Origin of the sequence: Nocardia sp. NPDC058658 (genome assembly GCF_042716665.1) — a bacterium.
Classification (GTDB): domain Bacteria; phylum Actinomycetota; class Actinomycetes; order Mycobacteriales; family Mycobacteriaceae; genus Nocardia.
The window spans coordinates 114,761-170,270 of sequence record NZ_JBHXRR010000006.1 but is presented as its reverse complement, the minus strand read 5'-3'; the positions used below and the strand labels follow the sequence as shown (position 1 = coordinate 170,270).

Here is a 55,510-nt window from a genome sequence, read left to right as displayed (position 1 = left end):
GTTCTCGCCCGCGAACTACGCGGGCGTCAAGGCGGGCCTGCAGACCCGGGAAGACGTGGCGGGCCCGGCGCTGACGCAGGTGCCGATGGTGTTCGTGGAGATGGGCAACGGCGCCAACGTCGACGATGCCGCCCGCCTGGAATCGCGCGAAGGTCAGCTCGAGCACGCGGTCGCCATCACGACAGGCGTCGTCGGGTTCCTGCTGAACAAACCGATCCCCGCCTTCGCCGCCGCGCCGCTACCCGCCCGGGTGCCGGTCGCGACCACGACCCAGACACCGAAGCGCGCACCCGCGGCCGACTCCACCCAGACCCCCGCGCCGTCGTCATCCAGCGCACCGAGCCCGGCTGGGAGCCCGAACGCAGCTGTGGCCCCGACCGAGGATCCGTCGGCCGAGCCGACAGCACCCGGACCTGCCGGAGACCAGAACGGAGCTTCCGCACCGGCCGAGGATCCGACCGGCGCAGGCACTCCCGCCGAGGGCGCGACCGCAGGTCCCACGCCCACCTCGACACCGGACCCCGAGACGAACGCACCGGCACCGGCCCAGCGATCTGCCGAGGAGTCGACATCGACGACCGGCACCAAGACGCCGACTCAGCCGCCCGCGCAGGAGCAGGCCCCGGCGCGGCTTCCGAGCGGGTCCAGTGATGACACGCCACCCGCCGAGGAACCGGCCACGAACGCACCCCTCGCACCGGCACCCGCGCAGGTCCCCGCCCGTGCCCCGATCGCCGATCCGGTTCCGGTAGCCCCGGTCCGCACCGCAGCCCCCGGCGCCCCCGCCCGTACGGCCGAACCCGAGGCTCCCGCCACCACTCCCAAGAAGCGTGGCACAACCCCCAAGACAGAGTCGCCTTCGAACGAATCCGAGCTCGACCTGAGCACGCTCGGCGGCCCGATCACCACCGTCATGACCCTGTTGATGCCCCTGGCCCAAGCCCTCGGCATGGACGAATCGACCATCCCCGGCCAGCTGATCAACCTGGTCTACACCCTGGCAGGCATGGTTTTCGGCCCCAGCTGACAGTAGCCCCGAGCGCACCGCCCACCCCTGCTACGGGGTGGGCGGTGTGCTGTGCGGCGGCAGTCGGGGCACGTTCCAGCTCGTAGTCGGTCGAGCCGCAGGTCGCCTCACCGCAGGTCATCCGGGGTGCGACGTCGACTCCTGCGGTGGATGCACGGACGGGCCGACGTCGGTGCGGTGGCGAAGTGGCAGCATGGGCCGGGTGATTCCTGTCGTGATCGTTGCTGGGTTTCTCGGCTCGGGAAAGACGACCCTGCTCAACTACCTGCTGCGCAACAACCGGGGCACCCGCATCGGGGTGGTCGTCAACGACTTCGGCGCGGTGAACATCGACGCGATGCTGGTGGCCGGGCAGGTCGACGCGATGGTCTCGCTCGGCAACGGCTGCGTGTGCTGCGCGGTGGACGTCTCCGAACTCGACGACCTGTTCGGCCGGCTGGCCCAACCCCGCAGCGCGGTCGACGTGATCGTCGTGGAAGCCAGCGGCCTGGCCGAGCCCCGCAACCTGATCCGCATGGTGATCGCCAACCCGAACCCCCGCATCGCCTACGGCGGATTGGTCGAGGTGGTCGACGCAGAACAGTTCGCCTCGACCAGTGCCCAACATCCCGAGCTGGTGACACACCTGCGAATGGCCGATCTGGTCCTGGTGAACAAGGCCGACCGGGTCACCCCCGAAGCGCTGACCGCCCTACGCGCACAGATCACCGACTGGGTCGACCAGGTCCCGGTCTACGCGACAACGCACGGCCGCATCGACCCCGGCCTGCTGTTCGACGACCGCGACCCGGAACAACCGAAAGTGGCCCAGCAGTTGAGCTTCGACGCGCTGCTCGACGACCACGATCACGACGCCCCAGACCACCACCATCTCCACGACGACTACGTGTCCGTCTCGTTCACCAGCGAGCGACCACTGAATCCCCGTGCACTGGTGAGCTTCCTGGAAGATCCGCCGCCAGGCCTGTTCCGCGCCAAGGGATGTGTGGCGTTCGCGGTAACGGGGGAGCGGCGCAAGTTCGAATTACACGTGGTCGGCAGACACATCGTCTTCACACCCGGAACCTGGGCACGCGGCGAACAACGCACCTCGAACCTGGTGCTCATCGGCGCCGGCCTGGATGCCGACGCCGCACTGAAACGCCTGCACGACACCATCTTCGACGGCGATACACCGATGGACGAGCAGTCGATGCTCGGCGTGTGGCGCTACACCCCGAGTGCGGACTAGCCGCAGGCGTTGACCCATTCCGACAGCCCGTCGGCGAACAGCTGACGTTTCCAGATCGGCACCTCGTGCTTGATCCGGTCGACCAGCTCGGCACACACCGTGAACGCCTCGGCCCGGTGCGGCGCGGCCACCGCAACGACGATCGCCAACCCGCCGATCGTGAGTGGCCCGACCCGATGGGTCGCCGCGACCGGAAGTCCGCTCGCCTGCGCCACTTCCGCGCAGATCGCATGTAGGAAGCGCTGCGCCTGGGGGTGCGCGGAGTACTCCAGCGAACTCACCTCCTGCCCACCGTCGTGGTTGCGCACTTTGCCGGTGAACACCACGACAGCGCCGAATTCCGGCCCGTCGACAGCCTTTTCGACGACGAGGGGGTCGAGGTCGGAATCGCTGATGGTCGCCAGCCGAACCGCACCGAAGTCACTCATGATTGCCGCCTCCGGCTACTTGCGCGAGCAGATGATCCAACAGCGGTTCCAGCACCGCGATCCCGTCCTTCACCCCGCCGGGCGACCCGGGCAGGTTGACGACGACGGTCCGACCCGCCAGCCCGGCGACGCCACGACTCAACGCGGCGAGCGGGAACTTCGCGGTCCCACGCTGCCGGATCGCCTCGGCGACACCGGGCAGCTCACGGTCGAGCACGGCATGGGTGGCCTCGGGTGTCGCGTCAGTGGGGGAGGCGCCGGTGCCGCCGGTGGTGACGACGAACGCGGGCTGCTCGCTCAGCGCGTCGGCCAGTCCGGCGGCGATGTCGGCATCGGCGTAGACGAGCGGTCCGCGCACCGAGAAACCTTGGGCGGCAAGCCAATCGGCAAGAACTGGGCCAGTGGTATCGGTACGGGTGCCGGCCGCGCTGCCGGTGGACGCGACCACGACGACGGCCGTTCGCGAAATATCCTGTGCGCCGGCAGGTTCAGCGTCGGAGAGTTCTGCCACCTCGGCAATGTCGAGAGCGCCCGCGATGCAGTGGGCTCGAACATCCGCGACGGCGGTGGTCACTGGCGGCGCGGACTCGACTCCGGCGGGTGCGGCGTCGGCCGGAGTCGGCACGGATCCACTGTCGCCCCGGACCTCCGGTCGCACCCAATGTCCGTGCTTGCCACCTTCTTTGGTGACCAGCCGCACCCCGTTCATCACTGCGGCAGGATCCACCGCCTTCACCATGTCGTGCAGCGTCAGCCCCGCCACGGCGACAGCGGTCAACGCTTCCATCTCGACCCCGGTGGGCCCCTTCGTCTTGGCGGTCGCCTCGACAGTGATGGACGTCTCGGTGAACCCGAACTCCACCTTCACCGACGACAACGCCAGCTGATGGCACAGCGGAATCAGCTCGGAAGTCCTTTTCGCACCGGCGATCCCGGCCAACCGCGCCGTCGACAACACATCGGCCTTCGGCATCCCCTCGGCCCGCACCAGCGCGATCACCTCGGCCGTGGTCTGCAATTCGCCTGCGGCGACAGCGATCCGGGTGGTGTCGGCTTTCGCGCTGACATCGACCATGCGCGCCCGACCCTCACGGTCGACGTGGGACAACTCGCTCATAGGGACAAGATTCGCACAGGGGCACCGGCGGCCAGCGAGGTGACCTCGGCAGGAACGTCGACGAGCACATCGGCCCAGGCCATCCCCGCGATGAGATGCGACCCGGGGCCCGAGATCACTTCGACCCCGTCCTCGGTCAGCAACCCACGCAGATACTGGCGACGACCGGCAGGGGAGCGCACCGGGGTCAGCAGGGTCACCTCACGGCTCACCACTTCCGGCAGTCCTGCCAGCGCGCGCACGGCGGGCCGGGCGAAGACGGCGTAGGAAACCATCGTGCTCACCGGATTCCCGGGAAAACTGAGCACGGGCACCTCGTCGACCACGGTGTACCCCTGCGGCCCGCCGGGTTGCACCGCGACCGACCCGAAGGTGCCACCGAGCGGCCCCAACACATCCTTGACCACCTCGAAATCGCCCTTGGACACCCCACCGGAGGTGAAAACCAGGTCGGCGACGGCGGTCGCGGCGTGCAGCACCGAGGTGAACAGGGCTGGGTCGTCGGTGCTGTGCGCGATCTCGACCACCTCCACCCCGTCGGCCTGCAACGCGGCGGCCAAGGCGATGCCGTTGGAGTTGTAGATCTGGCCGGGTGCGAGGGTGCTGCCCGCGGGCTGCAATTCGTCACCGGTCGTGATGCAGACGGCACGTAGTCGAGTAAGCACCGGGACAGCAGGTAAGCCGACAGCCGCCAGCGCCGCGATGTGCCGGGGCGCGAGCACCGTTCCCGCTCGCGCGACCAGCTCCCCGGTTCGCACATCGGTTCCGGCCTCGCGCACGAATTCCCCACGCCCACGGCCACGTTCGATGACGATCCGTCCCTCGCCCGCCTGCACGTCCTCGACCGGCACCACGCAATCAGCGCCGGGTGGCATCGGCGCACCGGTCATCACCTTCAACGCCGAACCCGCCGGCAAGGCATCGGTGCCCGGCTTCCCGGCCGCGACCACGCCGACAACGGGCAGGGTCACGGGCGTGACGGCGACATCGGCCGCGCGCACGGCGTAACCGTCCATCGCCGAGTTGCGGAACACCGGCAGGTCGATCGGCGACACCACATCGGCCGACAGTGTGCGCCCGAGCGCGTCGGGAACCGGCACCTGTTCGTCGGGCCGGTCGGCGAGGTGGGCCAGCAGCGCGGCGACGGTGTCGCGGTACTCGTCGACGCTGCGTGCCGACGCGGTGGCGGGCCGGGGAGTCATGTAGCCAGCCTAATAGGCGCTCTCGGGCGGAGACGGTTCCGCGTCGCTCACGGTGGCGAGTGCCCCGCGGTGAGCTGACGAGTTCGCGACGAATCGGCCCGGCGCCCCGAATGTGACGGGCCCTACGGGTCATACTGGAAGGATGACGCTGGTCCAGATGGGGATTCCCGCTGTGCGCTCGGAGCGGCCGTCCCTGGACGGCAGGCCCGAGACGCCGTTCCTCGTCGACCGCTTCGGCCGGATCGCGCGCGACCTGCGCGTGTCCATCACCGAGAAGTGTTCGCTGCGCTGCACCTATTGCATGCCCGAAGAAGGCCTGCCGCCGATCCCGCGCGAGGAACTGCTCACCGCCGACGAGATCGTGCGCCTGGTGTCGCTTGCCGTGCGCGAGTTGGGTGTGAAGGAAGTCCGGTTCACCGGTGGCGAACCGCTGATGCGCCGCGAGCTGGAACAGATCATCGCGGGCTGTCACGAGGCGGTGCCCGGCACGCCGCTGGCCATGACCACCAACGGGGTCGGCCTGGAACACCGCATCCACAAGCTCGCCGCCGCCGGTCTGACCAGGGTCAACGTCTCCCTCGACACCGTCGACCGGGAAGATTTCACCCGCCTCACCCGCCGCGATCGCCTCGAATCGGTCCTCAACGGCATCCGTGCCGCGCGCGACGCCGGCATGGCTCCGGTGAAGGTCAATGCCGTGCTGATGCGCCAGAACCTGGAGGGCGCGGCCGACCTGCTCGCCTGGTGCCTGGCCGAACAGGCCGAACTCCGATTCATCGAGGAAATGCCCCTCGACGCCGACCACGAGTGGGCCCGCGACAACATGGTCACCGCCGCCGACCTCCTGGAAGTCCTCGGCGAACGCTTCGCTCTCACGCCGACCGCCCGCGCCGACCCGTCGGCCCCGGCCGAGAAATGGCTGGTCGACGGCGGTCCGGCGACCGTCGGCATCATCGCCACGGTCACCCGCAAGTTCTGCGACAGCTGCGACCGCACCCGGCTCACCGCCGACGGCATGCTGCGCTCGTGCCTGTTCAGCGACCAGGAATTCGACGTGCGCACCGCGTTGCGGGCAGGTGCCGACGACGACGAGGTCGCCGAACTGTGGCGCGGCGCGATGTGGCAGAAATGGGCCGGTCACGGCATCGATGCCGCCGGTTTCGTCCCCCCGGAACGCACGATGGGAGCCATCGGTGGTTGAGGTCCGCTATTTCGCCGCCATCGCCGACGCGGTCGGCAAGAACACCGAATTACTCGACCTCCCCGCAGGCGCCACCGTCGCCGACCTACGCGCCACCCTCGCCGCCACCTACGGCTCCGACGTAGACGGCCTCGTCGGCGTCTGTGCCTTCCTGATCGGCGACGAACTCACCCGCGACCCCTCCGCCATGCTCCGCGACCGAGTAGACGTCCTCCCGCCCTTCGCCGGCGGCTAGCCGTGGTCCAGAGCAAAGCCCCCGACGTACCGACCTATCTCGCCGAACTCCCCGACGGTCGTCGCGAGGCCGTCACCAGGTTGCGTGACCTGTGCCTCCAGGAGCTGCCCGGCTTCACCGAGGTGATGGCCTACGGCATGCCCACCTACGAACGCGACGGCACCCCCGAAGTCGCCGTGGCCAGCCAGAAGCACTACATCTCCGTCTACCTGCTCCGCTCCGACATCCACGAAGCCTTCACCGACCGCCTCGCAGCCCACGACATGGGCAAGAGCTGCCTACGCTTCCGCAAAGAACCGGACTACGACTTGGTCCGAGACCTGTTGCGCGCCACCGCATCCGGTGACGGCGCGGTGATCTGTTGATCCGCAACAGGATTCGCGCCGCATCGTAGACCTCGCTACGCTCCTCGACGTGCCGGGGCCCGGCGTGCGTTTCGAGAAAGTGTGTGTGCGGTGTCGCTGGGGATGGTCGTGGTCATGGTGGTGATGGGCGTGCTCGCGTATCAGCGCGGGTTCAACCCGTTCGCGTGGATTCTCGCTGCGGGGTGCTTGGGGGCGCTCGTGTTGTTCTTCCTGCCCTCGGCGAGGGAGGCCGGTCTCGATGCCGAGGCCAAGCGGGTGCGTACACAGCGCGGCAACCTGGTCGGGGGCTGCTTGACCGGGCTGACGTTGCTGGCCTGTCTGGTCGGGTTCGTCGTCGGACTGACCGAGGCGATGTCGGCCTAGCGCCACCAGGTGTCGAGCGGGGTGACCGGGACGGTGCGCTTGTGGCGGGTGTTGGTGAAGATCGTTTCCAGTCGGGTCGCCACCTCCGCGGTGACGTCCTTGCCTTCGAGGTAATCGTCGATCTCGCTGTAGCGCAGGCCGAGGGCGTCCTCATCGGCCAGCGCCGGGCGGTCGTCCTCGAGGTCGGCGGTGGGGACCTTGGACCAGATGCTCGACGGGGCGCCGAGTTCCTGCAGCAGGGCTGCGCCCTGGCGCTTGGTGAGGCCGGTGAGGGGCGTCAGGTCGACACCGCCGTCGCCGAACTTGGTGAAGAACCCGGTCACCGCCTCGGCCGCGTGATCGGTACCGACCACCAGCAGGCTTTCCTGACCTGCGAGGGCGTACTGCGCGACCATCCGCTCACGCGCCTTGATGTTGCCGCGCACGAAATCGCGCAACCGCTCGTGATCCAGCGCGCCCGCGACCTCGATGCCGATCGCGTCGGCGCTGGGCCGGATGTTCACCACGACCGTGCGATCGGGGTCGATGAAGTTCAGGGCGATCTGCGCGTCGTGCTCGTCGGCCTGCACGCCGTAGGGCAGTCGCACGGCGAGGAATTTGGCCTCGACACCGTCGGCCCGCAACTCCTCGACGGCCAGCTGGCACAGCCGCCCGGCCAGCGCGCTGTCCTGCCCGCCACTGATCCCGAGGGCGAAACCCTTGGCCGGGGTGGTGGCCAGGTAGTCCTTCAGGAAGTCGACGCGCTGCCGGACCTCCTGCTTCGGCTCGATCTCGGGCAGCACACCCAATTCGGCAATGATCTGTTCACGCAGTGTCCCCATGCGGTCTCACTGTACTTGGGAGACAGGCGAAACGAGGTGGCGAACGAGCCATTCCCAGTTGTCGCCGATCTGTTCGCGCGAGTAGCCGAGCACCTCGACCTGGTGGATCACCAGGGCCGCCGACAGTGAGGACAGCAGCGTGTCGGCGATCAGCGGGATCTCACCGTCGATCCGGGTCGCGCGCAACAGCAGCACCACATGCGCCTTGTGCAGGGCGTACGGTCCGGCACCGAAACGCCCGTCGGCCTCCGCGGCGCGGTGCAGATCGCCTTCGACCTCGATGTCGAGCAGCCGGGTCCGCCCGAACGCGATCAGCCGGTCGACCGGGCTCGCCCCCGGCCCGAGTGGCGCTGGCCCGAACATGAACGCCGCCTGGAACTTCTGTTCGGAGTGGTCGAGCAGGGCCAGCATCAGCCCGGTCCGATTGCCGAACCGGCGGAAAACAGTCCCCTTGCCGACCCCCGCTCGTTTGGCGAGCGCGTCCATGGTGAGGCCGTCGACACCGTGTTCGCGCACCAGCTGCTGCGCCGCGTCGAGCAGTAGCGCGCGATTACGGGCGGCGTCGGCGCGTTCGACCGGCTCCGCGCTGCCCGGCAGCGGCTGCCCGATTCCCAGCAGCAGCGGCTCGTCGGACCTGGGTGTGCTGGAGCTCACGCCGCTCACTAGCCCTCCACGGGAAGTAATCGGACCGCAGTCCGGTTGATGCTGGATGAAACTTGGATCACCCCACTGAGTACACCAGGAGTCGCCATGAGCGAGACCCGCATCCTCACTCTCGTCGGAAGCCTGCGCGCGGGCTCCATCAACCGCCGCCTGGCCGAGGCCGCCGCGCAGACCGCGCCCGCCGACGTCGCCATCACCATCTACGAGGGTCTCGGCGAGCTCCCGTTCTACGACGAGGACCTGGACGTGCCCGGTGCGGTGCCCGCGCAGGCCGAGGCCCTGCGTGCCGCCGTCGCCGAAGCCGATGCCCTGCTGCTGGTAACTCCCGAATACAACGGCACCCTGCCCGCCGTGCTGAAGAACGCCATCGACTGGGCCTCGCGCCCGTACGGCGCCGGTGCGATCAAGGGCAAGCCGGTCGCGGTGGTGAGCGCGTCGATCAGTCCGCGCGCCGCGGCGTGGGCGCACGGCGACGCGGTCAAGTCGGTCGGCGTGGCGGGCGGCATCGTCGTCGAGTCGGCCACCGCGCAGTTCGCCACCATCGGCGAGCGCTTCGGGCAGACGCATCCGGCCCGCGACGCGGAGGCGCTGTCCCAACTCGGCGCGACCGTGCACGAGTTGGTCGCGGCGGCGAAGGGCGCGCGGATCTCGGCGTAAGCTGGGCCTTCGAACAGGGGCGTCGCATCCATCGCGGATGCGACGCCCCTTCGCTGTCCGCGAAGTTTGCTGAAGACTCGCCGGGAGACGAAATTGTGATCTGAACCACCGTTTTCCCTGCTGGCCGGGCGCCCGTCCTGGGACTTACCGCGTAGGAATTACATCGGTGCGACTCGCAACACCTTGTGTTGTTCCCATCTGTCGGACACTAGGTGTAGTGTCTGTCGTACTGGAAGACGGTGTGGAGCCACCACTGATCGGGCCCAAGGGAAGGGGTTGCGAGCAGGGCTTTCTCCGCCAGATCCAGGAGTTTGCGCAGCATCACCCGTTCGTGCATTGCATACGGATCACTGGCTGTGGATCAGGCATAGAGAGAGGGACTCCCAATGACCGTCACCGTGTACACCAAGCCCGCTTGCGTGCAGTGCAACGCCACCTACAAGGCTCTCGACAAGGTCGGCGTGGACTACGACGTCATCGACATCTCGGAGAACGACGAGGCGCGTGACTTCGTCATGGCGCTGGGTTACCTGCAGGCGCCGATCGTCGTCGCGGGTGACGATCACTGGTCGGGCTTCCGTCCCGACCGCATCAAGGCGCTCGCCGTCGCGGCTGCATAATAGTCACCGACGCGAAGCGTTCTTCAGATGCGCATGGCCGGAGCGCAGGCGGAGGTACGCGTAGTTTCGCGCCGGTTCGCCGGTAAGGAGGCGCCATGCCCGAGCAGACGACTCCGGGCGGGCTGGTCTACTTCTCCAGCGCCTCGGAGAACACTCATCGTTTCGTCGAGAAGCTCGGTCTCCCGGCAACTCGACTTCCACTACACACCACTGCTGAATCGCCGCGGATCGACGAACCCTACGTGCTGATCACCCCCACCTATGGTGGTGGTCGACACGTCATGGGCGGAGAACGTCCCGACAAGGACCTCGTTCCACGGCAAGTCGCCAAGTTCCTCAACGACCCACACAACCGCGCACTGCTGCGCGGGGTGATCGCGGCCGGAAACACGAACTTCGGCGATACCTATTGCGTTGCAGGAGACATCATCTCGCAAAAATGCGGGGTGCCGTATCTGTATCGCTTCGAACTCATGGGAACCGCTGAGGACGTCGCGCGCGTCCGAGAGGGATTGGGATTGTTTTGGCAACAGCAACCACAGCACCGGCAGGCAAGTCAGCACGCCTAGAGCAGTCGGCGGTGCGGCCCGACGCGGGCGAGGTGGTCATGGACTACCACGCCCTCAACGCGATGCTGAACCTGTACGGCCCCAACGGCGAGATCCAGTTCGACAAGGATCGCGAGGCCGCGCACCAGTACTTCCTGCAGCACGTGAACCAGAACACCGTCTTCTTCCACAACCTGGACGAGAAGCTGGACTACCTGGTCAAGGAGAACTACTACGAGCCGGAGGTGCTCGACCAGTACGGTCGACCCTTCGTCAAGCAGCTGTTCCAGCAGGCCTACGCCAAGAAGTTCCGGTTCCCGACCTTCCTCGGCGCGTTCAAGTACTACACCTCGTACACGCTCAAGACGTTCGACGGTAAGCGGTACCTGGAGCGTTTCGAGGACCGCGTCTGCATGGTGGCGCTGACGCTGGCCGCGGGCGACGAGGTGCTGGCGAGCAACCTGGTCGACGAGATCATCGACGGCCGCTTCCAGCCCGCCACCCCGACGTTCCTCAATTCCGGCAAGAAGCAGCGCGGCGAGCCCGTGAGCTGCTTCCTCCTGCGTATCGAGGACAACATGGAGTCCATCGGGCGCTCCATCAACTCCGCGCTGCAGCTGTCCAAGCGCGGCGGCGGTGTCGCCCTGCTGCTCAGCAACATTCGTGAGCACGGCGCGCCGATCAAGAAGATCGAGAACCAGAGCTCGGGTGTCATCCCGATCATGAAGCTCCTCGAGGACTCCTTCTCCTACGCGAACCAGCTCGGTGCGCGTCAGGGTGCGGGCGCGGTGTACCTGCACGCCCACCACCCGGACATCTACCGCTTCCTCGACACCAAGCGCGAGAACGCCGACGAGAAGATCCGCATCAAGACGCTGTCGCTGGGTGTGGTGATCCCGGACATCACCTTCGAGCTGGCGAAGAAGAACGAGGACATGTACCTGTTCTCGCCGTATGACGTCGAGCGCATTTACGGTGTGCCGTTCGCCGATGTGAACGTCACCGAGAAGTACTACGAGATGGTCGACGACAAGCGCATCCGCAAGTCCAAGATCAAAGCGCGCGAGTTCTTCCAGACCATCGCTGAGCTGCAGTTCGAGTCGGGCTACCCCTACATCATGTTCGAGGACACGGTGAACCGGGCCAACCCGATCAAGGGCAAGATCACCCACTCGAACCTGTGCTCGGAGATCCTGCAGGTCTCCACCCCCTCGGAATTCAACGACGACCTGTCGTATTCCAAGGTGGGCAAGGACATTTCGTGCAACCTCGGTTCGCTCAACATCGCCAAGGCGATGGACTCGCCCGACTTCGGTCAGACCATCGAGACCTCGATTCGCGCACTCACCGCCGTCTCGGACCAGACGCACATCTTCTCGGTGCCCTCGATCGAGCAGGGCAACAACGAGTCCCACGCCATCGGCCTCGGCCAGATGAACCTGCACGGCTACCTGGCACGTGAGCGGGTCCACTACGGCTCCGAAGAAGGCGTGGACTTCACCAACATCTACTTCTACACCGTTGTCTATCACGCGATTCGGGCCTCGAACCTGATCGCCAAGGAGCGCGGCACCGCCTTCGGCGGCTTCGCCGACTCCAAGTACGCCAGCGGCGAGTACTTCGACAAGTACACCGAGCAGGCCTGGATTCCCAAGACCGACAAGGTGACTCAGCTGTTCACCGACGCCGGCGTGCGCATCCCCACCCAGGACGACTGGCGCCTGCTCAAGGCCTCGGTGCAGGAATACGGCATCTACAACCAGAACCTGCAGGCCGTCCCGCCGACCGGCTCGATCTCCTACATCAACCACTCCACCAGCTCGATCCACCCGGTGGCGTCGAAGATCGAAATCCGCAAGGAAGGCAAGATCGGCCGCGTCTACTACCCGGCCCCTTACCTGGACAACGACAACCTCGAGTACTACGACGACGCTTACGAAATCGGCTATGAGAAGATCATCGACACCTACGCCGCGGCCACCCAGCACGTGGACCAGGGCCTGTCACTGACGCTGTTCTTCAAGGACACCGCCACCACCCGCGACCTCAACAAGGCGCAGATCTACGCCTGGCGCAAGGGCATCAAGACGCTCTACTACATCCGCCTGCGCCAGATGGCCCTCGAGGGGACTGCCGTGGAGGGTTGCGTTAGCTGTATGCTATAATGCCTCGGTAAAATTCGGCATTGGGGGGAAATGAGTAAGCCACGAAGTGGTGTTATTTACGGAGTTCGCCTCCGTGCTGAATTTGATTACCGGTATATCGGGCTGACAACGAAGTCGGAGAATGTTCGGCTTCGACAGCACTTCCACGTCGCCCGTGCGGGTCGGAAGACTCCCTTCTATGACTGGCTGCGCAAACAGAATCGCGATGATGTAGTTGCCGACGTCCTCGATTGGGTCTATGGCCTGAACAATCTGGGGCGCGCGGAGATTGACTGGATTGCGTATCTGCGGAGAGAAGGCCAGCCGCTGCTCAATCTGGCCGAGGGTGGACTCGGACCAAACGGTGTGGTCTGGACTGCGGAGATGCGGGAGGCCGCGCGGATTCGCGGGACTGGCCGTCCGGGCGTACACCGGTTCGGTGCCGAGGCTCCGTTCTACGGGCGTACGCACTCGGCTGCACAACGGGCGAAATGGTCGGCCGGGCGAAGCCAATCCAAACTATGGGAAGTTCGGTCCAGAACACCCCGGATTCGGCCGCGTGATGTCGCAGGAGCAGCGCCTGCGCCTATCTGAGATGAGAACCGGCGCAGGAAACCCGAACTACGGGCGGACAGCCAGTGCCGAGACTCGGGCGAAGATGTCTGCTGTTCGGAAGGGGCGACCGATGCCCTCCAGTAGGCGTAACGCACACACCCGCCATCACACGAATAAGGCTGTGTTCAAAGAATCCTGTGCGTATTGCATCGAGGACCAGGCGAAGCAGAACGCTCCCGAATCTGAAGCGGATAGCTGAACTTATAAGAGATCGAAGCAGGACCAGCCGCCTCGGAACCACTGGACGATCAGTTGCCAGGTCGAGGGGTAGGTGCCGTCGGCGTAGCGCAGGCGCAGGCCGTATCGGCATTTGCCGATGGTGGTTCGGGTGTGGCGTTGGATGACCGTGCGGTGCAGGAAGGACGCGCCGAGCCAGGCGAGGATGCCGTACAGGACGGCGGTTGCGCCGGGCGCGAGGTACCAGGCGGTGGCGCCGATCGCGGCGTGCAGTGTCATGTCGATGAGGAACGCCGGGATCACGCCGGTTTCGTCGCCGCTGGAAGTGCGTGCGGTGAGCGGGAATTCGTCGCTCGGCCGGCGGGGCTCACGGGCATCGGGTGCGACGAACCCGGGTCGCTCGTCTCCACGGTTCCTCGCCGCGTGCCGGGGCGGTGCTGCGTTGCTCATGCGGCTCAGCGTGGTCGACGCCGCTTAACAAGCACCCGCTGCTGACCTTGCCGCCCTGATCAACGACTCTCGTCAACCCGAAGAAGCTTGCGGCAACCCCCGCCCTAAGTTATGGGCAATTCGACTAATAATGAAGGTGGGGACATGGATATGTCGGATCTGATTGCCGCACTGCAGCAACCGTTGTTCACACTGCTCGGAACCGCGGTGAGTTGGACCGAGGTGCTCGGGTTCGGCACCGGCGCGCTGTGCGTGTGGTTGGTCGCGCGCCAGCACATCGCCAACTGGCCGATCGGCATCGCCAACAATGTGTTCTTCATTCTGTTGTTCACGCAGGCAGGGCTTTTCGCCGATGCGGGATTGCAGGTGGTGTTCATCGCGCTGGCCGGGTACGGGTGGTGGACGTGGGCGCACGGGGCCACGCGTACCGAGCCGCTGCCCGTCCGTCGGATGACGCGGGTCGAATGGGTGGTGCTCGCTGCCTGTGGCGTGCTCGGTACCGCCGCGATCACCGTGCTGCTCGACACCGCCACCGAGTCCACCGTGCCGTTCTGGGATGCGCTGACCACCGCGTTGTCGCTGATGGCGACCTATGGGCAGTGTCGTAAGCGACTGGAGTCGTGGTGGTTGTGGATCGCGGCCGACATCGTCTATATCCCGCTCTACGCCCACAAGGGGCTGTTCCTCACGGCGCTGTTGTACCTCGGATTCCTCGCGCTCTGCGTGCGCGGGCTGATCGCCTGGCGGCGTGATGCGGTCGAGGAGCGGGTGGTGGTCGCGGCATGACGCGATACGGGCACGGGCTGGTTCTCGGCAAGTTCTATCCGCCGCACGCGGGACATCACCACCTGATTCGCACCGCCGCCGCCCGCTGCGATCGGCTGACCGTGCTGGTCTGCGCCTCGTCGGCGGAGTCGATCCCGCTGACCGACCGCGTGGCCTGGATGCGCGAAATGCATTCGGAGCCTGATATTTCCGTTGTCGGCGCGGTGGACGACGTACCGATGGATATCGCCGATCCTGCGATCTGGGATGCGCACATGGCAGTGTTCTTCGCTGCTGTTCCTGATCGCGTGGATGCGGTCTTCACCTCGGAGGCTTATGGCGAGGAGCTGGGTCGACGCTTCGGTGCCGACTCGATCTGCGTCGACCCGCAGCGACTCCGTCATCCGATCTCGGCGACTGCGATCCGCCGAAATCCCCTCGCGCACTGGGATTTCCTGTCGCCGCCGGTCCGCGCCGCCATGACCAAGCGGGTGGTGGTGCTCGGTGCGGAGTCGACCGGAACGACGACCATCGCCCGAGCGCTCGCCCAGCATTACGGCGCGGGCTACGTCCCCGAATACGGCCGCGAATACAGCGAACGAAAGCTGGCCGCGCTCGGTCCGGACGGGCACTGGTCCGACGTCGAGTTCACCTCCCCGGAATTTCCGCTGATCGCCTCGCGTCAGCAGGCGGCGGAGGATCGCGCGGCCCGCGACACCGGGCCGGTGCTCGTCTGCGACACCGATGCGTTCGCCACCACCATCTGGCATGAGCGCTATCTCGGCCACGCCCATCCCGGCATCGTCGCCGAGCGGCGCCAGCACCTGTGGCTGCTCACCGACCATGTCGGCGTCGCGTTCGAAGACGACGGTCTGCGCGACGGCGAGCACCTGCGACCGTGGATGACCGGCCGCTTCCGCGACGAGCTCACCCGCACCGGACGACCGTTCACGATGCTCACCGGCCCGCACGAACAGCGCATGGCCGCCGCAGTGGCCGCCGTCGACGCGCTGCTGGCCGCAGGCTGGTCCATTGCGGACCCGCTGCCGGAGCGTGTCACAAGTGAACGGGCGTGCACCTAGTTCGCCTGTCCGGTGCGCGGGTGCGGGTTCGTCACAGACGATCGGCGTGCTTGTGGTGATCGGCCCAAGTCTTGTCCGAGGACCCCACCGCACCGTTGCCGACCTTGTTAACGTGGCCGCGTTTTGCGATGCACGGTGAGAGGGAGCAGATGAAGCGCGCGCTCATGGCGGTAGCGGCCGGGGGATTGGCGCTGGCGGCGCTGGTCGGATGTTCGAGCGACGAGTCCGCGGAAGCGAAAGTGTTGTTCGAGCCTTGCACCGGGGTGACCGCCGACGCACTGCAGAAGGCCGGTGTCGACCCCGCGACGAAAGTTGCCGCGGGTGCACCCGCCGCGGGCTGGCAGACCTGCGAATGGACCGGCGCCACCGTCCACCTGAAGGTCTTCTCGACCTCGAGAACCCTCGAGGAGTTCGAAAAGGAATCAGGCAAAACAGCTTTCACCGACGAAACCGTCGCAGGCCGCGCAGGCCGCCGCCTGGCCGCCGCAGCGGCCCCCAACTCCTGCGACGTCCTCTTCTCCGCCGACCAAGGCGTCATCCGGATGGTCGTAGTGAACAACCCCACCGACCTGCCCATCGACCCCTGTATCGCCCTGCGTCAGATGGGCGAATCGATCGTCCCGACCTTCCCGGCATAGGCCTGCCGCTGGGGGTCAGGCCAATGCCGGGATCACCTCGCGTTCGAAGAGTTCGATGCCGGAGGTGTCGTAGGCGGCTTCGGGGAAGTTGAGGATGGAGTAGCCGAGGCCGAGATTCTTCAGCTCCGTGAGGCGTTCGATGATCTGTTCGGGGGTGCCTGCGGCGGCGCTGGTCGCGAACTGTTCGTGGACATAGGTTTCCGCTTCGTCGGCGCCGAGGAAGGGGGTGAAGCGATCGATGACAGTCGAAATGCGTTCTTGTACTTCGGTTTCGGTGGTGCCGACGATGGCGTTGAAGTTGGAGCTGCGGGTGATCGCGGCGAAATCGGTGCCGACCTCGGTGCAGTGTTGGCGCAGGATATCGGACTTGCGGGTGAACTCTTCGGGCTGGCCGCTGAAGTTGGTGTAGTTCGCGTACTTCGCCGCGATGCGCAGGGTCTTCTTCTCGCCGCCGCCCGCGATCCAGATCGGAATTCCGTTCTCCTGCAACGGGCGTGGGTGCACGATGGCGTCGTCGACCTGGTAGTACTTGCCGTCGAGGGTCGTGCGGCCGGTCTGCCAGGCCTGACGGAAGATCTGCACGCCTTCGTCGAGGCGGCCGAGGCGCTCACCGGCGGACGGAAAGCCGTAACCGTATGCGCGCCACTCGTGTTCGTACCAGCCGCCGCCGATGCCCATCTCCACCCGGCCGCCCGAGATGAGGTCGACGGTGGCAGCCACCTTGGCCAGGTAGGCGGGGTTGCGGTAGCTCATGGCAGTACACATTTGGCCCAACCGCACCCGGGACGTGGTGGCCGCGAACGCCGCCATCAGCGTCCACGCCTCGTGAGTCGCCTCGTCGGTGGGCACGGGCGTGGTGTGGAAGTGGTCGTAGACCCAGATCGACTCCCACTCGGTGCCCGCGTCGAACCGCTGAGCCAGCTCGCGCATCACCGACCACTGATCGGCCGGTTCGATACCGACCAGATCCAGCCGCCAGCCCTGGGGAACGAAGATGCCGAAGCGCACAGGTTTTCTCCTGGAGTCATAGAACCCGAGCGGCGCCACCCGCCGCGTCTGTCGACCTCCACTGTTCCACTTCCACGCGCCCAGACAACCATTCCACGCGCCCCGCGCTGAACCCTGGACCGGCCGTTATCCGCCGAAATTCACTTGGCACGCGGGGAAAACCCGGGCATGCTCACTCTCGTATGAACAATATTTCCCCACCCCGCCTCGGCATCGACTTCGGCCGAGTGATCCAGGGGGCCGCGCTCACACCGGGTGCCGCGGACACTGCTTTCCTGTCGGGCGGCTTCGACGAAGCGATGAGCACGCCGCCGAGCCCCGACGCCTTCGAGGTGCTCGCCCGGCTGGTCGACCGGGTGCACGGCAACGCCTGGGTGATCTCGAAATGCGGCCCGCGCATCGAGCAGCGAACCAGGCAGTGGCTCGACCACCACGACTTCGCCGCCCGCACCGGCATCCCCCGAGAACACTTGCGCTTCTGCAGAACTCGCGCCGACAAGGCCCCGCACTGCGCCGAACTCGGCATCACCCACATGATCGACGACCGCCTCGACGTGCACCGTTTCCTGCGCGACCTCGTGCCGCGGCTGTACCTGTTCGGCGCTCAGACCGGGCAGGTCCCCGGATGGGTGACCCACACGCCCGACTGGCCTGCCGTCGAGCGGGCGGTCGGTGCCGATATGGATCAGGTGTTCGGGTCGCCGTAGGAGGCGGCGATGTCTTTGCTGCTCGGCCAGCGGCTGTAGGTGGGGGATTGGGGCCAGCCTTCCGGGCTGTCCTGCCATTCCTCCTGGCGGCCGTAGGGGAGGGCGTCGATGAGGCCGAAGCTGTAGGCGAGTTGTTCGGTGCCGCGGCCGTCGGTGTGCCAGGTGCGGTAGACGGTGTCGCCGTCGCGCAGGAAGGTGTTCACGGCGAAGCCGGCGTCGGGGCCTGCGCCCATGTCGGCGCCGAAGGGGCTGTCGGCGGTCGAATACCAGGTCATCGTGTTGCCGACGCGCTTCTTGTAGGCGAGTACCTCATCCATCGGCCCTTGCGTCACGATGACGAATCGCGCGTCGTAGCCGTCGAGGAAATCGAGCCGGGCCCACTGCGCGGTCAGGCCGGTGCAGCCGGGGCACTGCCAGGTGTTCCCGGGCGTCCACATGTGGTGATAGGTGATCAGCTGCGGGTGGCCGTCGAAGACCTCCGCGAGCGAAACATCGCTGCCGTCTTCGGCTTTCAGTGTGTAGTCGGGCAGTTGGACGGCGGGCATGCGGCGTCGCTGGGCGGCGACGGCGTCGAGTTCGCGGGTCGCGGCCTTCTCCCGAATCCGGAGCTGATCGAGTTCGGCCTGCCAGGTGTCCTGGTCGACGATGGTGGGCAATGCGGTCATGGTGCGCCTCCCGACGGTGGTGGGCAGTCCGGTCACGGTGCGCCTCGACGGTGATGGACAACCCCGGTCATGGTGCGCCGTACGATGTGCACAGCGTCCACATTTACTATGTTCACACCGTATACTTCTTCGAAAGGGAGTTCAAGGGTTGGCCTATCACCACGGTGACCTCGCGGCGGCGCTGGTCGAAGCGGGACTGGAACTCACCAGATCCGGCGGTCCTGACGCGCTGACGATTCGCGAAGTCACCCGCCGCGTCGGCGTCACGCCCAACGCCGCCTACCGGCACTTCCCCGACCGGCAAGCCCTGCTGCGTGCGGTCTCGGCCGCGATCGAGTCCAGGATGGCCGCGGCGATGGAGCGCAGTCCGACGGCGCCGCGGGAGAGCCTGCGCGCGGTCGGCCTCGGCTATATCGCCTTCGCGCTGACCGAACCGGGCTGGTTCGCGGTCGCGTTCTTCGGTGCGGGCGACACCTCGCCCGAGTCGGTCGTCGACTCGCCCGCCTATCTCGCGCTCGCCGACGCGCTCGACATGATGGTGCACATCGGCGGCCTCGCCCCCGCGGCACGCGCCGGCGCCACCTGGAGTTGCTGGTCCACCGTGCACGGATTCGCGGAACTGGCGTTGCGCGGGCCGCTGCGGCACCTGGACCGCGCCGAACTGTGGCCGCTCGCCGAACAGGCCGTCGATACCGTCATCGCGGGACTGCCGCAGGTGGTGTGACCGGTGCCACTGTGACCAGTGGTACGCGAGCTCGAGATGAAACGTGTGAGCTCGGCATGTAGTCTCGTCAGTGGAAGGGTGTGCCCGGGTGGGTACTCCAAGCGATCCGCGGAGTCATCACCCGCGGCGACTGTGAGGAGGTGGGGTTGCTATGCGCAACGAACCCCCCAGTCGAAGGCCGCGCGGCGTCGCCCCTTCGCTCACGCACCACACATCCTGACCTGCTTGCGGTCGGTGCGTGTCGGCCTCGGCGGTGGACGCCCCGCGGTGTGAAACACCGTCACTCGTTCCACTTCTCGCCCATCCTGTAGCTGTGCCGCAGGGGTGTGCGCTGTAAACGCCAGAGGACTCGATCATGTCGAACGTCGATCTCGTCACCACCCGTCACGTACCCACCGAAACCGTTGTGCCCGAAGTGATTTCGCCGCGCCGCACGGCCGTCGAGGACCATGCGGTCACCGAGGCGCTCGAGATCCTGTCCGAATCGGTGCGCGATATCGTCGAAACCCACCGCGTCTGCGGCGGTCTCGACTGGCTCGACAACCGTCCGCCGCACGTCATCGCCGACGCGCTGGCCCGCATGGACGCCGTGCAGGCCGGTGTCGTTTTCCGGCTGCTCGACAAGGAGCGCGCACTCAGCGTGTTCGAGGAGCTCGAGCCGGTCGACCAGCAGCAGATCCTGCAGGGCCTGCGCGAGAAGAGCTTTCGCGATCTCGTCGAGGCGATGGACCCCGACGACCGCGCCCGCATGCTGCACGAAGCACCCGCCAAGGTCGCCAAGAAGGTCCTGGCCGGGCTGAGCCCGCGCGAGCGCCGGATGACGGCCACGCTGCTCGGCTACCCCGAGGGCTCGGTCGGGATGTACATGACGCCGGAAGTCGTTGCGCTGCCGGACAATCTGACCGTCGCGCAGGCACTGGGTTGTGTGCGCGCCAAGGGCGGCAACGCCGAGACTGTCTACACGCTGCCCGTGGTCGATCGCGGCCGCCGCCTCACCGGCATCGTCGAACTGCGCGAGCTGGTGCTGCACTCCCCGGACGCGATGGTGTCCGAACTCGTCGTCACCGAGCCGCCGTTCGTGCGCGCCACCGATGCCGCGGAGAAGGCCGCCCGGCTGATGAGTTCCACCAACCTCATCAACCTGGTGGTCGTCGACAGCGAGGATCGCGTGGTCGGGCTGCTCACCATCGACGACGCGATGGAAGTGCTGGAGGCCGCCGACAGCGAGGACGTCGCCAAGCAGGCCGGTTCGGCGCCGTGGGAGGGCCACTACATGGCCGCCAAGGTGTTCCAGCTGGCGCGCTACCGGGCACTGTGGCTGACGCTGCTGCTGTTCGCGGCCACGCTGACCGTGAGCGTCACCGACATGTTCGCCTCCACCCTCGAACAGGCCGCGAGCCTCGCGCTGTTCATTCCGCTGCTGATCGGCGCGGGCGGCAACGCGGGCGCGCAGGCGGCGACGGCGTGTGTGCGTGCGCTGGCGGTCGGCGAGGTGCGCGTCTCGGATCTGTTCAAGGTGATCTGGCGTGAATGCCGGGTGGGGCTGGTGCTCGGCACCATGCTGGCCGCCGCGGGTCTGCTGATCGGCACGGTGTTCGTCGGGCCGAAGATCGCCATCGTCGTGGCCATCACACTGGTGGTCATCTGCGGCTGGGCGGCGACCATCGGCGGCACGATGCCGTTGCTGGCCAAGAAGTTTCGCATCGACCCCGCGGTGGTGTCGGCGCCGATGGTGACCACGCTCGTCGATGCGACCGGGCTGATCATCTACTTCACCACCGCCAAGCTGGTGTTGGGGATCTAGCGCTGCGGGAACAAGGTGAGCGCCTTGCTCATGACGTCCTTGGCGACGTCGTCGGTCTTGGCGACCACCTCCACCACCGGGATGCGCCTGCCGAACGCGGTGGACTCGGCGGGCAGTTCCGGGCCGACGGCCGCGGTGTAGATCGGGATCGTGTTGTCGTAGACCGAGACCGAGCGGTGCACCGTGCGGCCGTCGATGTGGTCTTCGGTGCTGTTGGCGGCGAGGTAGTCGGGCACCCGGTATTCGTAGCTCACGGTGATCTTCTCGCCGCGATAACCGAACAGGCATTGGGTGAGGCGCTGCTCGTCGTCGGGGACGGTGTCGGGCAGTTTCGTGCGGACCGTGCACGGGTCGGCGCCGAGCAGCACCGTCGGCGCGGTGTCGGGGGAGGTGCCCTGCGGGGGCGACTGGCGCCAGCGGTCGAGCATGCCGGGAATCAGTTCGTCGGCGACCGTGCATGGGTTCTTGCCCGGGGTGGAAAGGCCGAGGTAGAAGGCCGCGCTCGAGGGGAACTGCGCGGTCGCACCGCAGGCGCGAGGTTCGCCGGTGTCGCGGTCGGGGATGGTGCGCACGGTCGCGTCGCCGATCGGCCGGACGAAGCCTTTGCCGCCCGACGACACCTCGCTCAACAGGGTCGCGTGCCAGGTCAGCGTCGAGCCCTCACCGGCTTTGTCGCTGCCGAGAACAGCCCGGCACGAATCCAACCCGACGGTCACGCTCTTGACCTCGCCGAGGCCTGCGAGTGTTTCGCGGGGTAGCAGGGCGCACACGTCGACCTGGCGGGTGGCCTGGGCGACCTCGTCTCGCTGCTGCTGATTCTGGGGGACCTTCGACCAGAATTCCGGCGGTTGGGCGGGGATCACCGGTGCGGGCGGCGGTGGCAACTTCCCGTAATCGGGTGGGTCGCCCGCGTCGTCGCCCCCGCAGCCGGCGCACACGAGCAACGCGGCAGCGGCCAGCGCCATCCTGCGATACATCCGCACCCCTGTCCTCGGCAGATCCGGGCCCCGACACGCGCCCGACCCCCGAGTCTGCCCGCGACGGCAACCCGCGCGCAAACATCGGGCGAGGTCGTTCTCAGAACGTTGTCACCGCACCAGCGGCAGGGTTTCGCGCATGACCTTTTCCGCGATCGCCGAATCGGCCGTGACCGAGACGGTGGGCACGCGTCGACCGATCAGCGCGTCGGTCGGCCCCGGCGCCAAACCCGGACCGACAACAGCCGACAGCGAGGCCATCTCGGCCTGCGCGGTGTCGAACCGATACACCTGGCGGGAACCGACCGTGAAGGCAGGAGCGTTGTCGACGATGGAACGTTCCTCGAGGTAGTCGTAGGTGATGATCGCGTCGCGCCCGCCGACGCTCACCTTGCAGGTGATGACACCCTGATCGGCGACCGGCACCCGAACACCGAGCGCAGGCGCGACCGCGCACGGATCAGCCCCGGTGATCACCGTCCGGTCCGAGTCCGGCGAGGTCCCCTGCGCCGGTTCCTTACGCCACTCGGTCAACGCGATCCGCAACAGCGTCTTCGCCGACGCGCACGCGTCCTGCGGCGCCCGCACACTGAAGGACAGATCGGCCCCCGCCTCGAACCGCGCCCACGCCTGACACGCGCCACGCACCTGCGGATCAGCCGACGCCGCGGGTTCGTCGTTGAACAACACCCGCACATCACCCATCGACTCGTCGTCCACCGGCCCGTCCATGCTCGGTTCACCCTCGAACATCACCCCGGTACTCCACGTCGCATCGATCCCGGTGAGATGGCCGTCGACAGCGATATTGAGCCGACACTGATTCGGATGCACGTTCTCGACGTCGCGCACGGTCCCGAGGCTGCCCAGCGCCGCGCGGGGCAACAGCGCGCACACATCGATCGCCCTGACCTTACGCAGGACAGTGACCTTCGCCTGATCGGAATCCGCTGCGGTGGACCAGAATCCGCCCTTGGGCATGGAGTCCGGTGCGGGTTCGCTCCCGCAGGCGACCAACGTCAGCGCTGCGGTGATCAAGAGGATCATCCGTCGCAAGGTCGATTCCCTTCGTTCAGGTGGCCGGGAACAGTTCGGCGGTGCGGGTCAGCACTTCTCGCAATACCGCAGGGTCGCGACCCATCAATTTGACGACCGGCACGCGCGGACCGTAGAACGAGTTGGCCTTGCCGGTGGAGGGCATCGCAGGTCCGAGAACGGCCCCGTACCAATAGCCTTCGGTGATGCTGCGAAGGTCGTAGCCGGGGTGGCCGTTGACGACCAGAATCGGTTCGCCCTGGACGACCATGCGCTCACCGGTGTACGAGTACTGCAAGTCGATATTGCTGCCCTGATATTCGAAGACGCACCCGTGCACGAACTGTCTGGTCGGTGGGGTCGTCGTGCCGAGGCGTGTCAGCACCGCACACGGATTCGCGCCCGCGACAACGGTTTTCGGTGTGTCCGGTGAGGTGCCGATTGCCGGAGCGCTGCGGAGCACGTCGAGCGCACCGGGCAGGATCGAGTCGAGCAGGGCGCACGGCTTGTCGGCGACGGGCGTGGTCATCTGGACGAAGAGGCCGATGGTGACCGGAAACCGGGCCGTCGCCATGCACGAATGTACCTGCACCCCGGATTCCGGCCCGGCCTCGTCTTGCTCGGCGAAGACGACTGCGTCACCGATCCGGGACTCCACGCCCCCGTCGAACGAGTCCAGCGGATCCCGGTTGACAGTGATCGACCAGCTCAGACTCGTCTTGCTGCCGAACTCGGTGGAATTCAGTTCGGCGGCACACGAAGACGGGGTGTCGGCTTCGACATTCAGTACGGTGCCGATCGCATCCAGCGCTGAGCGCGGAACCAGCGCGCACGGGTCGATCGCCCGCGCGGCGGCCATGGTCGCGAGGTACTGGTCGTCACTGGTCGGCGCGGTGGCCCAGGAGATAGGCGGACGGGTCGCGCCAGGTCGTTGCTCCTGGCACCCCGCCAGTACGACCGCGGCGGTGACGGCGGCGGCGACAAATGCGGCGCTGCGTATCGGCATGAAAAGTTCCCCCTGTGCGGGCAGGCCCGCCTCCTGTTGCCCTGGTTCCGGGTGCCAGTCTGCCGGAATTGCCGCCACGGGCTTCCACTGGGCCGGGATACGTCGACCGTGGTCCTGTTCACCGGGTCCGGCAGTGGTGACGCTCACTGTGCGGGGCGGGCGTGGGTTCGCATGTGGCGAATCACTGGCGATGCGATGGTGGTGTGTCGGCGATCGTGGCGCACAATGGGGGCCGCGTGTGTGGCGCGGGTGTTCGGCCGGTCAGGTCGGGTTCTACGCGCCGCAACACAAGCTGTAGTGCTCCCCGAGACTGTCACCCACTACGAGTAGTGTTCTGGGTGAACAGGCTCGTGCGCGGCGGCAGGTGCGGGTCATCAGGTCTGGCGGAAAGGTGTGGAGGCGGAATGAAGCTCATCGATCGGGCGTCGGCCATCAATTGGAATCGGGTGCCCGATGAGAAGGATGCCGAGGTCTGGGATCGGCTGACCGGTAACTTCTGGTTGCCCGAGAAGGTCCCGGTGTCCAACGACATCCCGTCCTGGAACACCCTCACCCCCGACGAGAAGCAGCTCACCATGCGGGTCTTCACCGGCCTGACGCTGCTCGACACCATCCAGGGCACCGTCGGCGCGGTCTCGCTGATCCCCGACGCGATCACCCCGCACGAGCAGGCGGTGTACACCAACATCGCGTTCATGGAGTCGGTGCACGCCAAGAGCTACAGCTCGATCTTCTCCACCCTGTGCTCCACCAAGGAGATCGACGAGGCGTTCCGCTGGTCGGAGGAGAACCGCAACCTGCAGCGCAAGGCCGAGATCGTCCTCGGCTACTACAACGGCGACGACCCGCTCAAGCGCAAGGTGGCCTCCACGCTGCTGGAGAGCTTCCTGTTCTACTCCGGCTTCTACCTGCCGATGCACTGGTCCTCGCGGGCCAAGCTCACCAACACCGCCGACATGATCCGCCTGATCATTCGCGACGAGGCCGTGCACGGGTACTACATCGGCTACAAGTACCAGAAGGGCCTCGAGCAGGTCACCCAGGCCGAGCGCGACGAGCTCAAGAACTACACCTTCGAGCTGCTGTTCGAGCTCTACGACAACGAGGTGGACTACACCCAGGACCTCTACGACGAGGTCGGCCTCACCGAGGACGTCAAGAAGTTCCTGCGCTACAACGCCAACAAGGCGCTGATGAACCTCGGCTACGAAGGCCTGTTCCCGAAGGACGAGTGCGAGGTGAACCCGGCGATCCTGTCGGCGCTGTCGCCCAACGCCGACGAGAACCACGACTTCTTCTCGGGTTCGGGTTCGAGCTATGTCATCGGCAAGGCGATCAACACCGAAGACGAGGACTGGGAGTTCTGAGCGAACTCGACGGCAATGGCGGCGGAGCGTTTCCGCCGCCATTGCGCTGTCGCGGACCGTTCGCGGTGGGTTTGCCGCTAAAGTAGCTGCGCCGAAGTCTCTTTCACGAATTCGCCGCTGTCGGCAATTGCGGACAGAATATGTCCGCGTCTGCTCATACCGTTGTAGTCATGAGCAACGACATCACCCCGTTCCACATCGACATCGCGCAGACCGACCTGGACTACCTGGCGGCCCGGCTGACCGACGCGCGCTGGCCCGCGGAGCAGCCCGGTGCCGAGTGGAGTCGCGGCGTGCCGGTCGCGTACCTGCGCGAGCTGGCCGAGTACTGGCGAACCTCCTACGACTGGCGCGCTGCCGAGGCGGAGCTGAACAAATTCCCGCAGTTCACCACCGAGATCGACGGTCAGCGCATCCATTTCCTGCACGTGCGTTCGGCGAATCCCGATGCCACGCCGCTGATTCTCACGCACGGCTGGCCGGGGTCGATCGTCGAATTCCTCGATGTGATCGGCCCGCTCACCGACCCCGCGGCCCACGGCGGCGATCCGGCCGACGCCTTCCACCTGGTGATCCCGTCGTTGCCCGGCTTCGGCTTCTCGGGCCCGGTCGCCGACGAGGGCTGGGATCCGGCCCGGATCGGTAGGGCGTGGGTCGAGTTGATGAGCAGGCTCGGGTACGAGAACTACGGCGCGCAGGGCGGTGACTGGGGTGCGTTCGTCACGCCGGAGGTGGGGCGCGCGGGTGGCGACAAGGTGATCGGCGTGCACGTCAACGCCGCGACCTTCGGCTACATCCCGTTCGGCCCCGTCTCCGACGAGGAGAAGACGACGATGACCTCGTCCGAACTCGCCCGGCTCGATCGTCTCGCGCTGTTCAAGAGCGAGGGCAACGGCTACTTCCAGATCCAGGCGTCGCGCCCGCAGACCGTGGCCTACGGCCTGCACGATTCCCCGATCGGCCAGCTCGCGTGGATCGTGGAGAAGTTCAAGGAATGGACGTTCCCGACCGCGGGGCTGCCGGAGGATGCCGTGGATCGGGATCGGCTCCTGACCAACGTGATGCTGTACTGGCTCACCGGCACCGCGGGTTCGTCGGCCGCGCTGTACTACGAGGCCACCCATTTCCGCTCCTGGGAGACCACGCCGCTGACCACCCCGGTCGGCGTCGCGGTCTTCGCCGAGGACATCGCGATCCGGCGCTACGCCGACCCGGCCACCGACATCGTGCACTGGTCGGAGTTCGATCGGGGCGGCCACTTCGCGGCGATGGAGGTGCCGGAACTGCTGGTCGACGACATCCGCGCGTTCTTTCGCGGACTGCGCTGATCAGCGATCCCAGGGCGCCCGCAGTGACGGGTCGTCGAAGGCCTGCGCCGCATCCCGGTAGAGCTCGGAGATCCGATGCTTGACCGTGGCGCGGTCGGTCTCGGAGATGTGTGCCTCGCCGAGGCGTGACGCGGCGTTGGTGACCGCGTGGAAAACCCGCGTGGGTTTGCCGTCGATGATGTCGGCGACCGGGAACTTGTAGTCGGCCTCGGTCGCCGGATTACCGCCGGGCTTGCGATACAGGTAGATGCTTGCCATCTTGGTCGCGTCGCCATCAGCCCATTTCAAGGCGTCGTGTTCGGCCTTGGGCCCGCTCCACTTGTGATCGCGGGGCGCCCACGGCAGATCGAGATCGGCGGCGTTGTCAGATGCGGGCGGGACCTGATCGTCGGAATGCTGAGCCACGTTTTCCTCCTCGAGCGCTGGGCGGGAAGAGCTGCTCACCATCGTAGCAATTGGGCGGCTACCAGCGGTTTTCTCAGTGCCGGAGGGTGCGGAGGCCGTGCACGGCCAGCCGCACGCGGTTATCGGCGCCGGTCTTGGTCATCAGATTCGCGACGTGGGTCTTCACGGTGGTGATGCCCATGTTGAGGTGCGCGCCGATCTCGGCGTTGGACAGCCCGTCGGCGAGCAGCCGCAGGACTTCGCGTTCGCGCGGAGTCGGTTCGGGACCGTCCGGGACGGCCGGTGGAGCGCGGTGGTCGAGGGCCGCCCCGACGACGCGACGCAGCACGTCGGGGGAGAACACCGGGTCACCGTCGGCGGCGCGGCGGATGGCGTCGAGCAGTTGGGTGGGGTGGGCATCCTTGACGAGGAATCCACACATGCCCGCGTGCAGGGCCGGGTAGAGGTGCTCGTCGTCGTCGAACGTGGTCAGGGCGAGAATTCGGGTGACGGGGCGCGTGGCGAGGATCTGCCGGGTGGCCGCGATGCCGTCGGTGCCGGGCATCCGCAGGTCCATCAGGACGACATCCGGGCTGGTGCGCGCGGCCAGACGCACCGCGTCGGCGCCGCCGGTCGCCTCGCCGACCACGTCGAGATCGGGCGCGGTCTCGCACAGCATGCGCACGCCCGCGCGCACCAGCTGCTGGTCGTCGACGATCAGCACACGCACGCTCATGCGACTGCTCCCAGTGGCCAGCGCGCCGCGAGTCGCCAGCCGTCGTCGTGCGGACCGGCTTCCAGTGTTCCGCCGAGCAGCGTGAGCCGTTCCCGGAGGCCGACCAGGCCCAGCCCGGTGCCGGAGCCGGACGATGCTGCGCCACCGCGATCGCGGACCTCGAACGAGACTGTGTCGCCGACGATTACGCGCAGGTCTGCCTTGGCCAGTGGACCGGCGTGGCCTGTGACATTGGCCAGGCCTTCCTGGGTCAGGCGCAGCAGCGTCAGCGCCGAGACCGGATCGACGACGGCCACCGCGTCGTCCACCCGGGCGGTGACGTCGAGCCCGGTGCGTCGGGCGCGGTCGACGACCTCGCCAAGAGTCTGCGCCAGAACCGAAGGCGCGACGAAGGGTTCGTGCGTGGGATCGCGCAGCACGGTGACGAGTTTGCGCAGATCGGTGAGCGCCTCCCTGCTGGTGGCATCGACATCGTCGAGCACCTGCAACAGGGCGGGCGGTGCATCGGTGTAGGCGTGCCTGGCCGCGCCCACCCGCAACACTGTCGACGAAACATGGTGGGCGACAAGGTCGTGCAGCTCGCGGGCGATGGCGGTACGTTCGGCGATCCTGGCCGCGGCGATCTGCTGCTCGCGGTGTGCGGCCAGGTCGGCAGCGGTGCGCGCCGCACTGCGCTGCGCGGTCCATGCCGTGCCGAGCAGGATGCCGATCAGCACCGGTACCAACGCCATTGTCACCGCGCGGTACAGCGTGACCGCGGTGCCGCCGGTCGAATGCAGCAGATAGACCGCGACGAGCAGGGCCGCGGCGGGCACGGCGAGCCTGCCGCCACGGCGGGCGGTCAACTCGGTCAGCGCGAACGCGGCAGCGATCTTGGCGACCACGGGTCCGCTGTCGCCGATCACGAACCCGAGTGCGAGCAACCCCGACGTGGCCAGCGACGTGACCAGCGGCGCTCGCACTCCGAGCGCGGTGACGCTCACCGCGGCGAGGCCGATCAACCAGTCCGTGGCGCTCGGGTGATCAGCGAGCAGCAGCAGATAGCCGACGGCAAGACCTACCAGCAGCGTCACCCGAACGGGCACCATCCGCGCACCGAGCAGTGATTCCGACACCGTTCCATCATGCCCCGATTCCGGGCGGTTGCTCTTCCTCCCTGGGGAGGAGGCGCGCTCCTGCTCGCGGCCGTGCGGGTCGGACCAGAGGCGGAAGTCAGCGCAGCGCCCGGCGTGAAGGCTGGATCCATGACAAACGACGACAACATCGAATCCGGTTCCGGCCCAGCGCGATCCACCAGCCGACGCGGGATGCTCGGGATGATGGCGGGCGGGCTCGCCGTCGGCGCCGCCACCGGTCTGGCGGGCGGTGTCGCCCTCGGGTCCGGCGCCAACCCGCCCCTACTGCCGGGCCGGACCGAACGATTCGCAGGCAAGTGCGTGCAGATCACCGGCGCCACCTCCGGCATCGGTGCCGCCGCCGCGCGGTTGTTCGCCGCGGAAGGCGCGCGCGTCGCGTTCTGTGGTCGCCGGGTGGATCGCGGCCGCGCGGTGGAAGCGCAGATCAGAAGTGCTGGGGGCGACGCCACGTTCATCGCGGCCGATGTGCGCGACGAGCAGCAGGTGCGGGCTTTCGTCGACACCGCCGCCGATACCCACGGCGGCCTCGACATCGCCTTCGACAATGCCGGGATCAGCGTGCAGCGCAAACTGCACGAATACACCGCCGAGGAATTCGACCGGGTGCTCGACACCAACCTGCGCGGCGTCTTCCTCGCCATGAAATACCAAGTGCCACACCTGCTTCGCCGGGGCGGCGGGGTCATCGTCGTCACCTCGTCGAGCAATGCGCTGGCCACCGACGCCAATCGGGGCGCCTACACCGCGAGCAAGCGGGCACTGGTCGGCCTGGTACAGGGTGCGGCACTGGACTACGCGGCCGACGGCATCCGGGTGAACGCGCTGGTCCCCGGCACCACAGACACCGAACTCGTGCGCGGCCTCAGCCCCATCGGCGGCCTTCCCGACGACGCGTACCGGGTCGCCATGAAACAGTGGGCGTCGAGCAATGTGCCGGGTCTGGGCCGGTTGGCGACTCCTGAGGAGATCGCGGCGTTCGCCTTGACCCTTGCCTCACCCGAGCACCCGTATCTGACGGGCGCCCAGTTGGTGATCGACGGTGGGAAAACCGCCCACGCCTGACGGTGGCGACCCCTCGCCACCACCGTCGATGGCGTTCAGCGCAGTGCGGCCAGACCGCGACGGTCGATCTTGCCGGTCGGGGTGCGGGGGAGGTCGTCGACGAACAGCACGTCGCGGGGGGCTTTGAAGCGGGCGAGGTGGGTTTTCACGTAGGCGCGGACGGTGTCGGCGTCGAGGTCGGCCGCCGCGACGACGAACGCGGCGAGCCGCTGGCCGAATTCCTCGTCGGGGACGCCGATCACGGCCGCTTCGGTGATCGAAGGGTGCGTGTAGAGCAGGTCCTCGATCTCGCCGGGGAAGACGTTCTCGCCGCCGGAGACGATCATGTCGTCATCGCGACCGTCGATGAAAAGTCTTCCCCCGGTGTCGAAATGGCCGAGATCGCCGGTGCTCATCAGGCCGCCGCGAATCTGTTTGCCACCGCCGCTCGAGTAGCCGGCGATGGCGATGGAGTTGCCGACGTGGACGGTGCCCACCGTGCCGGGTTCGGTGACGAGGGTGTCGCCGTCGTAGAGCGCGACGGTGATACCGACCGGCGCCTTACCCACGGTTCCGGGGGCGGCGATCCAGTCCTGCGGGGTGGCGATGGTGGCGGTGCCGGTTTCGGTGCAGCCGTAGAAGTTGTAGATCACCGGGCCGAAGCCCTCGATGGCCCGCGTACCCAGCGACGACGGCAGTGCGGCACCCGCGGTGAAGACGATCCGCAGCGAGGTGGTGTCGTTGGCGGACAACACATCCGGTCCGAGATCGAGAATCCGGCGCAGCATCGTCGGGACCAGCACCACCATGTCGGCACGATGCTCGGCGATCTGGGCCAGCGCACGGGCGGCGTCGAACCTGCCGTGCAACACGATCGTCGACCCCAGATTCAGTGACACGATGAACTGGGACAGGGCGGTGCCGTGGAACAGTGGCGCGCACAGCAGCACGGTCTGGCCCCGGCGCAACGGCACCCGGTCAACGAATTGCGCTGCGGCCAAGGGTGATTCGACGCGACGCGGCGCACCCTTCGGAGTGCCGGTCGTGCCGCCGGTGAGCAGCACGAACCCCGCTTGTTCAGTCGGCGCGGGGAGGGGTTTGCCACCGGGCGAGGCGTCCGCTTCCAGCAGCGCGATATCGTCGGGCAGATCCTCGGCCAGCGCGGACAGACTCGGGTCGAGAACCAGGGCACGAACCTCTTCCCTGGCCAGCACGTCACGCAACTGTGCCGCCGCGAAGCCGGTATTGAGCAGCACCAGCCGGGCGCCGAGTTTCGCTGCGGCAACCATGGTTTCGACCAGCCGCGCACCATCAGGGCAGAGCACACCGATGGTGTCGTCGGCATCGAATCCGGCAGCGTGCCAGTGGGCGGCGATCGCGTCGGTGCGGGCATCGAGTTCGCGGTAGGAGATTCGCCGCTCACCGTCGACGAGGGCGATCCGGTCGGGGGTTCGTCGCGCGGACGTGCGGATACCGCCCGCGATGGGGCCATAGGCGCGCATCGTGGCGGCGGTACGCACGACCTGGGGTGGATTGCGCAGGTCGATGATCCCTGCCCGCTGCATGACGCGGATCTGGCGCAGCGAGGTCCGCGCGGTGTGCGCGAGGGTGGAGATGTTCATGATTTCTCCTGGTCAGCAGGTACGGGGGAGAGTGGGGCCGCCGCGTAGCTGCAGGCTCAGCCAGCCCATCGCGGCGGGGATGCCGGTGACGGCGGCGATGAAGTGCTCCGACAGTGGGATCGGCAGGAAACGCAGGTCGGCGCCGGTGCGGCAGTACCGGTCGATCAGCGGTCCGGCGGTGGTTTCGTAGGGCAGGATCTCGTCGGTCGTGGAATGCCACATCAGCAACGGCATGCGCGGCGGGGTGTCGTCGCGTCCGGGCGTGGTGTCCTCGAGCAGGGCGAGCAGGCGCGGGTCCTGCAGTGCGGCAGGATCTTTCAGGTAGTTGACGATCTGCTTCAAGGTGCCGGTGGCGCCGATCGTGTACACGCAGCGATTTTCCAGGTCGCGCAGAATGTCGAGGCCCTCGTCGGTGACGAGCTCGCTCAGGTTCACCACATCGGGGAACTCCCGCGACAGCGCGAGCAGCACGGTCCACACACCCCAACTGGTGAGGTTGAGCTCTCGCCTGGCCCCGACCTCGACGATCGCTCGCTTCTCCGACGGCACCCCACCCGCCGCGACACCGCGGATGGCCAACTCGGGCGCGTAGGCGGCGTGCAGTTCCGCCGCCCAGGTGCTCGCGCTACCGCCGCCGGAATATCCGTAGAGGCCGACGCCTGAATCAGCCAGTCCCAATGTGGGATCCGACTTCGCGGCCCGGATTCCGTCGAGCACCATGTGACCTTCGGCTGGAGTCAGCCAGAAATTGTGCTGGCCGTCGAAGTCGGGGATGGTCACCGCCATACCCTGCTCGAGGAAGTACTGGATGACCGCGATCTCCTTGAACGTCCCCGACCGCAGCGTGTAAGACGGATTGCAGACGGGCGCAAGGGAATCGATCGCCTCCTGGTACGAAACCAGCGGACGGGGACTACCTACCCACGGAATGCCAGGCGTGAGCACGGTCATCGCGGTGACCAGGGGATTGCCGCGAGAGTCACTGCTGCGGTAGAGGATCTGACGGGTGGCGACGGGAATCGGGAGACCGAGGGCGTAGGACTGGATGTCCCTGGTGCGCACGATCTGGCCGTTGGTCAGCTCCGCGAGATCGTCCGGTGCCGAATACCACGGGTCGTCGCGCGGATTCTGCAGTGGCAGCAGGTCGTACACCTGCGGCTCGCTGGGCAGCACCTGCGCGACAGCGGGGGTGGCCGTGACGGCGAACAACGCGACAACGATCAGCGCCCCGCGACGCAATGCGCTCAACATGCCCGCGGCCCGGCATCAGCACCCGCGGTGACGGCGAGCAGCCAGGCGACAGTGCCCAACTCGGGAACGATCTCGGCGCTGATGTGTTCGGTCGCAGGGACTTCGAACATCCGCAGGTGCACGCCGCGCTCACAATAGGTGCGGGCGATGTTGTCGATCGCCAGTTCGGCATTCAATGCCGCCGACGCCGACGAATTACCGCCGCCGGAATAGCCCCACAGACCCACAGGCGACGCCTCGAGTCCCAGCCCGCCGCGCTTGGCCGCACGGATACCGTCCAGGACCATCCGGCCCTCCGACGGCGACATGATCGTGTTCTTCTTGCCGTCGAAATCGGTGACGGCCACCGCCGCGCCCGCCGCCATGAACTGGCCGAGCAGGCTGATCTCCTTCTGAATCCCGGCGCTCAGAGTGTCCTGCGACTCGCTCGGCAGTTCGGGGAGGGTGGTGGTGGCCGTGCGGCGCTGCATGGCAACTCCTTCAGTAGGTGATGCTGATTACAGCACGACGTCTTATTAGAAACAAGAACTCTTGTTTCAATTGAATGATCGGTATGCTGAGCTGCGTGACGTCGATCTCCAAGAGCGCGCAGCCCCGATCCGCAGGCGGTCGCCGGATCCAGGGTTTGGACGCCGAGCAGCGCAAAGCCCGCAGGCGTGATCAGATCCTGGCGGCCGCGTTCGAACTGATCGCCGAAGACGGGTACGTCAACACCGCGATCGAACAGATCTGCCAGACCGCCTTCGTCGGCAACAAAGCCTTCTACGAACTCTTCGACAGCAAAGAGGCCTGCTATCTAGCCCTTCTGCAACAGCTCAGCGACCGCTCGCAGGAGGCGGTCGCCGCCGCACTGCTCGAATCCTCGGGCGAGCGCGACGAACTGGTCTCGGTCGTCATCTCCGCCTTCGCCCACTCACTCGTCGACGACCCACGCGTGGCGAAGGTGACTTTCGGTGAGGCCAGCGGCATTTCGGCCAACGTGGAGAAACAGCGCCGCACCAATCGTCGCTGGGCCGCCCAGTTCCTCGAAACCCTGTGGCGCGAAAACGGATTCGTTCCCGAGGGTGGAATCGATATCGATCTGCACGCGTTGGCGGTATCGACCATCGGCGGTCTGTTCGACACCGTCGCCGACTGGCTACATCACACCGATGCCGGTACTTCGGGTGAAATCGACACGCTGATCAGGGATCTCATGGCGTTCGCCGACATCGTGCACTGGGGTTTGGCGGCTGCTGGGCGGCGCTCAGCGGGCTGAGGGTGCTATCCAGCCCGGTCCGGCCAGCAGGGTAGCCGCACGTTCTCGAATAAGCGATATCTGCTCCCCCCCCCCCCCCTCGAAGATTGAGGGTTCGGACGAGTGCTGCAGCGGATGCTTGCGATAGCGCAGGGTGGGCGAGTCGACGATAACGCCCGGTGCCACGGCGTTGGCCGACATGAGCAAGGCGGTGTCTTCCATCCCGCGCAGTGCGGCCCAGCCGCCGACCGCGAGCAGAAGTGCTCGCCGCCACAGCACCCCGGCGGGGTGGACGGGCAGTCGGTAGTTGGTCGGGGTGGTCACCCAGGCATCGAGCAGTGCGCCACGGTCGAGTTTTCCGGTGGGGAACACCCAGGGGAAGGAACGTAGTTCACCCGACCGGAGCAGGTCGCGAGCCGGTCCCACCGCGAACCCGGCATCGGGTTCGGCGTCGAGGGCCGCGGCCAGTGTGGACAGGGCGGTCGGCTCGAGTTCGTCGTCGGCATCGAGATTCTGCACGAGAGTGGCGGTGATCCGCGCGAGGGCGACATTGCGGGTGATCGCCGCGCCCTCGCGGGTTCCGTTGAACGCCAAGCGAAGTCGAGGATCATCCAATGCGCCGCAATCGGTCAGGGTCGCGATCAAGTCGAGGGTCCGTTCGCCGTCGACTTGGAGATACCAGGACCAGTCCGGGTGTGTCTGCGCGCACAGCGATGCCCACGCGGCGGGTAGGTAGCGGGCGTACCCGGCGTGTACCGCCGTCAGCACCGCGATCTCCACATCGGTCACTGTGCCATGTCGACGCGACACCGAACCCTGTGGTAGTCAGTGACATTGATCATTCGGGTGCGGTGACAGGCAGGGGAGCTTCATGGATCACGCGCTGATCGAGTCGACACTCGGTGGATTGGCCGCGGCGAACTCCCGTGAGCTGGAACGTCGTTGCGATCGCATCGCGAGCAGCTACGTGCGCGAGCAGGTGGAGCCGCAATTCGATGTGAACTCAGCCGATTTCGAGCGCGATCCGTTCCTGATCTGTGCCGACCGCTATTGGAACCACAGGTTTCGGGACGAACCGACCCTGGTCACCGCGGTCGCCTGCGCGGCCTGGTTGGCCGAGCACGTCGCCGCGGCAGTACACGAGCCGATTCGGGAGAAGTGGGCGCTGGGTTACGCGTTCATCACCCGCGACTCGGTGGAGTCGGCCGGCGAGATCGCCGATGCCACCGGCGACATCGTCGCCGCTGACGACAGTTCCTGCAACAAAGCGTATTTCGCGACGTTGTACCACGCCGGAAAGTTGCGCGCCGACCTCTACTTCGACGAACTGGCGCTGTTCCTCGACGCCTCACCACTGGCGATGGCGGCCGGACCGCATCGGGATTCGGTGTTGTTCAGGGCATTACGCGCATTCGCGGCGTTCGGGAGCAGGCGCGCCACCGCCGAATACGCGCGTGAGCTGTTCGACAAAGTGTGGACCGATCCCGAACGAACCTATGCCGCAGTCGATGTCGCGCTGAACGGCCTGGCGCTCAGCGTGGAGTTCGACGGTCTCGGTGTCCTGCTGCGTGATCGTGCCACCGAGGCGGTCGCCCTGTACCCAGACAGTCACATCCTGCACTACCGCCTGGCCGCGGGTCGACTGATGTGCGGCGAGCACGACGACGCACTCGTCAGCATCGACACCGCACTGCGACTGCTGCCCGCCATCGGCTGGCGTGTCAGTCACGAACTGCTGCAGGGCCAGTACCTCGCCCGCCGCGAGGCGATCGAGGTTGCCCGAGTGCAGGCGCGCCGAGCAGCGGCCGAACGTGAGGATGCCGAGCGAATCAAAGACGAGATCGCGAAACTCGCTGAGACGGTGCGTGGTTCGGTGGTCAAGGTGATCGAAGGCGTCTCGATCTTCGCCGCGATCATCGCCTTCGCCGTCGGCTCCCTCAACATCTCCCTCAACGGCAACCTGTCCCTCGGCGGCCGCCTATGGATCATCGCCTCGTTCGGCGGCGGCCTGCTGCTGTTCGCGCTGCTGGTGGTCGGGGGAACGTGGGCCATCGTGCACCGGCTGTCGAGACCTGCGCGAGAGTAGGGCTCGTCATCAAGCCGAGGCTCTCGATTGTTCGGTCGTGTTCAGGGTGTGGAGAAATGCGAGGGTGCAGTGGGCGACGGCTCGAGGATGGGTCCACCACACGCCGTGGCCCGCGGTCGGGCCCGCGATCACCGAGGAGACGCCCGCCGCGCCGGGGAGGCGCTCGGCCAGCGCTGAAGCGTCATCGGCGGTGCCGCCCGCTTGGTCGGCATGACCGCGCAAAACCAACGCGGGGCAATCGATTTCGTGGAGCCGGTGTGTGATTTCGTCGCGGGTAGCGAGCGTTTCCCATGATGCGGTGGTGCGGGTGCGGTGGGGGTCGCTCAGCCAGCGAGTGATCCAGGGTTCCTGGTCTTCGGGAAGACCGCCGATGAGCAGCGGCGCGAGTGCGCGGGCCTGCGGTTCCAGCAGCGCCTGCGGATCGGTCCAGGCGCCGGCCATGGCACGGTACTGCGCGGTCTCGTCAGCGGTGTTGGCGCGCGCCGCGGTCGAGGCCAGGATCAGGGCTTTGGTGCGGTCGGGATAGCGCAGGGCGAAGCGGAGCGAGGTGTAGCCGCCCTGGCTCATCCCGCCGAGGGTGACCGGGCCGGGGATGGCGAGGTGATCGAGGACAGCGGCGATGTCGTCGGCGAGATCCCAGTAGGTGAACGATCTGGTGGGATCGGTTTCGGTCCCGCCGAAACCGCGAGCATCAACAGTGATGACACGAAAACCGTTTTCCACGAACGCATCTCGCGTGCGATCGAACATGGTTCCGTCCATCAGGAACCCATGAGACAGCACAACCGGTCGGCCCGCACCGGTATCGGTGAAGTGGATGTCGGCGTGGTCGCGGTGCACAAGCATGGTCGAACTCGCTCACTAGATGTCGGGCGGTGGGTTGCCTCCGACGTTCCCCCCAGAGGTACTGCAATCTTTCACCAGTGCGGTGCCGGCCGGGCGGATATCGCACGATCCGAGCGGATAGCAGTTGTTCGTGTCATCCCAGGCCGATGATATCGACGGTACCGGTGTCGCGATGAGGCGAGATCACCAACAGGGAACCAGGCGCACGAATCAGCCGTAGATCGCGGATGTCGGGCATCGGACCGATCGGCACGGTCGCGTCGATGGCGCCGGTGGCGGGATTCCACGTCTGCACCACGTACTGATCAGGGATGGTGCCCAGCCCGACGATCCGATCGGCCACGAATATCGGATTCAGGATGGTGGAGACGCCGCTGAGCGCGATGGGATCGTTCCGGCCGTCGATGTCGACGATATCGAACGTCGCGCCTCGCCCGTCGACGAGGATCTGACCGCCTGATCCGCCGGTCGCGACGACATCGTCTCGGGACCGGTTGATCTCGGCGATGTTGATGTCAGTGGCCGGTCGCAGCCACAGCTGATGTTCGCCGCCGTCTTGGGACCAACTGAACGAGACGAACCCGTCCTCGAAGGAGACCGTGCGGGTGGGGCTGAGATACCGGGCGCCGGGTGCCGCTATCGTGCGGCGGTCGGTCATCGAGCCCGAACCCGGATCCCACGTTGTGACCTCGATGGTCGTGGAATCTCCCGTACACACGAACATTCGATAGATGCGTGTGGTGATGATCGCCTCGGTACTGGATATTGATCGGCAGTCCTTTGGTGCGGCAGGAGCAGTCCACAACCGACGCCCCGTGCGGGCATCGAAGCGGGAAAGCTCGTTCGTGTCGCTGCTGGTGATCAGTAATGGGCCGGGGATCGGGCCGAAGCGGTCCTCGAAGGGCCTCCGGTTGAAATCGCTCTCACTCCACAGTATTTCGCCGGTGAACGAGTCGAATGCCATCCAGCCACGGTTGTCCCAAAAGGTGAGGACGACGCGTTCGGTCTCGAATGACCGAGTTTCTTGCGGCAGATTCCGCACGGCGCCCGATACTCGGCGATAGTGCCAGCGTTCGGCCCCGGTCGCGCCGTCGTAGGCAGTGATCCCGTGCTCGGTCGAGACGACGAACCCCGCACCGGCGGTGATGACGGCGTTGCGTAGACGGGTAGCCGGAATCGAAATCCGGAATTTCTCGGCGCCGATCGTGGCGGGCACTACCGGCACGGAGATGTCCCGCGCTTGGACATGGTCGATATTGCGCCCGTCGTTGCCCGCCCGCAGCGCGAACCCCGTGATACTCGTGCACAGCACCACGCCCAGCGACAATCCGATCGCGATCACCGGACGAGACATCATCAGCGCGCGCGGTTTCGATGCCAGGGTGAATATCGAGATCGCCCCGCCGAGCACCAGGATCAGCCCGGCGATCGCGAACGGCAAGCGGGACGTGACCACGAAAGTCGACGTGAGCCGGCCATAGGTCGACGGAATGTGCTCCAAAATGGTGAATACGCCTGCGCCCGTCAGTATCAACAGCAGCGCGAGCACGCCGGCCGCCGTCGCGCCGTCGGCCCCCGGGTCCGGTCGGCGGCCGCGCACGATGATGAAACCGCTGATCACGGCGACAACGACGCCAATGATGAGGGTGCCCCAGACGATTCGCGCGGGGAATTGGCTGCTGTCGGGTTCGTCCGACGGCACGGGAATCGGTGCGGCGAAGAATTGGCTGTAGAGGGCTGCCGCGATACCGCCCAGCAGCAAGACCGCGCCGGCCACGCCTGCCACCGTGATCAGTCGGCTCGGCGTGGACTCGGCGCGTTCGATTGACGGCTCGTCGGACATGTTCCCCCCGGATCGGTCACACGCCGCACCCCAGGACAGATTCTCGGCAGACTCCGTCCGCAGCGTGCGCCGAGCCTATCTGATGGCACCGACTTATTTCCCCTCGTCAGCACCGTCGCCGATGGTCGGCTCAGCTCACCGTGCCTGACGTGGGGGTCCGCCAGTTGAGTGTCGTTGTCGCCGTATAGCGACAAGTGGTAATGTCGTCATATGGCGACAGTTGCGGTTTCTCGAGCGGAGGATCTCGGCCCTGCCTTGCGCGAGGCGAGAATTGTCGAGGACATGACTCAGCAGGCCCTGGCCTCGATTGCCGGTGTCGGTCGCCAATGGCTCAATGCATTCGAGGCGGGGCAGAAGCCCTCCGCCCCGCTGGATATGGTCATGCGCGTGATCGCCGCCCTCGGTGTATCCGTGAAACTCTCCCGTCGACCGGACCTGGTCTGGCCCCCCGGCGATGATGAACCCATCGATCTCGACTCCATCGTCGACGGCACACAGCGATGACGGGCTCGGACGATCATGTCCTCTACGTGGTGATGAACGGCCGCGTGATCGGTGATATCCAGCGTTCCAGTCGACGCAGGATGAGGCTCCGTTACGCGGATCATCCGTCCGGTCGATTCACTCCCTTGTCTGTGTCGATGCAAGGCCCCACTGGCCGCTATCGGGAGAGCGTCCTGGCGCCTTGGTTGGAAGGCCTGCTTCCGGACCGCCCGGAAACCTTGCGCCAGTGGCGTCGTCGATTCGGCATCGCCGACGACAACAGTTCCTTCTCGCTACTGCGGCACGTCGGCGAGGATGTCGCAGGCGCCGCCCAGTTCGTCCGACCCGACCGACTCGACTTCATCCAAGAACGGCAGGGCGAACTCGCCGAGCTGGGATCGAGCCAGATCGCGGAAATGCTGCGCCGAGCGAAGGCCGACCTCCCGATATCGGGCACTGACGACTCGTCCGGCAAGTTCTCCCTCGCCGGTGCCCAGGCGAAGATCGCCCTGCATCGCACCGATGACGGCTGGAGCGACCCGGTCGGTGCCATCCCGTCGACGCACATCATCAAACCCCCGATTCCCGCGATGCTCGACCAAGATCTGGCCGAGGCGGTCACGCTACGTACTGCGGCCGCCCTCGGACTGCGCACCGCGTCTTGTGTCATCGAGGAGTTCGATGACGAGCGCGGCATCGTGGTCGCCCGCTACGACCGGATCCGGCGCAACGACCAGTGGCAGCGCGTCCATCAGGAGGACATGTGCCAAGCGATGGCGATCTGGCCGACTCGCAAGTATCAAAGTCAGGGTGGACCCGGTGCCGAGATGATTGCCGACCTCATCAGAGCCAGCAGCCACCGTCCGGAGGAGGACAACCGCCGTTTCGCCCAGGCACTCGTCTTCAACTGGCTCATCTGTGGCACGGACGCGCACGCGCGAAACTATTCGCTGTTGCTCAGCGGTGAATCGGTCCGACTCGCACCGCTTTACGACCTGAACTCCCATCTCGCGTTTTCCGATGGCTCGGGCAACGATCTGTCCATGAGCGTGAACCAGACGTACCGTGCCGAACAGATCGCGATGACCGACTGGGCTCGATTCGCGCCCGCTGTCCACGTCGAGCCCGACTGGCTGCGCGAGGAGATCGACCGCCAGTCCAACGGGTTGATGGATGCGATGACCGATGCGACCCAGTGCGACGACATCGCCCGCTACAACAGCCCGACCATCACCCGACTCCTCGAAAATGCTGAGCGGTGGATCGGCAGGCTGTCGAGACCGCGACGTCAGCGCTGATTCAGCGCGGTGCGAATCCGATGAGCTGGTCGCTCCCAGCCTTGTCGCTGGTGGCGATCAGGATGATGCCGGGCGCGGCGATGATCTGGGAGGATTTGGTGGGAGCGGTGGGCACAGGGGTCGATCGCCCGGTGAGGTCGTCGCGTCGCCACGTGTGCAATCGCTCGGGGCCGACGGCGACGAACTCATCGGCCAGTAGCGCCGAGTTCGACGAATTCACGTCCAGCGGTATGGAATCAGGGAGGACGCGTGGCTGCGTCGGGATTCGGCCCTCGGACAGGGTGACACCAGTCGACCACGAGTAGCTGGCGACAGTGTCGGTGCTCGGATCGGCGGCGATCACCTGCCCGGTATCCGCTGTGGTGGCGGCCGTGCTGAGTTGTGCTGGGGACGTGATGATCAGGCGATCGAGCGGTTCGGTGCGGTAGGGCCAGTCGATCGATACGACGTCGCTGTTCACCGAAAGTCTTGGTTCGCGATCGGGTTCGGGGTTGGGAAGGTCGCGTTGCGCGATCTGTGCCCCGGTGGCCGGATCGAAGGCGTGGATCGTGGTCCACGCCGACTGGTCCCTGTGGCACACCAGTACTTGATAGACCGCGCGGGAGGTGATCGCGATCTTCGAGACTTCCTTGCGGCACATCTCGGGTACCGGCGGGACCGTCCACAGCAGTCGCCCCGTACGAGCGTCGTACCGTCGGAAATTTCCGTACTTGTGGCTGGCGTAGTCGTTGTCGGCCCAGGCCAGCATGGGTGCGGTGGTCGAATCGAACCGTTTCGCCGCGCGAACCCCGTCTCTGACGTCGTCGACGAATTCGGAGTCGGTCCACAGCTTTCGGCCGGTGGTGGCATCGAACGCGATCAACCCCAGGCTGGCCCAATCGGTAACGACAACGTTCTCGGAGGGGATGGACAGCAACTCTGTGTAACTGTGGTGGACGCTGTCCTCGGTGGCGCCCGGGCGTAGGTAGTGCCAGCGCGGAGCACCTGTGGCTCCGTCGTAGGCGGTGATCCCGGTTGCGGTGCCGACGATGAAGCCGGGCCCGCCGACGACGACCCGGTTCTCCTCGGGTAGGTCGATGCGAAATCGCTCCTGCCCGAGGCGATTCGGAATCGGCGCAGCGACTACCGAAGTGGCGGGGCGATGTTCGAAGAACCGGTTGTCATTGCCGAACCAGGCGGCCACGCCGGCGGTGAGCGCGCAGACCAGCAGCGCGATCAACGCGGGAACCGCGAAACCGCGAGTTTTCAGCGTGAATTGTGGTGCGACGCTGAGGGGGTAGCTGACGATCAGAATGCCGAGGCAGACGAGGATCCAGGCGGCGACGGCTGTCGGTAGTCGAGGAAACGCCGCGTACTGGTCGGCGATGAGCTTCGTCGTGGACGGTATGTGAAGTTGCAGAGTGCGCACGACTGCGACGGCCAACACCAGATAGATCGCGACGCCGGGATTGCCGAATCCTGCGCGCTGAAGGCGGCGAGCCCACGTCAGCGCAACAGCGACAACAAGTAGGGCCATGACACCGACCACGATCGCCGACATCCCGAGCGCGTCAGGTAGGGCGGCCAGCCCATCGTCCTGCGGAGCGACGGGGTTCGGTGCGGCGATGAATCGGCTGTAGATTCCGAGCCCGACTCCGCCGAGGAGAACAGCTGTCCCCGTGATCGCGGCGACGTTCGCCACCCGCGAATAGTCCGGCAGGCGTGGCAAAGATGTGTTCATCGACCCTCCCCAGCGATGGTGCGATCACCGTCGCGGTGCTGAGGATAGCGGGTGGGTCAGTCGGTGACGTAGCCGTTGAGGCTGTTGCGGAGGTCGGTGAGGATGGCTCGGGCGGCGGTGAGACCTGTTGTGTGCCAGATCTTGTCGTCGACGGCGAAGACGCGTTTGTCGGTGGCGGCGCCGAGTTCTTCGAACTGGTCCGAGCGCAGGACCTTCTTGCCGTGGTCCTCGCCTTCGGGGCCCGCGAACATCACGTAGATGACGTCGCCTTCGGCCTTGGTGGCCAGGTCGGACTCGGTGATGTCGGAGGAGGGGCCGCGCTGGGCGGTGGGGCGCTGGACGCCGACGTCGGAAAGGACCTGGGCGGCAAAGGTTTCGGTGCCTTGGATCTGGATCGTGTCGGGGGTGAAGCGCAGGACCGAGGCCTGGGATTGGCCTGCGTTCAGGGCGGGGCCGAGGTCGTGGGCTTCGGTGAGATAGGACTGCATCGCGGTTTCGGCGGCGTCGTTGCGGTTCATGCCAGCGGAGTAGGCGGCGAAATCGGACTGCCAGCTGCCGCCCGCGCCGATCAGGACGGTGGGGGCGATCTTGCTCAGTGCGTCGTAATCGCCTGCGGCAGGGGCGATGTCGCCGAGGATGAGGTCGGGCTTCAGTTCGGCGATGCGCGCGGGATCGGGCTGACCGATCGGGCCGACGCTGGGCACCTTCACGACGCCGTAGCCCAGGTACATCGGCTGCGTGCGGTCGCCGTCGAGGGTGACAGCGCCCGCGACCCGTTCCCACAGGCCGAGCGCGCAGGCCGCGTCGAGGGCGGAGGTGGTGAGCACGACGATGCGCTGCGGGTCGGCGGGCACCTGGGTGACACCGGCGGTGTGGGTGACGGTGCGGGTCGCGCCCGATCCCGCATCGGGCGCGCTCGGCAACGGGCAGGCGGTCGCGGTATCGCGATCGGCACCGACCACACCCGCACCCGCGATATTGGTGGTGGTGCGGATGATCGTGCTCGCGTCGTCGTGCTTGTCCGCGCAACCCGCCGCGAAAGCCGCCGTGCACAGCAGAGCCACGGCAGCAGTCGTGCGACGGAATCGGGTGCGTACTCGGGCGCTCACCGGCATGCGGACGAGGGTACTGCGTCGAATACGGACCGGGACGGGGGCCCCGAGCACCGCCGACCGAGCACCACGGGCGGCCTCGATCATCCGTCCGCCCACGGCACCGGTCCGCGTGATGACCTACTTCGTGTTGCCGCCGATGCTGAAATGCGCACCGGTCGGGTCGATCAGACCGGCCAGGCGACCGTACGGAGTGTCGATCGGGTCGAAGGCGATGGTGCCGCCGAGAGCGACGGCCTGTTCGGCGGACTTGTCGACGTCGTCGGCGCCGAAATAGACCGTCCACGAGCCGGGCACGCCTTCGGCGAGGTGGGTTCCGGCGTCCAGGATGCCGCCGCCCATGGGTGGGGTCGCGTGGATGGTCGTGTACCGGAAGTCGTCGGTGTCGGCGATGGTGAGGGTGTCGCGCCAGTCGAAGACCTCGCGGTAGAAGACCAGTGAGTCGTCGTAGGCGCGGGTCGTCAGCTCGAACCAGGACGGGACGCCGACGTGGTCGGACCAGTTGCCGCCGGCGACCAGACCCACCGATTCGAAGCCCGCGAAGGTGTCGGCCTGCCAGACGCCGACGCCGATCCCGCCCACATCGGCGAGCACCGCCATCGCGCCGAGATCGCCGACGGCCATCGGCTCGACGATCACATTGCCACCCGCCGCGCTCGCCTTCGCCGTGGTCGCGAGGGCGTCGGGGGAGCTGAGGTAGACGGTCCAGCGGTCGGGATACGGGTCGCCGGGATCGTCGTGCCGACCCATCGCGCCCGCCACCGCGCGCCCGTCCTTGCGCAAGGTGGTGTAGCCGCCGAATTCCTCGCCGCCGCGCTCGGCGGTCCAGCCGAACAGTTCGCCGTAGAAGGCGATCGCGCGGTCGAGATCGGTGGTGTAGAGGTCGACCCAGGTGGGATCACCGGGCTTCGGGGTGAATGACATGACTCTCCTCCGCTGTTGGTGTGGCGCGACAGAGACGGTGACACGGGGGCATCCCGTCATCGATCATGACGCGCCGAGCGTCGAAAAGTCATCGCCGACAACCATTGCACCCACGCGACCTGCGGAGGAAGATCGGGAACGCGAACTACGGCGCGCCGAATACGACACAGAGTAGGACCCGCGCGGAATGCTGCGGCAGCACGGTTTACGATTCACTCCAACGCATGTCTGCTGCTGTTCGTTCCCGAAGACGCGGCCGGCCCTGCGAGTGACGTACAGGCATCTTCAGGAGGATCAGTGACTGCGGTAGAGCCCAGGCCAGTCCCTCAGTTGGAAGCGACTCGACCGTATCCGGCTCGGACCGGGCCCAAGGGTTCGTTCCTCTACAAGGCGGTCACCACCACCGACCCCAAGGTGCTCGGCACCATGTACCTGGTGACGGCGATCAGCTTCTTCATGGTCGGTGGCCTCATGGCCCTGCTCATGCGTGGCGAGCTCGCACGTCCGGGTCTGCAGTTCCTCTCGCCCGAACAGTTCAACCAGCTGTTCACCATGCACGGCACGATCATGCTGCTGTTCTATGCCACGGCGATCGTGTTCGGCTTCGCCAACATCATCCTGCCGCTGCAGATCGGCGCACCCGACGTCGCCTTCCCGCGACTGAACGCGTTCAGCTACTGGCTGTACCTGTTCGGTGGCTCGATGGCGACCGCGGGCTTCGTGACCCCCGGCGGTGCCGCGGACTTCGGTTGGACGGCGTATGTGCCGCTGACCGACATCCTGCACTCGCCCGGCGTTGGCACCGACCTGTGGATCCTGGGTCTGGCCGTCTCCGGTCTCGGCACCATCCTCGGTGGCGTCAACATGCTCACCACCGTGGTCTGCCTGCGCGCACCCGGTATGACCATGTTCCGCATGCCGATCTTCACCTGGAACATCGCGGTCACCTCGGTCCTGGTGCTGCTGGCGTTCCCGCTGCTCACCGCGGCGCTGTTCGGTCTGGCCTACGACCGCCACCTGGGTGGTCACATCTACGACCCGGCCACCGGCGGCATCCTGCTCTACCAGCACCTGTTCTGGTTCTTCGGCCACCCCGAGGTCTACATCATCGCGCTGCCGTTCTTCGGCATCGTGTCCGAGATCTTCCCGGTGTTCAGCCGTAAGCCGATCTTCGGTTACACCACGCTGGTCTACGCGACGCTGGGTATCGCGGCGCTGTCGATCGCGGTGTGGGCGCACCACATGTACGCCACCGGCGCGGTGCTGCTGCCGTACTTCTCCTTCATGACGTTCCTCATCGCGGTTCCGACCGGTGTGAAGTTCTTCAACTGGATCGGCACCATGTGGAAGGGGCAGTTGACCTTCGAGACACCGATGTTGTGGTCGATCGGCTTCCTTGTCACGTTCCTCTTCGGTGGTCTGTCGGGTGTCATCCTGGCCTCGCCGCCGCTGGACTTCCACGTGACCGACTCGTACTTCGTCGTCGCGCACTTCCACTACGTGCTCTTCGGCACCATCGTGTTCGCGACCTTCGCCGGCATCTACTTCTGGTTCCCGAAGATCACCGGCCGCATGATGGACGAGCGCCTGGGCAAGTGGCACTTCTGGACCACCTTCGTCGGCTTCCACACCACCTTCCTCGTCCAGCACTGGCTGGGCGCCGAGGGCATGCCGCGTCGCTACGCCGACTACCTGCCGTCGGACGGTTTCACCACGCTGAACACGATCTCCACCATCGGTGCGTTCATCCTCGGCTCGTCGATGCTGCCGTTCATCTGGAACGTCTTCAAGAGCTACCGCTACGGCGAGGTCGTCACGGTCGACGATCCGTGGGGTTACGGCAACTCGCTCGAGTGGGCCACCACCTGCCCGCCGCCGCGTCACAACTTCTACGAGCTGCCGCGTATCCGCTCGGAGCGCCCGGCGTTCGAGTTGCACTACCCGCACATGGTCGAGCGCATGAAGGCCGAAGCGCACGTGGGCTGGGGCTCGGGCAAGCACAACGCGCACGCGTCCGAGGGCGCGCTCGCGAAGAAGTAAGACACCACCGAACGACAGGGTGTGCACCTGCTGACAGACCAGCAGGTGCACACTCTTTTTGTGGGTATTCGAACGGAGCAGATCGACTTGGCTGACACCACAGTTCTCGTGACCGTCACCGGACCGGACCGACCCGGCGTCACGTCAGTGCTGCTGGCGGCGCTGTCGCGGCACGCGGTGAGCCTGCTCGATGTGGAGCAGGTCGTGATCAGGGGCAGGCTCACCCTCGGTGTGCTGGTGTCGTGCCCCAACGACGCCGAGGCGTTGCAGGACGAGCTCGAAGAGGCGATGAACACCGTCGGCATGCAGGTCGACGTGTCGGTCGATGCGCAGATCGGCAAGCCGCCGATGTCGACGCACGCCGTCGTGGTGCTCGGTGCCCCCGTCACCGCACGGGCGTTCAGCGCGATCTCGCGCGAACTCGCCTCCCTCGGCGCCAACATCGACTCGATCCGCGGCATCGCCGACTACCCCGTGGTCGGCATGGAACTGATGGTCACCGCCACTGATACGACCCCCGAGGGGGATGCGCTGCTGCGCACCGCGCTCGCCGAGGTGGCGGTCGCCGAACAGGTCGACACCGCTGTCGAACGAGCTGGTCTGGCACGCCGTGCCAAGCGGCTCATCGTGTTCGACGTCGACTCCACCCTGATCACCGGCGAGGTGATCGAGATGCTGGCCGCGCACGCCGGCGTCGAGGACCAGGTCCGCGAGGTCACCGAGGCGGCGATGCGCGGCGAGCTCGACTTCGCCGAATCGCTGCGTCAGCGCGTGGCCACCCTCGAAGGACTCGACGAGTCGGTGATCGAGGAGGTCGCCGACCGGATCGAACTCACCCCTGGCGCGCGCACCACGATCCGCACCCTGCGCAGGCTCGGCTTCCGGTGCGGTGTGGTCTCCGGTGGGTTCCGGCAGGTGATCGAGCCGCTCGCACACGAGCTCGAACTCGATTTCGTGCAGGCCAACACCCTCGAGATCATCGACGGCAAACTCACCGGACGGGTCGTCGGCGAGATCGTCGACCGGGCGTTCAAGGCGACCGCGCTGCGCAAGTTCGCGGCCGAAGCGGGCGTGCCGATGGAGCAGACCGTGGCGGTCGGCGACGGCGCCAACGACATCGACATGCTCAACGCCGCCGGGCTCGGCGTGGCATTCAATGCCAAGCCGGCGCTGCGCGAGGTGGCCGACACGGCGCTGTCGCATCCGTACCTGGACGCGGTCCTGTTCATCCTCGGCGTCACTCGCGACGAGGTGGAAGCGGCCGACGCCCGCGACGGTGGCGTGCGCCGGGTTCCGCTGCTCGGCCGATAGTCACCCCGCCGGTCGATCCAGAGCCCACCTTCGTGGTGGACCGACCGGCGGGACAGAGCTACCGCGGCGGGGTGCCCCGCAGGTAAGGCGGTGTGCTGGAAGGCTTTTCGTGGTAGACGAACTTCCGTCGCAGCGGGTGGTAGTCGCTGTCGGCGGCGAAGAAGTTCTCGCGCATGTGGGCCATCTCCTCGGCGCGGTAGCGCGACAGCGGTTTCGTGGTCTCGTCGGTGGCCAGCCTGCGCTTCTTCTCGACGAGTCGGGTCGTCAACTCGGGGTCCTTCGCGAGCAGGCCCGCGTCGCGGCACACCCGCGCGCGGAACCCGTCGGGATCGCCCGCGATCACCCGATCGACCAGGCCGAGCGCCGCGGCCGAGCGGGCACCGAGCGGGAGCGGTTGCGAGGTGAGCCGGGCCGCCGTCGCCGCGCCGACGCGACGGGGCAGCGAATAGGTCCAGTACTCCGAACCGTAGAGCCCCATCAGCGTGTAGTGCGGGTTGAGCACCACCGCTTCCCGGCACCACACCTCGTCGGCCGCCAGCGCGAGCATGACGCCACCCGCGGCGGCATTGCCCGCCAGCGCGGCGATCACGAACGTGTCGGTGGTGGTGAGGATCGCCTCGACGAGGTCGTTCATCGCGGTGATGTTGCGCAGCGATTCCTGCGCCGGATCGGCGGCCGCCTCGATGACGTCGAGGTGGATGCCGTTGGAGAAGAAGTCGCGTGGCGAGCCGAGCACCAGCACGCTCACCGAGCGGGCGCACGCGTCGCGGTAGGCGGCCAGTAGTTGTTCGCACTGTTCGGTGCTCATGGCGCCGCCGGCGAAACTGAACTCCAGATACCCGACACCGTCGCGTTCGCGGTAGCGCACCTGCGACCAGGTGTCGCGCGTGGCTGCCTCGACGGGGGTGGTCGGCTGCTCCGGCACGTCGGTCAGGTTCTCGCGCAACACTTCCGCCGCCGCGCGCTTGACACCGCGTGGCCCGCCGGTGGTGCGACGGGCGCGCAGGTGTGTGAGCCAGACGGCGCCGTCGACGGTGGCGCGGCAGATCGCGCCTTCGCGGGTGGCGATCACCTCGCCCGGTTCGCCGCGCAGTCGGTCCTCGTTGTGGCCGCCGTGCAGGAAGTACTCCCGGTCGAACAGTTCGTCGAGCACGCCCGGCTGGGAATCCGCGGCGCGCAGGGTACGCAGGATGTCGGCGGTGGTGTCGGTGGACCAGTCGATCCGTCGCCGGTCCTGGGAGTGATAGGGCCGCAGGCTCCCGCGCACGCCCGCGCGCCGGTAGTCGAGGGGCTCTGGTTCGTAGCTGCCACCGGCGAACCGCTCGACCGCGAGCAGCACGGCCTCGACGGCGGCGTCGGAGACCTCGTTGCGATACAGCTCGCTCTTGCCGCAGGAGGTCACCGGGAACGGGACCGACGCCCAGATCGGGCCCGCGTCCATTTCCGCCACCGCTTGGAGCACGGTCACACCCCATTGGCGGGCTCCCGTGCTGATCGCCCAGTCGAGCGAGGACGGTCCTCGGTCGCCTTTGGGCCCTGGATGCACGATCAGGACCGTGTGGGCGGTCCAGATATCGCCTGGGATCGCGGTGGTGAGCATCGGCGCGATGATCAGGTCCGGCTCGAACCGCGCCACCCCCGCGCGGATCGTGTCGTCGCCCAGCGCGAGTTCGACACCGAGGTCGTGGCCGCGTGACCGAAGTTCGGCGTGCACTCGTTGGGACAGGCTGTTGAATGCGCTGGCAATCAAGAGAATGCGCATGGTCTCCCCTTTTCGATCGTGGAAAAGGAATATGAACCGGTCGGTATCCGCGGTTCGATTTCCGCTTACGACGGTATCCGAAATGGGCATCCGATTGGCGGAATTTACAGCAAGCGGGCTCGACGTAAGAATGTGTTTCCGCAGTTCAGCGGTGTGTGGGTAATTTCTTCTAGATCATAAATAACAAACAGGTTGCGGATCTAGAGGTTCATGAATCGAATTGAGACAAAATAACGACTGGTCCGAAAGTGTCGTTCGATATGAATTCGATCTACCCGCATCGGCCCGAATGCTGCTACTTATCGGCATACGCGCATCGCGAGTTATTGATCATGCAATTGCGAAGTGAAGATCGCGCGGTGTTGACTTGTCGACGTCGGTCGTCGCCGCACCGGCTCGATTAGGCTGATTCGTTGATGAGCGACGAAGCAGTGAGCACCGAACAGAGCACCGACGACCGGGTCGCCTTCGCCGACCAGCACGCCGAACTCGCGCGCGGCTACGGTGGCGCGGGCGATCCCGACGACCCGGCGATGGTGCAGGCCATGCAGATGGTGCTGCACATTCCGAAGGCCGAGCCCCCCGCGCGCAGTGCGCTGTTGGCGGCGGCTGCCGCGGCGGCGGTCGCGGTGTGCCTCGACCCGCGTTCGGGACCGGAGGGGGAGTGGGAGTCGCGGTACCTGGCGTGGAAGCGGTCGCGGATCAGGAAGGTGGCGCGACGGGCGCGAGGTGCGCAGTGGGTGGCGGCGCAGGAGGTCGACGGGGTGACCGTCGACCTCGACGGTGCGCAGGCGCGCGCGTTCGTTCCCGGACCGGTCGGGGAGATCGATCAGCGCATCCGCAAGCTCCAGATCGGCGGTACCGATCTCGAACACGATGAACCAGGACCGGTGGATGCCACGTTGCCAGTGTTGTGGGTGAACGCGGCATTGGAGATGTCGGTCGGCAAGGCGGCCGCGCAGGTCGGGCACGCGAGCATGCTGCTTGCCGGTGCGCTGCCGCTGGACGTGGTCCTCGCATGGGCCGAGCGCGGATTCCGGTGCGCGGTGCGCGATGCCGACCAGCGGCAGTGGGCGGAGTTGGTGGCCGAGGTGGGCGCCGGTCGTGCGGTGGCGGTGCGCGATGCCGGCTTCACCGAGGTCGCGCCCGGTTCGATGACGGTGATCGGGGTGCCCGCGCGGGACTGACCTGCTCGACACGTGCTGTCGAATTCGGCGGATCGGTTGTGGTTTTCACGACTCGCCGTGATTTCTCCGTGTGGGGTCGTCCCGCACGGGTATACGTATTCCGACAGCCGTGTGCATCGAGGTGCAGGGAGGTTCCGCGATGATGACGACGATTGTGGTGATCCTGATCGTCTGGGTCGTGCTGTCGGTGCCCGTCTCCTTCGTCGCTGCGCGGATGTTGCGCAGCGAACACCGCAACACGGGTGACCCGTCGACGACCGGGGCCGATGAATTCCATCCGGGCCGGTCGCTGCGCTGAGCGCTCGCGTGGGCCAAGATGGAGCGCGTGTCGCAACCCGATCCCGATCTGCTCATCGACTTTTCCGACGTGACCATCCGCCGCTCGGGCCGAACCCTGGTCGGCCCTGTCTCTTGGCAAGTAGAGCTCGACGAACGCTGGGTGGTGCTCGGCCCGAACGGCGCTGGCAAGACCTCGCTGCTCAGAATGGCCGCCGCCGAACTCCATCCGACCTCAGGTAGCGCGAATCTGTTGGGGGAGACGCTCGGTCGCGTCGACGTCAACGAACTACGACCGCGCATCGGGTTGTCCTCGGCGGCGGTGGCCAGCCGGATCCCGGTGGACGAGAAGGTCAGTGACCTGGTGGTCTCGGCCGGGTACGCGGTGCTCGGCCGCTGGCGCGAACGCTACGAGGACATCGACACCGAACGCGCCGTCGACATGCTCGAAACCCTTGGCGCCGAACATCTTTCCGACCGCACCTACGGCACCCTGTCCGAAGGTGAACGCAAGCGGGTGCTGATCGCGCGCGCCCTGATGACCGACCCGGAACTGCTGCTGCTCGACGAACCGGCCGCGGGGCTCGACCTCGGCGGGCGCGAGGAACTGGTCGAGCGGCTCGGCGATCTCGCCGCCGACCCGGACGCGCCCGCGATGGTGTTGGTGACCCACCACGTCGAGGAGATTCCGCCGGGGTTCACCCATGCGCTGCTGCTCAAGGAGGGTGAAGTCGTCGGTCAGGGACTACTGGGCGATGTGCTCACCGCCGAGAATCTGAGCAATGCGTTCAGTCAGCAGATTGCCTTGGACCGGATCGATGGGCGGTGGTTCGCGCGACGGGCTCGTCGTTCGGGCGGGCATCGTCGCCGGAACTGAGGGGTGCTTCGCTGAGCGCGCGCGGGTTCCGGTCGCACCGATTCGCGTCCGCGCACGGCCTTGCGAGGGCTGCGATGGTGGTGAAGGCCCAGCTGACCTGGCAGGCGTCGGTCGAGTCGGGGATCTCGACGCACCGTCGACCAAGCGGGCGTTAGGGTGCTGAAAGGTCGGCTGTGCTCGCGAGCGACAGCCGGGCGCCGGGCAGTGGGTTCGGCGGTGAGAGGAACGGTATGAGTGAGTCGGGGGTCCGGGCACGGGACGCGTCGACGGTGATGCTGGTGCGTGACGGTGCGGCGGGTATCGAGGTGTTCCTGCAGCGCCGGGTCAGCGGGATGGCGTTCGCGGCGGGGATGACGGTGTTCCCCGGCGGCGGTGTCGACGCCGCCGACGGGACGGCCGATATCGCCTGGACCGGCCCCGAACCGGCCTGGTGGGCAGAGCGTTTCGGCACCGACGAACAGACCGCGCAGGCACTCGTCGCCGCTGCCGTGCGGGAGACCTTCGAGGAATGCGGCGTGCTGCTGGCCGGACCGACCGCGGACTCCGTCGTCGACGACTCCGCGCGTTATCGCGAGGCGCGCGGCAAGCTCGAGCGCCGCGACCTCTCCCTTGCCGAGTTCCTCACGGCCGAGAACCTGGTCCTGCGCGCCGACCTGCTTCGCCCGTGGTCGAACTGGATCACCCCCGAGGCCGAGCCCCGTCGCTACGACACCCGCTTCTTCGTCGCGGTGCTCCCGCAGGGCCAGATCGCCGACGGCGCCACCTCCGAGGCCGCGCAGGTGGTCTGGCGGACACCGCAGGACGCCCTGGCGAGCTGGCGCACCGGCGAGCACGTGCTGATGCCGCCGACATGGTCGCAGCTCGACGCGCTGTGCGGGTTCGCTGATACGTCCGCGGTGTTGGCCGCCGACCGTGCCATCGCGCCGATCATGCCGAAGTACTCGCCGGGCACCGACGGCCGGCCGCTCTCGGACTTCCCCGACAACGAACGGTATTTCGACGAGCTACCGCGACAGGGCGGTTTCGGCGGCCGGTAGGTTGCACCCATGGCCGAATTCGTGACCCTCGAGCTGCCCGCCGAGCCGACCACCCGTGGCGTCGCGCTGCTGCGCATCGATCGTCCGCCGCTGAACCTCGTCGACGCCCAGCTGGCCCGTGAGGTGGCGACCGCCGCGGACACGGTGGCCGACCACCCCGGCGTCTCGGCATTGATCGTCTACGGCGACGAGCGGGTGTTCAGCGCGGGCGACGAGATGAAGGAGCTGGCCGAACTCGACGCCGGCCAGGCCGCCGCCATGGCCGCCGATCTGCAGGCCGCGCTCGGCTGCCTCACCCGGGTGCCGCAGCCGACCGTCGCCGCGATCACCGGATACTGCCTCGGCGCGGGCCTGGAACTCGCCCTCGGCGCCGATCACCGGATAGTCGGCGACAACGTGAAACTCGGCCTCCCACAGATCAAAGCGGGCCTCATCCCGCTCTCCGGCATCCGCAGGCTCTCGCTGCTGATCGGCGGGAGCCGCGCCAAGGACCTCGTCTACACCGGTCGTTTCGTCGATGCGAAGGAAGCCGCGAAGATCGGCCTGGTCGACGAGGTCGTCGCCCCCGACGACGTCCTCACCGCCGCCCGCGCCTGGGCCGCCCAGTTCATCACTGCCGCCCCCCGCGCCCTCGCCGCCGCCAAGGCGGTCTTCGAATCCGGCCCGCACGGCCACGCCACCGCCGTCACCGAATGGTCGGCCCTGTTCGACACCGACGACGCCCGCACCGGCACCCGCACCTTCGCCGCCGAGGGGCCGAACGCCGCCACGTTCACCGGGCAGTAGCGGTCCGACCAGAACCGGCGTTTACTTCGTCGTCCCCGGAGCAGCGTGCTCGCGCGCACACATTAGGCTGACGGGTATGACGGTCCATCCCGACGACCCGGCGCCGAACCCCCACGCCACCGCGGCCCAGGTCGAAGCAGCGCGCAAAGACACCAAACTCGCCCAGGTCCTGTACCACGACTGGGAAGCGGAGACCTACGACGACAAGTGGTCGATCTCCTACGACGAGCGCTGTATCGCCTATGCCCGCGGCCGGTTCGACCTCGCCGTCGGCCCGGCTCCGCTGCCGTACGAGCGTGCGCTCGAGCTCGGCTGTGGCACGGGATTCTTCCTGCTCAACCTGATGCAGGGCGGTGTCGCCAAGTCCGGTTCGGTCACCGACCTCTCGCCCGGCATGGTGAAGGTCGCGCTGCGCAACGCCGAGCACCTGGGCCTGGATGTCGACGGTCGCGTCGCCGATGCCGAGACCATCCCCTACGACGACGACACCTTCGATCTGGTCTGCGGCCACGCCGTGCTGCACCACATCCCCGACGTGGAACTGGCCCTCAAGGAGTGCCTGCGCGTGCTCAAGCCGGGCGGACGTTTCGTCTTCGCCGGTGAGCCCACCACCATCGGCAACATCTACGCCCGCCGCCTCGGCCAGGCCACCTGGAAGGTGACCACCGAGATCACCAAGCTGCCGTTCCTGTCCGGTTGGCGTCGCCCGCAGACCGAGCTGGACGAGTCCTCCCGCGCCGCCGCCCTCGAGGCCGTCGTCGACCTGCACACCTTCGACCCGAGCGATCTCGAGAAGATGGCGAAGTCGGCCGGTGCCGTGGACGTGAAGGCCACCACCGAGGAACTCGCCGCCGCCCTGTGGGGCTGGCCGGTGCGCACCTTCGAGGCCGCCGTCCCCGACGAGAAGCTGACCATGCCGTACCGCATGGCCCAGTACCGCGCGTGGCTGGGCTTGAGCTGGCTCGACGAGAACGTGCTGCGCAAGGTCGTGCCGCGCGAGTTCTTCTATAACGCGATGATCACCGGCGTGAAGCCGGGCGCGGCGCAGAAGTAGGTGGGCTACCGCTTCGGCCGCGACGACGTCGCCTATCTCGCGAGCGCGGCAGGCCGTGCCGCGCTCGCCGAGGTCGACCGGCTGGAGCTGACCCCCGCGACGCACCTGCGCGATATCGAGCAGGTGCGTCGCTCGCACGGTGAACTGGCGCCCGCGCTGATCGAGACCGTGCGATTGCGTCGCAAGGCCGTGGTGAAGCTACCCACGGCGGGGGAGTGGTTGTTCACCGACGACGCGCTGCAGCAGGCCACACCGGCGCTGGTCGCCCGGCATCGGGCAGCCAGGTTGGCCGGTCGCGCGGTGCACGACGTGACCTGTTCGATCGGTGCTGAGCTCGCTGAGTTGGCCGAGGTCTGTCCGGCCGTGATCGGGAGCGATCTGGACGACGTGCGCTTGGCGATGGCCGCCCACAACCTCGCCACCGTTCCCCCGTCAGCGACCGGCGACATCGAGTTTGTTCAGGCGAGCGACAACGGTGCGTTCGTTGCCGC

At 66.9% G+C, this 55,510-nt stretch carries 57 protein-coding genes (2 of these 57 cut by a window edge); 33 read left to right on the top strand and 24 right to left on the bottom strand.

Annotated elements, in window-relative coordinates:
• Together ACFWUP_RS12530 and ACFWUP_RS12525 are read left to right on the top strand one after the other, a co-directional pair.
• Positions 1-1,027, top strand: partial view of an N-acetylmuramoyl-L-alanine amidase gene (locus ACFWUP_RS12530; protein ID WP_379233597.1) — the 3' portion only. The gene continues 575 nt to the left of window position 1, outside the view; 1,027 of the gene's 1,602 nt are visible here — the last part of the coding sequence; the start codon falls outside the window, past its left edge; the stop codon is at positions 1,025-1,027.
• A 193-nt stretch (positions 1,028-1,220) separates the two neighbouring features.
• Complete coding sequence (locus tag ACFWUP_RS12525) at positions 1,221-2,258, top strand: CobW family GTP-binding protein (protein ID WP_379233595.1); 1,038 nt, start codon at positions 1,221-1,223, stop codon at positions 2,256-2,258.
• On the opposite strand, the gene ACFWUP_RS12520 is transcribed toward ACFWUP_RS12525, so the two are convergent.
• From ACFWUP_RS12520 to glp, 3 genes are read right to left on the bottom strand one after another with little or no spacing between them, the layout of a single operon-like run.
• A complete protein-coding gene (locus ACFWUP_RS12520; RefSeq protein WP_379233593.1) occupies positions 2,255-2,686 on the bottom strand; it encodes a molybdenum cofactor biosynthesis protein MoaE in 432 nt (143 codons plus the stop codon). The genes ACFWUP_RS12525 and ACFWUP_RS12520 overlap by 4 nt on opposite strands.
• A complete protein-coding gene (gene moaCB / locus ACFWUP_RS12515; protein WP_379233591.1) occupies positions 2,679-3,803 on the bottom strand; it encodes a bifunctional molybdenum cofactor biosynthesis protein MoaC/MoaB in 1,125 nt (374 codons plus the stop codon). The genes ACFWUP_RS12520 and moaCB overlap by 8 nt, the downstream gene beginning before the upstream one ends.
• Complete coding sequence (gene glp / locus ACFWUP_RS12510) at positions 3,800-5,005, bottom strand: gephyrin-like molybdotransferase Glp (RefSeq protein WP_379233589.1); 1,206 nt, start codon at positions 5,003-5,005, stop codon at positions 3,800-3,802. Before glp ends, moaCB begins: the two co-directional genes overlap by 4 nt.
• Before the next feature lie 142 nt (positions 5,006-5,147).
• Here glp and moaA point away from each other — a divergent pair, with 142 nt between their 5' ends.
• From moaA to ACFWUP_RS12490, 4 genes are all read left to right on the top strand, one after another.
• A complete protein-coding gene (gene moaA / locus ACFWUP_RS12505; protein WP_379233587.1) occupies positions 5,148-6,206 on the top strand; it encodes a GTP 3',8-cyclase MoaA in 1,059 nt (352 codons plus the stop codon).
• Positions 6,199-6,441: a MoaD/ThiS family protein gene (locus ACFWUP_RS12500; RefSeq protein WP_379233585.1), complete on the top strand. Its 243-nt coding sequence runs from the start codon at positions 6,199-6,201 to the stop codon at positions 6,439-6,441. Before moaA ends, ACFWUP_RS12500 begins: the two co-directional genes overlap by 8 nt.
• A gap of 2 nt (positions 6,442-6,443) precedes the next feature.
• Positions 6,444-6,806, top strand: coding sequence for an iron chaperone (locus tag ACFWUP_RS12495; protein WP_379233583.1), 363 nt, complete (start codon positions 6,444-6,446; stop codon positions 6,804-6,806).
• 90 nt (positions 6,807-6,896) lie between these two features.
• Positions 6,897-7,169 (top strand): hypothetical protein, encoded by a 273-nt coding sequence (locus ACFWUP_RS12490; RefSeq protein WP_379233581.1) that lies wholly within the window; start codon positions 6,897-6,899, stop codon positions 7,167-7,169.
• Here ACFWUP_RS12490 and nadE read toward each other — a convergent pair.
• Positions 7,166-7,990 (bottom strand): ammonia-dependent NAD(+) synthetase, encoded by an 825-nt coding sequence (gene nadE / locus ACFWUP_RS12485; protein WP_379233579.1) that lies wholly within the window; start codon positions 7,988-7,990, stop codon positions 7,166-7,168. The genes ACFWUP_RS12490 and nadE overlap by 4 nt on opposite strands.
• 6 nt (positions 7,991-7,996) lie before the next feature.
• Positions 7,997-8,644 carry a TetR/AcrR family transcriptional regulator gene (locus tag ACFWUP_RS12480; protein WP_379233577.1) on the bottom strand — a complete coding sequence of 216 codons (648 nt, stop codon included), beginning with the start codon at positions 8,642-8,644 and terminating at the stop codon, positions 7,997-7,999.
• A 96-nt stretch (positions 8,645-8,740) separates the two neighbouring features.
• Here ACFWUP_RS12480 and ACFWUP_RS12475 point away from each other — a divergent pair, with 96 nt between their 5' ends.
• The 5 genes from ACFWUP_RS12475 to ACFWUP_RS12455 all read left to right on the top strand — a co-directional run bounded on the left by ACFWUP_RS12475 (position 8,741) and on the right by ACFWUP_RS12455 (position 13,436).
• Entirely contained in the window at positions 8,741-9,310 is a 570-nt protein-coding gene (locus ACFWUP_RS12475) for an NAD(P)H-dependent oxidoreductase (protein WP_379233575.1), read from the top strand.
• A gap of 386 nt (positions 9,311-9,696) precedes the next feature.
• On the top strand, positions 9,697-9,930 hold the full coding sequence (gene nrdH, locus ACFWUP_RS12470; protein ID WP_067449291.1) for a glutaredoxin-like protein NrdH: 234 nt from the start codon (positions 9,697-9,699) through the stop codon (positions 9,928-9,930).
• 95 nt (positions 9,931-10,025) lie between these two features.
• Positions 10,026-10,499, top strand: a complete 474-nt coding sequence (gene nrdI, locus ACFWUP_RS12465) for a class Ib ribonucleoside-diphosphate reductase assembly flavoprotein NrdI (protein WP_379233573.1) — start codon at positions 10,026-10,028, stop codon at positions 10,497-10,499.
• A 38-nt stretch (positions 10,500-10,537) separates the two neighbouring features.
• Positions 10,538-12,643, top strand: a complete 2,106-nt coding sequence (gene nrdE / locus ACFWUP_RS12460) for a class 1b ribonucleoside-diphosphate reductase subunit alpha (RefSeq protein ID WP_379233804.1) — start codon at positions 10,538-10,540, stop codon at positions 12,641-12,643.
• Between the two features lie 541 nt (positions 12,644-13,184).
• Positions 13,185-13,436, top strand: coding sequence for an NUMOD3 domain-containing DNA-binding protein (locus tag ACFWUP_RS12455; protein ID WP_379233802.1), 252 nt, complete (start codon positions 13,185-13,187; stop codon positions 13,434-13,436).
• 2 nt (positions 13,437-13,438) lie between these two features.
• Here the strand turns inward: ACFWUP_RS12455 and ACFWUP_RS12450 are convergent, their stop codons facing one another.
• Complete coding sequence (locus ACFWUP_RS12450; RefSeq protein WP_379233571.1) at positions 13,439-13,864, bottom strand: RDD family protein; 426 nt, start codon at positions 13,862-13,864, stop codon at positions 13,439-13,441.
• Positions 13,865-14,008: 144 nt separating this feature from the next.
• Here ACFWUP_RS12450 and pnuC point away from each other — a divergent pair, with 144 nt between their 5' ends.
• The 3 genes from pnuC (at position 14,009) to ACFWUP_RS12435 (ending at position 16,349) form a co-directional block, all read left to right on the top strand.
• Positions 14,009-14,650 carry a nicotinamide riboside transporter PnuC gene (gene pnuC / locus ACFWUP_RS12445; RefSeq protein WP_379233569.1) on the top strand — a complete coding sequence of 214 codons (642 nt, stop codon included), beginning with the start codon at positions 14,009-14,011 and terminating at the stop codon, positions 14,648-14,650.
• Positions 14,647-15,711, top strand: coding sequence for an AAA family ATPase (locus ACFWUP_RS12440; RefSeq protein WP_379233567.1), 1,065 nt, complete (start codon positions 14,647-14,649; stop codon positions 15,709-15,711). Before pnuC ends, ACFWUP_RS12440 begins: the two co-directional genes overlap by 4 nt.
• Before the next feature lie 149 nt (positions 15,712-15,860).
• Entirely contained in the window at positions 15,861-16,349 is a 489-nt protein-coding gene (locus ACFWUP_RS12435) for a DUF3558 family protein (RefSeq protein ID WP_379233566.1), read from the top strand.
• Between the two features lie 15 nt (positions 16,350-16,364).
• Here the strand turns inward: ACFWUP_RS12435 and ACFWUP_RS12430 are convergent, their stop codons facing one another.
• Entirely contained in the window at positions 16,365-17,357 is a 993-nt protein-coding gene (locus ACFWUP_RS12430; RefSeq protein WP_379233564.1) for an LLM class F420-dependent oxidoreductase, read from the bottom strand.
• 182 nt (positions 17,358-17,539) lie between these two features.
• Between ACFWUP_RS12430 and ACFWUP_RS12425 the strand changes: the two genes are divergently transcribed.
• A complete protein-coding gene (locus ACFWUP_RS12425; RefSeq protein ID WP_379233562.1) occupies positions 17,540-18,064 on the top strand; it encodes a hypothetical protein in 525 nt (174 codons plus the stop codon).
• Here ACFWUP_RS12425 and ACFWUP_RS12420 read toward each other — a convergent pair.
• Positions 18,043-18,729, bottom strand: a complete 687-nt coding sequence (locus ACFWUP_RS12420; RefSeq protein WP_379233560.1) for a DUF899 family protein — start codon at positions 18,727-18,729, stop codon at positions 18,043-18,045. The two genes, ACFWUP_RS12425 and ACFWUP_RS12420, sit on opposite strands and share 22 nt — an antisense overlap.
• Positions 18,730-18,877: 148 nt before the next feature.
• On the opposite strand from ACFWUP_RS12420, the gene ACFWUP_RS12415 reads away from it, so the two are divergent.
• Positions 18,878-19,453, top strand: coding sequence for a TetR/AcrR family transcriptional regulator (locus ACFWUP_RS12415; protein WP_379233558.1), 576 nt, complete (start codon positions 18,878-18,880; stop codon positions 19,451-19,453).
• Positions 19,454-19,808: 355 nt separating this feature from the next.
• The gene (gene mgtE / locus ACFWUP_RS12410) at positions 19,809-21,257 is read left to right on the top strand and encodes a magnesium transporter (RefSeq protein WP_379233557.1); all 1,449 of its coding nucleotides are present in this window, start codon (positions 19,809-19,811) and stop codon (positions 21,255-21,257) included.
• On the opposite strand, the gene ACFWUP_RS12405 is transcribed toward mgtE, so the two are convergent.
• The 3 genes from ACFWUP_RS12405 to ACFWUP_RS12395 form a co-directional block, all read right to left on the bottom strand.
• The gene (locus tag ACFWUP_RS12405; RefSeq protein ID WP_379233555.1) at positions 21,254-22,234 is read right to left on the bottom strand and encodes a peptidase; all 981 of its coding nucleotides are present in this window, start codon (positions 22,232-22,234) and stop codon (positions 21,254-21,256) included. The genes mgtE and ACFWUP_RS12405 overlap by 4 nt on opposite strands.
• A gap of 111 nt (positions 22,235-22,345) precedes the next feature.
• Complete coding sequence (locus ACFWUP_RS12400; RefSeq protein WP_379233553.1) at positions 22,346-23,281, bottom strand: hypothetical protein; 936 nt, start codon at positions 23,279-23,281, stop codon at positions 22,346-22,348.
• Positions 23,282-23,306: 25 nt separating this feature from the next.
• Complete coding sequence (locus tag ACFWUP_RS12395; RefSeq protein ID WP_379233551.1) at positions 23,307-24,275, bottom strand: hypothetical protein; 969 nt, start codon at positions 24,273-24,275, stop codon at positions 23,307-23,309.
• Positions 24,276-24,679: 404 nt separating this feature from the next.
• Here ACFWUP_RS12395 and nrdF point away from each other — a divergent pair, with 404 nt between their 5' ends.
• Together nrdF and ACFWUP_RS12385 are read left to right on the top strand one after the other, a co-directional pair.
• Complete coding sequence (gene nrdF, locus ACFWUP_RS12390; RefSeq protein WP_379233549.1) at positions 24,680-25,642, top strand: class 1b ribonucleoside-diphosphate reductase subunit beta; 963 nt, start codon at positions 24,680-24,682, stop codon at positions 25,640-25,642.
• 170 nt (positions 25,643-25,812) lie between these two features.
• Entirely contained in the window at positions 25,813-26,970 is a 1,158-nt protein-coding gene (locus tag ACFWUP_RS12385; RefSeq protein ID WP_379233547.1) for an epoxide hydrolase family protein, read from the top strand.
• On the opposite strand, the gene ACFWUP_RS12380 is transcribed toward ACFWUP_RS12385, so the two are convergent.
• From ACFWUP_RS12380 to ACFWUP_RS12370, 3 genes are all read right to left on the bottom strand, one after another.
• Positions 26,971-27,375, bottom strand: a complete 405-nt coding sequence (locus ACFWUP_RS12380) for a hypothetical protein (RefSeq protein WP_379233546.1) — start codon at positions 27,373-27,375, stop codon at positions 26,971-26,973.
• Between the two features lie 73 nt (positions 27,376-27,448).
• The gene (locus ACFWUP_RS12375) at positions 27,449-28,090 is read right to left on the bottom strand and encodes a response regulator (protein WP_379233544.1); all 642 of its coding nucleotides are present in this window, start codon (positions 28,088-28,090) and stop codon (positions 27,449-27,451) included.
• The gene (locus ACFWUP_RS12370) at positions 28,087-29,205 is read right to left on the bottom strand and encodes a sensor histidine kinase (RefSeq protein WP_379233542.1); all 1,119 of its coding nucleotides are present in this window, start codon (positions 29,203-29,205) and stop codon (positions 28,087-28,089) included. Before ACFWUP_RS12370 ends, ACFWUP_RS12375 begins: the two co-directional genes overlap by 4 nt.
• Positions 29,206-29,334: 129 nt before the next feature.
• Here ACFWUP_RS12370 and ACFWUP_RS12365 point away from each other — a divergent pair, with 129 nt between their 5' ends.
• Entirely contained in the window at positions 29,335-30,288 is a 954-nt protein-coding gene (locus tag ACFWUP_RS12365; protein WP_379233540.1) for an SDR family NAD(P)-dependent oxidoreductase, read from the top strand.
• 35 nt (positions 30,289-30,323) lie between these two features.
• On the opposite strand, the gene ACFWUP_RS12360 is transcribed toward ACFWUP_RS12365, so the two are convergent.
• From ACFWUP_RS12360 to ACFWUP_RS12350, 3 genes are read right to left on the bottom strand one after another with little or no spacing between them, the layout of a single operon-like run.
• Positions 30,324-31,889, bottom strand: a complete 1,566-nt coding sequence (locus ACFWUP_RS12360; RefSeq protein ID WP_379233538.1) for an AMP-binding protein — start codon at positions 31,887-31,889, stop codon at positions 30,324-30,326.
• 12 nt (positions 31,890-31,901) lie between these two features.
• A complete protein-coding gene (locus tag ACFWUP_RS12355; RefSeq protein ID WP_379233536.1) occupies positions 31,902-33,140 on the bottom strand; it encodes a lipase family protein in 1,239 nt (412 codons plus the stop codon).
• Positions 33,134-33,610 carry a lipase family protein gene (locus ACFWUP_RS12350; protein WP_379233534.1) on the bottom strand — a complete coding sequence of 159 codons (477 nt, stop codon included), beginning with the start codon at positions 33,608-33,610 and terminating at the stop codon, positions 33,134-33,136. The genes ACFWUP_RS12355 and ACFWUP_RS12350 overlap by 7 nt, the downstream gene beginning before the upstream one ends.
• Before the next feature lie 95 nt (positions 33,611-33,705).
• On the opposite strand from ACFWUP_RS12350, the gene ACFWUP_RS12345 reads away from it, so the two are divergent.
• Complete coding sequence (locus ACFWUP_RS12345; protein ID WP_379233532.1) at positions 33,706-34,398, top strand: TetR/AcrR family transcriptional regulator; 693 nt, start codon at positions 33,706-33,708, stop codon at positions 34,396-34,398.
• Here ACFWUP_RS12345 and ACFWUP_RS12340 read toward each other — a convergent pair.
• Positions 34,387-35,166, bottom strand: a complete 780-nt coding sequence (locus ACFWUP_RS12340; protein ID WP_379233530.1) for a glycosyltransferase — start codon at positions 35,164-35,166, stop codon at positions 34,387-34,389. The two genes, ACFWUP_RS12345 and ACFWUP_RS12340, sit on opposite strands and share 12 nt — an antisense overlap.
• A gap of 82 nt (positions 35,167-35,248) precedes the next feature.
• Here ACFWUP_RS12340 and ACFWUP_RS12335 point away from each other — a divergent pair, with 82 nt between their 5' ends.
• The gene (locus ACFWUP_RS12335) at positions 35,249-36,463 is read left to right on the top strand and encodes a hypothetical protein (protein WP_379233528.1); all 1,215 of its coding nucleotides are present in this window, start codon (positions 35,249-35,251) and stop codon (positions 36,461-36,463) included.
• 9 nt (positions 36,464-36,472) lie between these two features.
• Here the strand turns inward: ACFWUP_RS12335 and ACFWUP_RS12330 are convergent, their stop codons facing one another.
• Together ACFWUP_RS12330 and ACFWUP_RS12325 are read right to left on the bottom strand one after the other, a co-directional pair.
• On the bottom strand, positions 36,473-37,309 hold the full coding sequence (locus ACFWUP_RS12330) for an alpha/beta fold hydrolase (protein ID WP_379233526.1): 837 nt from the start codon (positions 37,307-37,309) through the stop codon (positions 36,473-36,475).
• A gap of 133 nt (positions 37,310-37,442) precedes the next feature.
• Positions 37,443-39,152 (bottom strand): PQQ-binding-like beta-propeller repeat protein, encoded by a 1,710-nt coding sequence (locus ACFWUP_RS12325; RefSeq protein WP_379233524.1) that lies wholly within the window; start codon positions 39,150-39,152, stop codon positions 37,443-37,445.
• Between the two features lie 210 nt (positions 39,153-39,362).
• On the opposite strand from ACFWUP_RS12325, the gene ACFWUP_RS12320 reads away from it, so the two are divergent.
• Positions 39,363-39,656, top strand: a complete 294-nt coding sequence (locus ACFWUP_RS12320; protein WP_379233522.1) for a helix-turn-helix domain-containing protein — start codon at positions 39,363-39,365, stop codon at positions 39,654-39,656.
• Positions 39,653-40,933, top strand: a complete 1,281-nt coding sequence (locus tag ACFWUP_RS12315) for a type II toxin-antitoxin system HipA family toxin (protein ID WP_379233520.1) — start codon at positions 39,653-39,655, stop codon at positions 40,931-40,933. The genes ACFWUP_RS12320 and ACFWUP_RS12315 overlap by 4 nt, the downstream gene beginning before the upstream one ends.
• A gap of 1 nt (position 40,934) precedes the next feature.
• On the opposite strand, the gene ACFWUP_RS12310 is transcribed toward ACFWUP_RS12315, so the two are convergent.
• The 3 genes from ACFWUP_RS12310 to ACFWUP_RS12300 form a co-directional block, all read right to left on the bottom strand.
• Positions 40,935-42,653, bottom strand: a complete 1,719-nt coding sequence (locus tag ACFWUP_RS12310) for a PQQ-binding-like beta-propeller repeat protein (protein WP_379233518.1) — start codon at positions 42,651-42,653, stop codon at positions 40,935-40,937.
• 56 nt (positions 42,654-42,709) lie between these two features.
• Positions 42,710-43,768 carry an ABC transporter substrate-binding protein gene (locus ACFWUP_RS12305; protein WP_379233516.1) on the bottom strand — a complete coding sequence of 353 codons (1,059 nt, stop codon included), beginning with the start codon at positions 43,766-43,768 and terminating at the stop codon, positions 42,710-42,712.
• 117 nt (positions 43,769-43,885) lie between these two features.
• Entirely contained in the window at positions 43,886-44,689 is an 804-nt protein-coding gene (locus tag ACFWUP_RS12300) for a VOC family protein (RefSeq protein ID WP_379233514.1), read from the bottom strand.
• A 297-nt stretch (positions 44,690-44,986) separates the two neighbouring features.
• On the opposite strand from ACFWUP_RS12300, the gene ctaD reads away from it, so the two are divergent.
• Positions 44,987-46,729, top strand: a complete 1,743-nt coding sequence (ctaD, locus tag ACFWUP_RS12295; protein WP_379233512.1) for a cytochrome c oxidase subunit I — start codon at positions 44,987-44,989, stop codon at positions 46,727-46,729.
• Positions 46,730-46,810: 81 nt separating this feature from the next.
• Positions 46,811-48,040 carry a phosphoserine phosphatase SerB gene (serB, locus tag ACFWUP_RS12290; RefSeq protein ID WP_379233800.1) on the top strand — a complete coding sequence of 410 codons (1,230 nt, stop codon included), beginning with the start codon at positions 46,811-46,813 and terminating at the stop codon, positions 48,038-48,040.
• Between the two features lie 58 nt (positions 48,041-48,098).
• Here serB and ACFWUP_RS12285 read toward each other — a convergent pair whose 3' ends face one another.
• On the bottom strand, positions 48,099-49,802 hold the full coding sequence (locus ACFWUP_RS12285) for a hydrogenase maturation protein (RefSeq protein WP_379233510.1): 1,704 nt from the start codon (positions 49,800-49,802) through the stop codon (positions 48,099-48,101).
• A gap of 416 nt (positions 49,803-50,218) precedes the next feature.
• On the opposite strand from ACFWUP_RS12285, the gene ACFWUP_RS12280 reads away from it, so the two are divergent.
• The 7 genes from ACFWUP_RS12280 to ACFWUP_RS12250 form a co-directional block, all read left to right on the top strand.
• On the top strand, positions 50,219-50,989 hold the full coding sequence (locus ACFWUP_RS12280; RefSeq protein WP_379233508.1) for an aminoacyl-tRNA hydrolase: 771 nt from the start codon (positions 50,219-50,221) through the stop codon (positions 50,987-50,989).
• A gap of 139 nt (positions 50,990-51,128) precedes the next feature.
• Positions 51,129-51,287 (top strand): hypothetical protein, encoded by a 159-nt coding sequence (locus tag ACFWUP_RS12275; protein WP_379233506.1) that lies wholly within the window; start codon positions 51,129-51,131, stop codon positions 51,285-51,287.
• Positions 51,288-51,305: 18 nt separating this feature from the next.
• Complete coding sequence (locus ACFWUP_RS12270; protein ID WP_379233504.1) at positions 51,306-52,142, top strand: ABC transporter ATP-binding protein; 837 nt, start codon at positions 51,306-51,308, stop codon at positions 52,140-52,142.
• Between the two features lie 230 nt (positions 52,143-52,372).
• Positions 52,373-53,179, top strand: coding sequence for an NUDIX hydrolase (locus ACFWUP_RS12265; RefSeq protein ID WP_379233502.1), 807 nt, complete (start codon positions 52,373-52,375; stop codon positions 53,177-53,179).
• Positions 53,180-53,188: 9 nt separating this feature from the next.
• The gene (locus ACFWUP_RS12260) at positions 53,189-53,965 is read left to right on the top strand and encodes an enoyl-CoA hydratase-related protein (protein WP_379233500.1); all 777 of its coding nucleotides are present in this window, start codon (positions 53,189-53,191) and stop codon (positions 53,963-53,965) included.
• Positions 53,966-54,041: 76 nt separating this feature from the next.
• The gene (locus ACFWUP_RS12255) at positions 54,042-55,019 is read left to right on the top strand and encodes a class I SAM-dependent methyltransferase (protein ID WP_379233499.1); all 978 of its coding nucleotides are present in this window, start codon (positions 54,042-54,044) and stop codon (positions 55,017-55,019) included.
• Positions 55,020-55,510: the beginning of a class I SAM-dependent methyltransferase gene (locus ACFWUP_RS12250; RefSeq protein WP_379233497.1), read on the top strand. The gene runs 808 nt beyond the window's last position; the window shows 491 of its 1,299 coding nt (coding positions 1-491); its start codon is at positions 55,020-55,022; the stop codon falls past the right edge of the window. It abuts the gene before it with no gap.

Bases quoted from the DNA above. Each gene is read 5' to 3' on its own strand.
- ACFWUP_RS12270 (WP_379233504.1), top strand. From the start codon at position 51,306: ATGGAGCGCGTGTCGCAACCCGATCCCGATCTGCTCATCGACTTTTCC.
- ACFWUP_RS12320 (WP_379233522.1), top strand. From the start codon at position 39,363: ATGGCGACAGTTGCGGTTTCTCGAGCGGAGGATCTCGGCCCTGCCTTG.
- pnuC (WP_379233569.1), top strand. From the start codon at position 14,009: ATGGATATGTCGGATCTGATTGCCGCACTGCAGCAACCGTTGTTCACA.
- ACFWUP_RS12405 (WP_379233555.1), bottom strand. From the start codon at position 22,234: ATGTATCGCAGGATGGCGCTGGCCGCTGCCGCGTTGCTCGTGTGCGCC.
- ACFWUP_RS12260 (WP_379233500.1), top strand. From the start codon at position 53,189: ATGGCCGAATTCGTGACCCTCGAGCTGCCCGCCGAGCCGACCACCCGT.
- ACFWUP_RS12310 (WP_379233518.1), bottom strand. From the start codon at position 42,653: ATGAACACATCTTTGCCACGCCTGCCGGACTATTCGCGGGTGGCGAAC.
- ACFWUP_RS12285 (WP_379233510.1), bottom strand. From the start codon at position 49,802: ATGCGCATTCTCTTGATTGCCAGCGCATTCAACAGCCTGTCCCAACGA.
- mgtE (WP_379233557.1), top strand. From the start codon at position 19,809: ATGTCGAACGTCGATCTCGTCACCACCCGTCACGTACCCACCGAAACC.
- ACFWUP_RS12300 (WP_379233514.1), bottom strand. From the start codon at position 44,689: ATGTCATTCACCCCGAAGCCCGGTGATCCCACCTGGGTCGACCTCTAC.
- ACFWUP_RS12475 (WP_379233575.1), top strand. From the start codon at position 8,741: ATGAGCGAGACCCGCATCCTCACTCTCGTCGGAAGCCTGCGCGCGGGC.
- nrdF (WP_379233549.1), top strand. From the start codon at position 24,680: ATGAAGCTCATCGATCGGGCGTCGGCCATCAATTGGAATCGGGTGCCC.
- moaCB (WP_379233591.1), bottom strand. From the start codon at position 3,803: ATGAGCGAGTTGTCCCACGTCGACCGTGAGGGTCGGGCGCGCATGGTC.
- nrdE (WP_379233804.1), top strand. From the start codon at position 10,538: ATGGACTACCACGCCCTCAACGCGATGCTGAACCTGTACGGCCCCAAC.
- ACFWUP_RS12335 (WP_379233528.1), top strand. From the start codon at position 35,249: ATGGATCACGCGCTGATCGAGTCGACACTCGGTGGATTGGCCGCGGCG.
- ACFWUP_RS12305 (WP_379233516.1), bottom strand. From the start codon at position 43,768: ATGCCGGTGAGCGCCCGAGTACGCACCCGATTCCGTCGCACGACTGCT.
- nadE (WP_379233579.1), bottom strand. From the start codon at position 7,990: ATGGGGACACTGCGTGAACAGATCATTGCCGAATTGGGTGTGCTGCCC.
- ACFWUP_RS12420 (WP_379233560.1), bottom strand. From the start codon at position 18,729: ATGACCGCATTGCCCACCATCGTCGACCAGGACACCTGGCAGGCCGAA.
- ACFWUP_RS12400 (WP_379233553.1), bottom strand. From the start codon at position 23,281: ATGATCCTCTTGATCACCGCAGCGCTGACGTTGGTCGCCTGCGGGAGC.
- ACFWUP_RS12255 (WP_379233499.1), top strand. From the start codon at position 54,042: ATGACGGTCCATCCCGACGACCCGGCGCCGAACCCCCACGCCACCGCG.
- ACFWUP_RS12525 (WP_379233595.1), top strand. From the start codon at position 1,221: ATGGGCCGGGTGATTCCTGTCGTGATCGTTGCTGGGTTTCTCGGCTCG.
- nrdH (WP_067449291.1), top strand. From the start codon at position 9,697: ATGACCGTCACCGTGTACACCAAGCCCGCTTGCGTGCAGTGCAACGCC.
- moaA (WP_379233587.1), top strand. From the start codon at position 5,148: ATGACGCTGGTCCAGATGGGGATTCCCGCTGTGCGCTCGGAGCGGCCG.
- ACFWUP_RS12455 (WP_379233802.1), top strand. From the start codon at position 13,185: ATGTCGCAGGAGCAGCGCCTGCGCCTATCTGAGATGAGAACCGGCGCA.
- ACFWUP_RS12425 (WP_379233562.1), top strand. From the start codon at position 17,540: ATGAACAATATTTCCCCACCCCGCCTCGGCATCGACTTCGGCCGAGTG.
- glp (WP_379233589.1), bottom strand. From the start codon at position 5,005: ATGACTCCCCGGCCCGCCACCGCGTCGGCACGCAGCGTCGACGAGTAC.
- ACFWUP_RS12360 (WP_379233538.1), bottom strand. From the start codon at position 31,889: ATGAACATCTCCACCCTCGCGCACACCGCGCGGACCTCGCTGCGCCAG.
- ACFWUP_RS12280 (WP_379233508.1), top strand. From the start codon at position 50,219: ATGAGCGACGAAGCAGTGAGCACCGAACAGAGCACCGACGACCGGGTC.
- ACFWUP_RS12350 (WP_379233534.1), bottom strand. From the start codon at position 33,610: ATGCAGCGCCGCACGGCCACCACCACCCTCCCCGAACTGCCGAGCGAG.
- ACFWUP_RS12265 (WP_379233502.1), top strand. From the start codon at position 52,373: ATGAGTGAGTCGGGGGTCCGGGCACGGGACGCGTCGACGGTGATGCTG.
- ACFWUP_RS12450 (WP_379233571.1), bottom strand. From the start codon at position 13,864: ATGAGCAACGCAGCACCGCCCCGGCACGCGGCGAGGAACCGTGGAGAC.
- ACFWUP_RS12520 (WP_379233593.1), bottom strand. From the start codon at position 2,686: ATGAGTGACTTCGGTGCGGTTCGGCTGGCGACCATCAGCGATTCCGAC.
- ACFWUP_RS12355 (WP_379233536.1), bottom strand. From the start codon at position 33,140: ATGTTGAGCGCATTGCGTCGCGGGGCGCTGATCGTTGTCGCGTTGTTC.
- ACFWUP_RS12325 (WP_379233524.1), bottom strand. From the start codon at position 39,152: ATGTCCGACGAGCCGTCAATCGAACGCGCCGAGTCCACGCCGAGCCGA.
- ACFWUP_RS12315 (WP_379233520.1), top strand. From the start codon at position 39,653: ATGACGGGCTCGGACGATCATGTCCTCTACGTGGTGATGAACGGCCGC.
- ACFWUP_RS12330 (WP_379233526.1), bottom strand. From the start codon at position 37,309: ATGCTTGTGCACCGCGACCACGCCGACATCCACTTCACCGATACCGGT.
- ACFWUP_RS12385 (WP_379233547.1), top strand. From the start codon at position 25,813: ATGAGCAACGACATCACCCCGTTCCACATCGACATCGCGCAGACCGAC.
- ACFWUP_RS12440 (WP_379233567.1), top strand. From the start codon at position 14,647: ATGACGCGATACGGGCACGGGCTGGTTCTCGGCAAGTTCTATCCGCCG.
- ACFWUP_RS12435 (WP_379233566.1), top strand. From the start codon at position 15,861: ATGAAGCGCGCGCTCATGGCGGTAGCGGCCGGGGGATTGGCGCTGGCG.
- ACFWUP_RS12275 (WP_379233506.1), top strand. From the start codon at position 51,129: ATGATGACGACGATTGTGGTGATCCTGATCGTCTGGGTCGTGCTGTCG.
- ACFWUP_RS12395 (WP_379233551.1), bottom strand. From the start codon at position 24,275: ATGCCGATACGCAGCGCCGCATTTGTCGCCGCCGCCGTCACCGCCGCG.
- ACFWUP_RS12365 (WP_379233540.1), top strand. From the start codon at position 29,335: ATGACAAACGACGACAACATCGAATCCGGTTCCGGCCCAGCGCGATCC.
- nrdI (WP_379233573.1), top strand. From the start codon at position 10,026: ATGCCCGAGCAGACGACTCCGGGCGGGCTGGTCTACTTCTCCAGCGCC.
- ACFWUP_RS12375 (WP_379233544.1), bottom strand. From the start codon at position 28,090: ATGAGCGTGCGTGTGCTGATCGTCGACGACCAGCAGCTGGTGCGCGCG.